Annotated in this window: 63 protein-coding genes (1 of these 63 only partly in view); 18 read left to right on the plus strand and 45 right to left on the minus strand. The window is 57.2% G+C overall.

What is annotated here, in order from left to right; genetic code table 11:
- The 5 genes from KKW20_RS09565 to KKW20_RS09585 form a co-directional block, all read right to left on the minus strand.
- Window positions 1–122, minus strand: a 122-nt coding sequence (locus KKW20_RS09565) for a GTP-binding protein (RefSeq protein ID WP_246534559.1), incomplete at its 3' end; no start/stop codon positions are given.
- 110 nt (window positions 123–232) lie between these two features.
- Entirely contained in the window at window positions 233–772 is a 540-nt protein-coding gene (locus KKW20_RS09570; RefSeq protein WP_214567667.1) for a hypothetical protein, read from the minus strand.
- The gene (locus tag KKW20_RS09575; RefSeq protein ID WP_214567668.1) at window positions 769–2,025 is read right to left on the minus strand and encodes a M48 family metallopeptidase; all 1,257 of its coding nucleotides are present in this window, start codon (window positions 2,023–2,025) and stop codon (window positions 769–771) included. The genes KKW20_RS09570 and KKW20_RS09575 overlap by 4 nt, the downstream gene beginning before the upstream one ends.
- Window positions 2,022–3,197, minus strand: a complete 1,176-nt coding sequence (locus tag KKW20_RS09580; RefSeq protein WP_214567669.1) for a DUF898 family protein — start codon at window positions 3,195–3,197, stop codon at window positions 2,022–2,024. Before KKW20_RS09580 ends, KKW20_RS09575 begins: the two co-directional genes overlap by 4 nt.
- Before the next feature lie 3 nt (window positions 3,198–3,200).
- The gene (locus KKW20_RS09585; RefSeq protein WP_214567670.1) at window positions 3,201–5,531 is read right to left on the minus strand and encodes a DNA topoisomerase IV subunit A; all 2,331 of its coding nucleotides are present in this window, start codon (window positions 5,529–5,531) and stop codon (window positions 3,201–3,203) included.
- 118 nt (window positions 5,532–5,649) lie between these two features.
- Here KKW20_RS09585 and KKW20_RS09590 point away from each other — a divergent pair, with 118 nt between their 5' ends.
- The 6 genes from KKW20_RS09590 (at window position 5,650) to KKW20_RS09615 (ending at window position 10,037) form a co-directional block, all read left to right on the plus strand.
- Entirely contained in the window at window positions 5,650–6,183 is a 534-nt protein-coding gene (locus tag KKW20_RS09590) for an SH3 domain-containing protein (RefSeq protein WP_214567671.1), read from the plus strand.
- 190 nt (window positions 6,184–6,373) lie between these two features.
- The gene (locus KKW20_RS09595) at window positions 6,374–7,216 is read left to right on the plus strand and encodes an SDR family NAD(P)-dependent oxidoreductase (protein ID WP_214567672.1); all 843 of its coding nucleotides are present in this window, start codon (window positions 6,374–6,376) and stop codon (window positions 7,214–7,216) included.
- Window positions 7,217–7,364: 148 nt separating this feature from the next.
- Window positions 7,365–7,568 (plus strand): twin transmembrane helix small protein, encoded by a 204-nt coding sequence (locus KKW20_RS09600; protein WP_214567673.1) that lies wholly within the window; start codon window positions 7,365–7,367, stop codon window positions 7,566–7,568.
- Entirely contained in the window at window positions 7,568–8,140 is a 573-nt protein-coding gene (locus KKW20_RS09605; RefSeq protein WP_214567674.1) for a cob(I)yrinic acid a,c-diamide adenosyltransferase, read from the plus strand. The genes KKW20_RS09600 and KKW20_RS09605 overlap by 1 nt, the downstream gene beginning before the upstream one ends.
- 209 nt (window positions 8,141–8,349) lie before the next feature.
- Window positions 8,350–9,108 carry an electron transfer flavoprotein subunit beta/FixA family protein gene (locus KKW20_RS09610; RefSeq protein ID WP_214567675.1) on the plus strand — a complete coding sequence of 253 codons (759 nt, stop codon included), beginning with the start codon at window positions 8,350–8,352 and terminating at the stop codon, window positions 9,106–9,108.
- Window positions 9,108–10,037, plus strand: coding sequence for an electron transfer flavoprotein subunit alpha/FixB family protein (locus KKW20_RS09615; protein WP_214567676.1), 930 nt, complete (start codon window positions 9,108–9,110; stop codon window positions 10,035–10,037). Before KKW20_RS09610 ends, KKW20_RS09615 begins: the two co-directional genes overlap by 1 nt.
- Window positions 10,038–10,103: 66 nt before the next feature.
- Here the strand turns inward: KKW20_RS09615 and KKW20_RS09620 are convergent, their stop codons facing one another.
- From KKW20_RS09620 to KKW20_RS09660, 9 genes are all read right to left on the minus strand, one after another.
- Window positions 10,104–10,925 carry a DUF6473 family protein gene (locus KKW20_RS09620; RefSeq protein WP_214567677.1) on the minus strand — a complete coding sequence of 274 codons (822 nt, stop codon included), beginning with the start codon at window positions 10,923–10,925 and terminating at the stop codon, window positions 10,104–10,106.
- Between the two features lie 396 nt (window positions 10,926–11,321).
- Window positions 11,322–13,724 (minus strand): methyl-accepting chemotaxis protein, encoded by a 2,403-nt coding sequence (locus KKW20_RS09625; protein WP_214567678.1) that lies wholly within the window; start codon window positions 13,722–13,724, stop codon window positions 11,322–11,324.
- Between the two features lie 86 nt (window positions 13,725–13,810).
- Window positions 13,811–14,692, minus strand: a complete 882-nt coding sequence (locus KKW20_RS09630; RefSeq protein WP_425514265.1) for a lysophospholipid acyltransferase family protein — start codon at window positions 14,690–14,692, stop codon at window positions 13,811–13,813.
- A gap of 36 nt (window positions 14,693–14,728) precedes the next feature.
- Window positions 14,729–15,001, minus strand: a complete 273-nt coding sequence (locus KKW20_RS09635) for an HPr family phosphocarrier protein (protein WP_214567679.1) — start codon at window positions 14,999–15,001, stop codon at window positions 14,729–14,731.
- 7 nt (window positions 15,002–15,008) lie between these two features.
- The gene (locus KKW20_RS09640; RefSeq protein WP_214567680.1) at window positions 15,009–15,401 is read right to left on the minus strand and encodes a PTS sugar transporter subunit IIA; all 393 of its coding nucleotides are present in this window, start codon (window positions 15,399–15,401) and stop codon (window positions 15,009–15,011) included.
- Complete coding sequence (rapZ, locus tag KKW20_RS09645; protein WP_246534539.1) at window positions 15,398–16,333, minus strand: RNase adapter RapZ; 936 nt, start codon at window positions 16,331–16,333, stop codon at window positions 15,398–15,400. Before rapZ ends, KKW20_RS09640 begins: the two co-directional genes overlap by 4 nt.
- Complete coding sequence (locus KKW20_RS09650) at window positions 16,311–16,766, minus strand: HPr kinase/phosphorylase (protein ID WP_343207571.1); 456 nt, start codon at window positions 16,764–16,766, stop codon at window positions 16,311–16,313. Before KKW20_RS09650 ends, rapZ begins: the two co-directional genes overlap by 23 nt.
- Window positions 16,763–18,484: a sensor histidine kinase gene (locus tag KKW20_RS09655; RefSeq protein ID WP_214567947.1), complete on the minus strand. Its 1,722-nt coding sequence runs from the start codon at window positions 18,482–18,484 to the stop codon at window positions 16,763–16,765. Before KKW20_RS09655 ends, KKW20_RS09650 begins: the two co-directional genes overlap by 4 nt.
- Before the next feature lie 117 nt (window positions 18,485–18,601).
- Complete coding sequence (locus tag KKW20_RS09660; protein ID WP_214567681.1) at window positions 18,602–19,306, minus strand: response regulator transcription factor; 705 nt, start codon at window positions 19,304–19,306, stop codon at window positions 18,602–18,604.
- A gap of 405 nt (window positions 19,307–19,711) precedes the next feature.
- Here KKW20_RS09660 and KKW20_RS09665 point away from each other — a divergent pair, with 405 nt between their 5' ends.
- Window positions 19,712–21,310 (plus strand): phosphoenolpyruvate carboxykinase, encoded by a 1,599-nt coding sequence (locus KKW20_RS09665; RefSeq protein WP_214567682.1) that lies wholly within the window; start codon window positions 19,712–19,714, stop codon window positions 21,308–21,310.
- Window positions 21,311–21,462: 152 nt separating this feature from the next.
- Window positions 21,463–21,870, plus strand: a complete 408-nt coding sequence (locus KKW20_RS09670) for a hypothetical protein (RefSeq protein WP_214567683.1) — start codon at window positions 21,463–21,465, stop codon at window positions 21,868–21,870.
- Between the two features lie 172 nt (window positions 21,871–22,042).
- Here the strand turns inward: KKW20_RS09670 and KKW20_RS09675 are convergent, their stop codons facing one another.
- Both KKW20_RS09675 and KKW20_RS09680 read right to left on the minus strand, forming a co-directional pair.
- The gene (locus KKW20_RS09675) at window positions 22,043–22,402 is read right to left on the minus strand and encodes a CBU_0592 family membrane protein (RefSeq protein WP_214567684.1); all 360 of its coding nucleotides are present in this window, start codon (window positions 22,400–22,402) and stop codon (window positions 22,043–22,045) included.
- A gap of 50 nt (window positions 22,403–22,452) precedes the next feature.
- Complete coding sequence (locus KKW20_RS09680) at window positions 22,453–24,339, minus strand: bifunctional helix-turn-helix transcriptional regulator/alpha/beta hydrolase (RefSeq protein WP_214567685.1); 1,887 nt, start codon at window positions 24,337–24,339, stop codon at window positions 22,453–22,455.
- Window positions 24,340–24,462: 123 nt separating this feature from the next.
- Between KKW20_RS09680 and KKW20_RS09685 the strand changes: the two genes are divergently transcribed.
- Entirely contained in the window at window positions 24,463–25,287 is an 825-nt protein-coding gene (locus KKW20_RS09685; protein ID WP_214567686.1) for an alpha/beta hydrolase family protein, read from the plus strand.
- Here KKW20_RS09685 and KKW20_RS09690 read toward each other — a convergent pair.
- Complete coding sequence (locus KKW20_RS09690; protein WP_214567687.1) at window positions 25,284–26,051, minus strand: sulfite exporter TauE/SafE family protein; 768 nt, start codon at window positions 26,049–26,051, stop codon at window positions 25,284–25,286. The genes KKW20_RS09685 and KKW20_RS09690 overlap by 4 nt on opposite strands.
- Window positions 26,052–26,249: 198 nt before the next feature.
- Here KKW20_RS09690 and KKW20_RS09695 point away from each other — a divergent pair, with 198 nt between their 5' ends.
- Window positions 26,250–27,896 carry an acyl-CoA dehydrogenase family protein gene (locus KKW20_RS09695; RefSeq protein WP_214567688.1) on the plus strand — a complete coding sequence of 549 codons (1,647 nt, stop codon included), beginning with the start codon at window positions 26,250–26,252 and terminating at the stop codon, window positions 27,894–27,896.
- A gap of 54 nt (window positions 27,897–27,950) precedes the next feature.
- On the opposite strand, the gene KKW20_RS09700 is transcribed toward KKW20_RS09695, so the two are convergent.
- Entirely contained in the window at window positions 27,951–28,358 is a 408-nt protein-coding gene (locus KKW20_RS09700) for a DUF3995 domain-containing protein (RefSeq protein ID WP_214567689.1), read from the minus strand.
- The gene (locus KKW20_RS09705) at window positions 28,355–28,729 is read right to left on the minus strand and encodes a hypothetical protein (protein WP_214567690.1); all 375 of its coding nucleotides are present in this window, start codon (window positions 28,727–28,729) and stop codon (window positions 28,355–28,357) included. Before KKW20_RS09705 ends, KKW20_RS09700 begins: the two co-directional genes overlap by 4 nt.
- An 85-nt stretch (window positions 28,730–28,814) precedes the next feature.
- On the opposite strand from KKW20_RS09705, the gene KKW20_RS09710 reads away from it, so the two are divergent.
- Both KKW20_RS09710 and KKW20_RS09715 read left to right on the plus strand, forming a co-directional pair.
- Window positions 28,815–29,375: a TetR/AcrR family transcriptional regulator gene (locus KKW20_RS09710; protein WP_214567691.1), complete on the plus strand. Its 561-nt coding sequence runs from the start codon at window positions 28,815–28,817 to the stop codon at window positions 29,373–29,375.
- A gap of 70 nt (window positions 29,376–29,445) precedes the next feature.
- Window positions 29,446–29,838, plus strand: coding sequence for an META domain-containing protein (locus KKW20_RS09715; protein WP_214567692.1), 393 nt, complete (start codon window positions 29,446–29,448; stop codon window positions 29,836–29,838).
- A 3-nt stretch (window positions 29,839–29,841) separates the two neighbouring features.
- On the opposite strand, the gene recO is transcribed toward KKW20_RS09715, so the two are convergent.
- The 14 genes from recO to folK all read right to left on the minus strand — a co-directional run bounded on the left by recO (window position 29,842) and on the right by folK (window position 40,254).
- Entirely contained in the window at window positions 29,842–30,576 is a 735-nt protein-coding gene (recO, locus tag KKW20_RS09720; RefSeq protein ID WP_214567693.1) for a DNA repair protein RecO, read from the minus strand.
- A gap of 89 nt (window positions 30,577–30,665) precedes the next feature.
- Window positions 30,666–30,998 carry a DUF1491 family protein gene (locus KKW20_RS09725; RefSeq protein ID WP_214567694.1) on the minus strand — a complete coding sequence of 111 codons (333 nt, stop codon included), beginning with the start codon at window positions 30,996–30,998 and terminating at the stop codon, window positions 30,666–30,668.
- Window positions 30,995–31,903 (minus strand): GTPase Era, encoded by a 909-nt coding sequence (gene era / locus KKW20_RS09730; protein WP_214567948.1) that lies wholly within the window; start codon window positions 31,901–31,903, stop codon window positions 30,995–30,997. Before era ends, KKW20_RS09725 begins: the two co-directional genes overlap by 4 nt.
- Window positions 31,904–32,040: 137 nt before the next feature.
- Window positions 32,041–32,721 carry a ribonuclease III gene (gene rnc, locus KKW20_RS09735; RefSeq protein ID WP_214567695.1) on the minus strand — a complete coding sequence of 227 codons (681 nt, stop codon included), beginning with the start codon at window positions 32,719–32,721 and terminating at the stop codon, window positions 32,041–32,043.
- Window positions 32,718–33,497: a signal peptidase I gene (gene lepB / locus KKW20_RS09740; protein WP_214567696.1), complete on the minus strand. Its 780-nt coding sequence runs from the start codon at window positions 33,495–33,497 to the stop codon at window positions 32,718–32,720. The genes rnc and lepB overlap by 4 nt, the downstream gene beginning before the upstream one ends.
- 71 nt (window positions 33,498–33,568) lie before the next feature.
- Window positions 33,569–33,973 carry a holo-ACP synthase gene (acpS, locus tag KKW20_RS09745; protein WP_214567697.1) on the minus strand — a complete coding sequence of 135 codons (405 nt, stop codon included), beginning with the start codon at window positions 33,971–33,973 and terminating at the stop codon, window positions 33,569–33,571.
- Complete coding sequence (locus tag KKW20_RS09750) at window positions 33,970–34,437, minus strand: hypothetical protein (RefSeq protein ID WP_214567698.1); 468 nt, start codon at window positions 34,435–34,437, stop codon at window positions 33,970–33,972. Before KKW20_RS09750 ends, acpS begins: the two co-directional genes overlap by 4 nt.
- A gap of 4 nt (window positions 34,438–34,441) precedes the next feature.
- Window positions 34,442–35,074, minus strand: coding sequence for a LysE family translocator (locus KKW20_RS09755; RefSeq protein ID WP_246534541.1), 633 nt, complete (start codon window positions 35,072–35,074; stop codon window positions 34,442–34,444).
- Window positions 35,075–35,114: 40 nt separating this feature from the next.
- Window positions 35,115–35,564: an ABZJ_00895 family protein gene (locus tag KKW20_RS09760; RefSeq protein WP_214567699.1), complete on the minus strand. Its 450-nt coding sequence runs from the start codon at window positions 35,562–35,564 to the stop codon at window positions 35,115–35,117.
- Entirely contained in the window at window positions 35,564–36,316 is a 753-nt protein-coding gene (locus KKW20_RS09765; protein WP_214567700.1) for a pyridoxine 5'-phosphate synthase, read from the minus strand. Before KKW20_RS09765 ends, KKW20_RS09760 begins: the two co-directional genes overlap by 1 nt.
- A gap of 33 nt (window positions 36,317–36,349) precedes the next feature.
- On the minus strand, window positions 36,350–36,997 hold the full coding sequence (locus KKW20_RS09770) for a DUF2062 domain-containing protein (protein ID WP_246534542.1): 648 nt from the start codon (window positions 36,995–36,997) through the stop codon (window positions 36,350–36,352).
- Between the two features lie 42 nt (window positions 36,998–37,039).
- Window positions 37,040–39,148, minus strand: a complete 2,109-nt coding sequence (locus KKW20_RS09775) for a RelA/SpoT family protein (protein ID WP_425514268.1) — start codon at window positions 39,146–39,148, stop codon at window positions 37,040–37,042.
- Window positions 39,149–39,209: 61 nt separating this feature from the next.
- Window positions 39,210–39,566: a DNA-directed RNA polymerase subunit omega gene (gene rpoZ, locus KKW20_RS09780; protein WP_214567701.1), complete on the minus strand. Its 357-nt coding sequence runs from the start codon at window positions 39,564–39,566 to the stop codon at window positions 39,210–39,212.
- 91 nt (window positions 39,567–39,657) lie between these two features.
- On the minus strand, window positions 39,658–40,254 hold the full coding sequence (gene folK, locus KKW20_RS09785) for a 2-amino-4-hydroxy-6-hydroxymethyldihydropteridine diphosphokinase (RefSeq protein ID WP_343207573.1): 597 nt from the start codon (window positions 40,252–40,254) through the stop codon (window positions 39,658–39,660).
- A gap of 89 nt (window positions 40,255–40,343) precedes the next feature.
- Here folK and KKW20_RS09790 point away from each other — a divergent pair, with 89 nt between their 5' ends.
- From KKW20_RS09790 to rnhA, 4 genes are all read left to right on the plus strand, one after another.
- Window positions 40,344–40,907: a LabA-like NYN domain-containing protein gene (locus KKW20_RS09790; RefSeq protein ID WP_214567703.1), complete on the plus strand. Its 564-nt coding sequence runs from the start codon at window positions 40,344–40,346 to the stop codon at window positions 40,905–40,907.
- 178 nt (window positions 40,908–41,085) lie between these two features.
- Window positions 41,086–42,036 carry a 4-hydroxy-3-methylbut-2-enyl diphosphate reductase gene (ispH, locus tag KKW20_RS09795; protein ID WP_214567952.1) on the plus strand — a complete coding sequence of 317 codons (951 nt, stop codon included), beginning with the start codon at window positions 41,086–41,088 and terminating at the stop codon, window positions 42,034–42,036.
- A complete protein-coding gene (locus KKW20_RS09800) occupies window positions 42,033–42,632 on the plus strand; it encodes a class I SAM-dependent DNA methyltransferase (protein WP_214567704.1) in 600 nt (199 codons plus the stop codon). Before ispH ends, KKW20_RS09800 begins: the two co-directional genes overlap by 4 nt.
- The gene (gene rnhA, locus KKW20_RS09805) at window positions 42,625–43,077 is read left to right on the plus strand and encodes a ribonuclease HI (protein ID WP_214567705.1); all 453 of its coding nucleotides are present in this window, start codon (window positions 42,625–42,627) and stop codon (window positions 43,075–43,077) included. The genes KKW20_RS09800 and rnhA overlap by 8 nt, the downstream gene beginning before the upstream one ends.
- On the opposite strand, the gene KKW20_RS09810 is transcribed toward rnhA, so the two are convergent.
- The 5 genes from KKW20_RS09810 to def (KKW20_RS09830) all read right to left on the minus strand — a co-directional run bounded on the left by KKW20_RS09810 (window position 43,078) and on the right by def (KKW20_RS09830) (window position 46,178).
- Entirely contained in the window at window positions 43,078–43,692 is a 615-nt protein-coding gene (locus KKW20_RS09810) for a hypothetical protein (RefSeq protein ID WP_214567706.1), read from the minus strand.
- A 116-nt stretch (window positions 43,693–43,808) separates the two neighbouring features.
- Window positions 43,809–44,045 (minus strand): GlsB/YeaQ/YmgE family stress response membrane protein, encoded by a 237-nt coding sequence (locus tag KKW20_RS09815; protein WP_214567707.1) that lies wholly within the window; start codon window positions 44,043–44,045, stop codon window positions 43,809–43,811.
- A 187-nt stretch (window positions 44,046–44,232) separates the two neighbouring features.
- Window positions 44,233–45,147 (minus strand): methionyl-tRNA formyltransferase, encoded by a 915-nt coding sequence (gene fmt / locus KKW20_RS09820; RefSeq protein WP_214567708.1) that lies wholly within the window; start codon window positions 45,145–45,147, stop codon window positions 44,233–44,235.
- A complete protein-coding gene (gene def / locus KKW20_RS09825; RefSeq protein WP_214567709.1) occupies window positions 45,144–45,650 on the minus strand; it encodes a peptide deformylase in 507 nt (168 codons plus the stop codon). The genes fmt and def (KKW20_RS09825) overlap by 4 nt, the downstream gene beginning before the upstream one ends.
- A 6-nt stretch (window positions 45,651–45,656) precedes the next feature.
- A complete protein-coding gene (gene def, locus KKW20_RS09830) occupies window positions 45,657–46,178 on the minus strand; it encodes a peptide deformylase (RefSeq protein ID WP_214567710.1) in 522 nt (173 codons plus the stop codon).
- Between the two features lie 334 nt (window positions 46,179–46,512).
- On the opposite strand from def (KKW20_RS09830), the gene KKW20_RS09835 reads away from it, so the two are divergent.
- On the plus strand, window positions 46,513–47,685 hold the full coding sequence (locus KKW20_RS09835; RefSeq protein WP_214567711.1) for a MalY/PatB family protein: 1,173 nt from the start codon (window positions 46,513–46,515) through the stop codon (window positions 47,683–47,685).
- A gap of 130 nt (window positions 47,686–47,815) precedes the next feature.
- Window positions 47,816–48,358: a L,D-transpeptidase family protein gene (locus KKW20_RS09840; protein ID WP_214567712.1), complete on the plus strand. Its 543-nt coding sequence runs from the start codon at window positions 47,816–47,818 to the stop codon at window positions 48,356–48,358.
- 51 nt (window positions 48,359–48,409) lie between these two features.
- Here the strand turns inward: KKW20_RS09840 and KKW20_RS09845 are convergent, their stop codons facing one another.
- The 7 genes from KKW20_RS09845 to KKW20_RS09875 all read right to left on the minus strand — a co-directional run.
- On the minus strand, window positions 48,410–48,763 hold the full coding sequence (locus tag KKW20_RS09845) for a hypothetical protein (RefSeq protein WP_214567713.1): 354 nt from the start codon (window positions 48,761–48,763) through the stop codon (window positions 48,410–48,412).
- Window positions 48,764–48,947: 184 nt separating this feature from the next.
- On the minus strand, window positions 48,948–49,739 hold the full coding sequence (gene cobM, locus KKW20_RS09850; RefSeq protein ID WP_214567714.1) for a precorrin-4 C(11)-methyltransferase: 792 nt from the start codon (window positions 49,737–49,739) through the stop codon (window positions 48,948–48,950).
- Entirely contained in the window at window positions 49,736–51,547 is a 1,812-nt protein-coding gene (gene cobJ, locus KKW20_RS09855; RefSeq protein WP_214567715.1) for a precorrin-3B C(17)-methyltransferase, read from the minus strand. Before cobJ ends, cobM begins: the two co-directional genes overlap by 4 nt.
- Window positions 51,538–52,239 (minus strand): precorrin-2 C(20)-methyltransferase, encoded by a 702-nt coding sequence (gene cobI / locus KKW20_RS09860; RefSeq protein ID WP_214567716.1) that lies wholly within the window; start codon window positions 52,237–52,239, stop codon window positions 51,538–51,540. Before cobI ends, cobJ begins: the two co-directional genes overlap by 10 nt.
- Entirely contained in the window at window positions 52,236–53,441 is a 1,206-nt protein-coding gene (gene cbiE, locus KKW20_RS09865; protein WP_214567717.1) for a precorrin-6y C5,15-methyltransferase (decarboxylating) subunit CbiE, read from the minus strand. Before cbiE ends, cobI begins: the two co-directional genes overlap by 4 nt.
- On the minus strand, window positions 53,438–54,103 hold the full coding sequence (locus tag KKW20_RS09870; RefSeq protein ID WP_214567718.1) for a precorrin-8X methylmutase: 666 nt from the start codon (window positions 54,101–54,103) through the stop codon (window positions 53,438–53,440). Before KKW20_RS09870 ends, cbiE begins: the two co-directional genes overlap by 4 nt.
- A protein-coding gene (locus tag KKW20_RS09875) for a sirohydrochlorin chelatase (RefSeq protein WP_214567719.1) crosses the window boundary here: on the minus strand, window positions 54,100–55,221 show its 3' portion. 132 nt of this gene lie beyond the right edge of the window; only the last 1,122 of its 1,254 coding nucleotides appear in the window; the start codon falls outside the window, past its right edge — the gene reads right to left on this strand; it ends in the stop codon at window positions 54,100–54,102. The genes KKW20_RS09870 and KKW20_RS09875 overlap by 4 nt, the downstream gene beginning before the upstream one ends.

Below are 55,221 nucleotides of genomic sequence, written 5' to 3' on the forward strand. Positions count from 1 at the left end.
GCTTGGAAGTCACCAAAGTATTTGGTGATTGCAGCGGTCAGAGTGGTTTTACCGTGGTCAACGTGGCCAATTGTGCCGATGTTGACGTGCGGTTTGGAACGTTCAAACTTTTCCTTAGCCATGCGTATTACGCCTTGTCTTTTGGGGGGCTTATGTCAGCCCGGGATCATCATCGCGCGCTCATTACTTGGTTGGCAGAGAAAAATCAAGCCTTAGCGTGCACCAAGGCGGGCTAAAACCAATCTTTGTTTCCCTCAAGCCAGACCTGAATTTGGGCTGCGGCGCGGATGGCGATGTCTTGCATCTGCTCTTCTGACGTCATGGTCAGACCGGAACTGACAAGGGATTTCCCCGATAAACTCTCAATAACAGTGATTGTTTTCGGTTTCTCATTCAGTTTTCGTCCCGCCGCATCATCCCAGATACTGACCCCAAGCACGGCCACGGATTTTGGCGCCGCCACCACCGGCACGCCGGGGGGGGCCAGGATGTATCCGTCGACTTTCACGGCGATGTGATAAAGGCCGGCGCCCTGATAATTCTGGAACCGGTCTTTAAGCGCGGCGGACAGCACCGCCTCCCAGTCATCGGGGTCAGCTTTGCGTGACAAAGGCCCCGCTTGGGCCTGATCCGCCACCACCACGACATGCCCCAGCCGAAAGGCCCCAATCGGGTCTGGTACGTCCTTTTGCGGTGCGGGCCGCACACATCCTGTCGCGAGCATGGCGACGGTCACGAGGAAACATGTTTTCAGGGCAGTGCGGCGGATCATTTTACCTTACCCTCTTGGTTGCGCGCGGGGCGTTCAGATCGGTTTGGGCGTGGGTTGTCGACGGGGGCGCTCTCGCTCATGTCCCCTTCGTCACCCGACACGTCATGCGAAGATCCACCACAAATGCGCTGCAAACCGCGCCACTGAGCTTTGGACAATACCGGGTCATACTGATGCGCGCGATCCGCCGCTGATGCCGCCGCCGCGATGCGCTTGGCAAATTGCGGATGCGACGACAGATGGGCGGCAAAGCCTTCCACATCGCCGTTTTCATCCTGCATCCGCTTAAAGAAACTGCCCAGCGCCGAAGGGGTCACATTTGCGGCCTCAAGCACGCCGTGGGCAAATTCATCCGCGCGCGTTTCAGCGGCTTGGGAATAGCTTGCGTTGACCAATTGGTTGGCCAGCATCAGCGCCACGGTGCCGCCCGCAAAATCCCCAAAGAGCAGCCCAAGAACACCCAGAGAACCCGCAGATCGCAACGCATCCCGCGTGGGGTCCCGGTGCACCACATGACCGATTTCATGGGCCAAAACGGCCGCGACTTCATCCGGGGTTTGTGCGGTATCAATCAACCCGCGAAACAGCACCACATGCCCACCGGGCAGCGCAAAAGCATTCACAAGTTCATGGTCAAACACATGGATTTCTACGGGGTATGGCAGATCAATCTCTGGCGCGATTCGCGCGTAAATCTCATCAAGGGCGGCACGACCTTGGGGGGTCTGGCAGGTGTTCACGCCGCTGCCCAAACCAGTTTCGTCCAAAGCCACACGAATTTGTTCAAGCGTCGCATCGCCCAGCGCTTTTTCCCCCTCTGCCGGAAGGAATTCCGCAAGTTGAGAGGCCATCAAGGGCACCAGCACAAAGATGATCACCGCAACCGATGCCACCGCCGCCGTGGCCCAGCCGGCCAGTTTGGCCAAGGGCACAGGGCGCGTGCGGCGTGCAAGGGCCGTGGCGCGGGTTTTGATGGCATTTGCGAGCGCCGCATCCGCCACGAACAACCGCGCCAATTGCGCCCCTGATCTGTAAATCACCACCCCCTCGCGGTCGGCTTGGTCTTTCAGGGCGCGCAGGTCATCCCATGGCCAGATCTCTTGGCGACCGTCCGGAAGATGAACCACCAGCCCAACGCCAGAGACCGTAAGCCCGACGCGGGCCAGAACCGCGCGTTTGCCTGCGACATAGTCGGCAAAGCCATCATAAGATTCGCGGGTGGTTTCGCGGGTATTTTCCACATCACTGCTCATATCGCGGCCCCCACATCCAAGGCATCGGCAAAGCCCTCTGCCTCGGCAAATTCATCCCGATCCCGTTGTTGAATGCGGTTCAGCGCGCTGGGGTCAATCACTTGCGTCACCTCGGCGAAGTGGCGGGTCATGGGCAGGGTGAACAGCGCCTGAGTGGCCGCGCCGATCATCACAAAACCAAGGAAGTAGATCGCCACAAATGCCGGGGTGGCCGCGGTGCCAAGCTGTGCGATTTGCTCAGGGTCAAAATCAAAACCACCCGTGCCGCCAAGGGCCAAAATCACCAAAACCACCGCCAGGATCAACACCCCATACAGCACAAGGTTCAGGACCAAACCGCCCAATAGATAGATGCCAATGATTCGTCCGGGGCGGGGTTTGGTGCGAAAACGGATCTCGCCCAATTCCTTGGTTTCGGTCATGCGTTTAAAGCTTTCGGCGCGCCAATAGGCCCAGCCGTAAATCGCCCACGGGACTGTCAGCAAAAACAGCGCCGCCCAGGCGGGATTTTCCGACAGTGCCAGCATCCCCCCCGCCACGGCAGACAGGCCCAGCGCATAATAAATGTGCCGCATCGCACCAAACAAAAGCGTGCGCTTTCCGCCCTGCACAAATTGCAGATCACCATAATAAGTACGGTTCACGCGGTATTTTTCCAGCCAAAGCGTGGTCAGTGGCCAGCTGAGCCCCACGCTCAGGATCGCCACCACATAATGCACAATAGAGCGCCAGACATAGCCCCCTGCCCCCGGTTCCAACCCAAACCTGATCCCCCGCCAGCGGGTGCGCGCAAGGATGTAGCGACGCGCGCGATATTGGGCGAAAAAGATGATCGGCGCGAGGCCCAGAAAGCTGAGCACATAGGCGATGCCATTGCCCTGAAATAGCGCAAAACTGAAATACATCAGGATCAGGTTCACCACCCCGATGTAAAACGCCATGAACACCACCGCGACCAGAAACCCGAGCAGTTTTTCAATCGGATCCCCGACATATTCAAGGGGAATGCCGCCGGGGCGAATGGCGCTCCAGTAATACCGGCGCAGACGCGTGCGCGCCCAAAACCGGTAAAACCCAAGGGTCAACAGCGTGAAAAGACCGGTCTTGAGCGCCAGTTTGAACAGGGCACCCGCGCGCCCAGCGTATCGAATGGGAAGCACGCGGGGGACCATGACTTACTCAAACTTGTTATTACGTGGGAACCCATGTGGCGGGGCTTTGCCAACACCGGCGCGTTTGCCCAACCACGGGGTCATGTCGCCTTCGGTGCGGGTGCGTTCACCCGCGGGCCACGACAGCCCCTCTTCCATCGAAAAGGTTTTAAGATCCGACAGGCCACCATCCAGCTCTAGCAAACCCTGTTTGCCACGGGCGGATTGGTATTTCTGCAAGCGCACCCCTTTGCCGCGCGTCATCTCATTCAGCTCAGCAATTGGAAACACCAACAGGCGGCGATTTTCCGACATGATCGCAACGTGATCGCCCGACACCGGGACGCAGACTTTGGCATGGCCGTCGCCCACGTTCAGCACCTGTTTGCCGGTGCGGGTTTGCGCCAGAACGTCCGCTTCCCCCACCACAAATCCGTTACCCTCGTTTGAGGCAACAATCAGCTTGCCTTCGGGACGGTGGATGAAAAGATCAACGATTTCAGCCTCATTGGGCAGATCCACCATCAGGCGAAGCGGTTCACCCATGCCCCGCCCACCGGGCAGGTTGGCCGCAGACAAGGTGTAAAATTTGCCCTTGGCATCGAACACCAACAGCCGGTCGGTGGTTTCCGCATGGAACACAAACCGTGGCCCGTCGCCGTCTTTGAATTTCAATTCGCGGGTCAGGTCGATATGGCCGGACATCGCCCGGATCCACCCCATTTGCGAGCAGACCACAGTGATCGGTTCTTTTTCGATCATCGCCTCAAGCGGCACCTCTTCGGCCTCGCCGGCCTCGGCGAACATCGTGCGACGTGCGCCCCCTTCGAAGTTTTTGCCAAAGGTCTTTTTCGACAGTTTCAGCTGTTCCGAAATTTTGTCCCACTGAAGGTCTTCTGACGCCAAAAGATCCTCAATCGCGGCCCGTTCCTCCATCAAGGCGTTGCGCTCTTTCACCAGCTCCATCTCTTCAAGACGGCGCAAGCTGCGCAGGCGCATGTTCAGGATCGCATCGGCCTGAACCTCGGACAATTCGCCGTCGCCCGGTTTGGGGCCGACATAATCCGCCTCAGACATCGCGCGCGGGAAATCCTGCGACCAGTTTTCGCGCATCAAGGCCGCTTTGGGGTCGTCATCGTACCGGATAATGTCGATCACCCGGTCCAGATTGAGGAAGGCAATGATAAAGCCCTCAAGCACCTCAAGCCGGTGGTCGATCTTTTCCATCCGGTAGACGGACCTGCGGCCCAGCACTTCGCGACGGTGATCGAGAAAGGCGCGCAGCACCTCTTTCATCGAGCAGACTTTGGGCGTGACCCCGTCAATCAGCACGTTCATGTTCAGGCTGAACCGCGTTTCCAGATCAGAGTTGCGGAACATCATGTTCATCAACATGTCCGGGTCGATATTCTTCGATTTCGGCTCCAGCACAATGCGCACGTCATCCGCCGATTCGTCGCGGATGTCGCCCAGGATCGGCACCTTCTTGGTCTGGATCACTTCCGCAATCTTCTCGATCAATTTGGATTTCGCCACCTGATAGGGAATTTCGGTCACGACAATCTGCCATTGCCCACGACCGAGATCCTCAATCTCCCACTTACAACGCAGCCGGAACGACCCGCGGCCGGTGCGATACGCCTGCGCGATGTTGTCTGCGGGTTCCACAATCACACCGCCGGTCGGGAAATCCGGGCCGGGCACATAGTTCAGCAAGGTGTCGTCGCGCACGTCCGGCACTTTGATCATATGCAGGCAGGCGTCGATCAGCTCGGATATATTATGCGGTGGAATATTTGTCGCCATCCCCACCGCAATCCCGGTGGAGCCATTGGCCAAGAGATTCGGAAACTCCGCTGGCAAAACAACTGGTTCGGTCAAACGACCATCATAGTTATCACGATAATCCACGGCATTTTCATCAAGGCCCTGCAACATGGCCTCTGCCACCATGGTCATGCGCGCTTCTGTATAGCGCGCCGCCGCCGGGTTATCGCCGTCAATATTGCCGAAGTTTCCCTGCCCATCCACAAGCGGGTAACGCACGTTGAATTCCTGCGCCAAACGGGCCATCGCATCATAGATCGCCGCGTCGCCATGCGGGTGAAAATCCCCCATGGTATCGCCGGAAATCTTGGCGGATTTCAGGAACTTACCATTTGACGCCAGCTTCAGCCGGTTCATCGCGTAAAGGATGCGGCGGTGCACAGGTTTCAACCCATCACGGGCATCGGGCAACGCGCGGTGCATAATGGTGGACAGAGCATAGGTCAGATAGCGTTCGCCGATGGCACGGCGCAACGGTTCGGACACGGATAAACTCTTGATATTGCGGTCTTCGGTCTGATCAGTCATAAATGATGTGTATCGGGGTCTAAGGTTTCGGTAAAGCTGCTTAAGGGGAATGCTGTCATACTTTCCCCGCAAAAATTTTAAAAGTGAATTGTAGTGTGCCGCCCTAAGGGGGAGCGTTATGGGTATTATTAAACTAACTTTTTTAACCGTGGGAGCCATGGGCGCCGCGATGTTACATTTTGGGCGGGATGTTGACCTGCCAGCGGATCGGCTTGGCATGGAGCCTGGCATCCAGCAATCAACCATCGAACCGGTCTCAGCCGCGGTGAAGCAACCTATTTTGGTGGCGCCAAAACCTGCGAAAGTGATCAAAACGGTGGCGCGCAGCAAACCTGTGGCGGCGGCTGATCCAAACAGCCAAGCGTCACGCGCGGTGGCGGCGGCCAAGTTGATGGCGGCCAATGCGGCACAGGTGACACCTGTTGCGGCCACACCTGCTGCGACCTCTGGATTTCCAACCATGGTTGTGCGGGCAAGCGCGGTGAACATGCGCGCGGGCCCCTCGACCAAAAACGGTATTGTTGGCCGTCTGACCCGTGGCAATGAAGTGGTGAACATGGGCGATGCCGCCCCCGGTTGGTCGCAAATTCGGGTCGTGAGCACAGGCCAACGTGGCTTTGTCGCGTCAAAGTTTCTGGCAGCACAAAAATAACACCGCAGACTTTCTGTGATGTGCTGATCCAGCCTTTTCTTGAGGCGGGCCCGAGCAGGTGCACCTCAGTCGGCGTGACCCACAAAGGGCGCGCCGATTTGCGTTTGGCCCCCGCACCAGAATTTCCCCCCAGCATTTCCTCACTGCCTTTTTCATTGACGGACCTGCGCTGGATTGCGAGACCGTTGGGATGACCCAAAACACACCCAAAAAATCCGTTCTCATCACCGGCTGTTCCTCTGGAATTGGCTATGACGCCGCGCACAGTCTGGCCAAACGTGGCTGGCGGGTCTTTGCGACCTGTCGACAAGAAAAAGACTGCGAGCGCTTGCGCAGCGAAGGGCTGGAAAGCTTTCGTCTGGATTACGCAGATGACGCCTCGATGCAGGCCGCGATGGGCGAGGTGATCACCCGCACCGGCGGCACGCTGGATGCGCTGTTTAACAACGGCGCTTTTGCCACCCCCGGCGCGGTTGAGGATTTGCCCACCGCCGCCTTGCGCGAAATCTACGAAGTGAACGTGTTTGGCTATCACACGCTGACCCGTCTTTGCTTGCCGATTATGCGGGCGCAAGGGCATGGCCGGGTGGTCAACAATTCGTCTGTGCTGGGCATCGCCACGATGCCGTGGCGCGGGGCCTATAGTTCAACCAAGTTTGCGCTTGAAGGGCTGACAGATACCTTACGGCTGGAAATGGACGGCACCGGGATTGAGATCATTTTGGTTGAGCCCGGCCCGATCCCCACCAAAATCCGCGAAAACTCGATCCCGCATTTTGAGCGCTGGATTGATTGGGAAAACAGCCCGCGCGCTGGGTTATACGTCAAGCTGCGCGAGCGACTTTATGATAATAATGGCAAGCCCGACCCGTTCCAATTGCCGACCTCGGCGGTGACAGACAAGCTGATCCATGCGCTTGAACACCGCCGCCCCCGGCCGCGATACTATGTGACGCGCGCCACCTATATCGCGGGGATTGGCAAACGTCTTCTCAGCACACGCATGCTGGATCGGTTGACGCCAAAGGGTTAAGAAGGGGCGCTGCCCCTCGGCCATGCGGCCTCACCCCGGGATATTTTTGGAAAGGGGAAAAGGGGCTGGTGCGTTTTGCCGCGAAGTTACTGCTCGCTTTTTGGGTTGTGGCTGGCTATCCAATGGGCAAACATCCGAAGGAAGACCAATGTTTAGTGATCCGCTGTTTGTTGTTATGATACTGGCAATTGCCGCCGTTTTGATCATCTTGTTGATGGGCATCGGCACGTTTGGCGTTGGTGGTGAATTTGCACGCAAAAACTCCAACCGGTTCATGCGCTATCGCGTCTATGCGCAAGCGGTGGCGATTGCGCTGATTTTGCTGTTCATCTGGCTGCGAGGCGGAAACTGATGGTTGTTCTGAACAAGATTTACACCCGCACCGGTGATGCGGGCGAAACCGCATTGGGCGATGGCTCGCGCCGCCCCAAGCATGACGCGCGCGTCACGGCCTATGGCACCGTGGATGAGACCAACGCGGTGATTGGTGTGGCGCGGTTGCATGCGGACGGTGATGTGGACGCGGCGCTTGCCCGCATTCAAAACGACCTGTTTGATCTGGGCGCAGATCTGTGTCGCCCAGAAATGGACAAAGATGCGGACGCCGAATATCCGCCACTGCGCATGGCGCAAGAACAGGTGGACCGGCTTGAAGCGGAAATTGACGTGATGAACAAAGCGCTGGATCCTCTGCGCAGTTTCATCCTGCCCGGTGGGTCGCCACTGGCCGCGCATCTGCACATGGGGCGTACGGTGTCACGCCGGGCTGAACGCTTGGCGACCGAGCTTGCGTCGGTGGAAGCGGTGAACCCCGTGGCGGTCAAATACCTCAACCGTCTGTCGGATTGGTGTTTTGTCGCCGCACGCATGGCGAATGACGGCGGGAAAGCGGATGTGCTTTGGGTGCCGGGGGCGAACAGATAGTCGACTCGCGCGGCGTTCTCTCGAAACCCATCGCAACAAAATGCTGCACAGCGGAAACATTCTCGCAAAGAATCCCCGCCAAAAACAAAAAACGCGGCGTCCTTAGGACAAGACGTGACGATTTTGCGCTGTTTTTGACGGGCGCGAGTCGGTAAACGTATCGCGAGAGCATGACCGCCCCACGGGGCATAACTGGGAGAGACACGCCAATGAAGGTGCTTGTACCTGTTAAGCGCGTGATCGACTATAACGTGAAAGTTCGTGTAAAAGCGGACGGAACCGGTGTCGATCTTGCCAACGTAAAAATGTCGATGAACCCCTTTGACGAGATTGCCGTCGAAGAGGCCATTCGCCTGAAGGAAGCTGGTAAAGCTGACGAAATCGTCGTGGTTTCGATCGGTGTGAAACAGTCCCAGGAAACGCTGCGCACCGCGCTTGCGATGGGGGCTGATCGCGCCATTCTGGTCAACGCTGCTGACGATGTTCACACGGACATCGAACCGCTGGCTGTTGCGAAAATCCTTGCCAAAGTTGTTGAAGAAGAACAGCCCGGTCTGGTTTTGGCAGGCAAGCAAGCGATTGACAACGACATGAACGCCACCGGCCAGATGCTGTCGGCGCTGTTGGGTTGGTCACAAGGTACATTTGCATCCGAGCTGGACATTGACGGCGACACCGCCAAAGTGACCCGCGAAGTGGATGGTGGTCTGCAAACCATTAACGTGAAGATGCCAGCCATCATCACTGTGGATCTGCGCCTGAACGAACCACGCTACGCCTCGCTTCCGAACATCATGAAAGCGAAGAAAAAGCCATTGGATGAGAAAACCGCGGCGGATTACGGCGTTGACGTGACCCCTCGTTTGGAAATCGTCTCCACCAGCGAGCCTGCCTCGCGCGCGGCTGGGATCATCGTGGGTTCGGTTGACGAGCTTGTAGAGAAACTTAAAGAAGCGGGGGCTGTATAATGGCTGTTCTTCTTCTCGCAGAGGTTAACAATGGCGAATTGGCGCTGGACGCCACCGCCAAGGCTGTCACCGCGGCGAAATCGCTGGGTGATGTGACGGTTCTGGCTGCTGGCGCCACGGCTGCCGCAGCTGGCGATGCTGCCGCAAAAATCGACGGTGTTGCGCGCGTTTTGGTTGCCGAGGATGCATCATTGGGTCACCGCCTGGCCGAATCGACTGCGGCCCTGATCGTATCGCTGGCTGGCGACTATGAGCACATCGTTGCCCCCGCCACCACCGACGCCAAAAACGTGATGCCCCGCGTGGCCGCCCTTTTGGATGTGATGGTGATTTCGGATGCCTCGGGTGTGGTTGACGCCAACACCTTTGAACGTCCAATTTACGCGGGCAACGCGGTGCAAACCGTGAAGTCCTCGGACGCGAAAAAGGTCATAACCTTCCGCACATCAACCTTTGATGCGGCTGGCGAGGGTGGTTCTGCTGCGGTTGAAACCGTCTCTGCCGCCGAAAACCCCGGCCTGTCGGAATGGGTTGAAGACAAGGTTGCCGCATCCGACCGCCCCGAGCTGACGTCGGCTGGTGTGGTTGTGTCTGGTGGTCGTGGTGTTGGGTCGGAAGACGACTTTAAACTGATCGAAACCTTGGCTGACAAGCTGAACGCCGCTGTTGGGGCCTCGCGCGCCGCGGTCGATTCAGGTTACGCACCAAACGATTGGCAAGTGGGTCAAACCGGTAAGGTTGTGGCACCGGATCTCTACATCGCTGTGGGCATCTCGGGCGCTATTCAGCACCTTGCAGGGATGAAAGATTCAAAGATCATCGTTGCGATCAACAAAGACGAAGAGGCGCCGATCTTCCAGGTTGCGGACTTTGGCCTTGTTGCTGACCTCTTTGAAGCTGTCCCTGCACTGACCGAAAAACTCGGGTAAGTTTCACAGCTCCTGAACTCAAAAGGCCCGCCATATTGGCGGGCCTTTTTCTTTTAAAACAATCCCTTAAGATCGCAGACTATTGACCAAAGCATCCGCCGCAAGGTCATGCGCCACGGCACCCAGCATCGCATTGGCCGCAGCCTTGTCCATTTCGGGATAGACGAGCTCTTGCCGTCCCATCTGGATATCATCAGGCGACACCACCACCTCAACCACATCCTGCACAAAAGGCCGGACCTCGTTAACCATATCCTCATCCACCAACACCGGGTCGGCGCCAAGGATACCATCGGGACCCGGGTCGGCGATCGAGCGTTCTGACAGCCACAGTAAAACCATCGGGCTTTCAACACGGGCGACCAATGATTTCATGCGCCCGACCCAAGCCTCTTTCAATTCCATCTCGACCATTGCGAATTTTTCCTCGGACAGATCCTGAAGCGTTTTCAACATGTGTCGCGTGAAATTGAACTCGGTAAAATCCACCTCGCGATAGATTGTTTTCAACAGGTTTGACGCCCGTAGAAAGCGGTCATTCCGGCGTGGATGCACCGCGTAAAATCGGTTCGACAAGTTCAAAGCTCCGGGTATTTGAAACACCGTAAGGGATGCGTGATTACAGGCATCCAGTAGGGTTTGTTCGTGCGAAAACACGTCAACACCAGCATTCATGCAACCGAAATTGATAACAGGCTTACCCAGTAGCCCTTCCATCAAATCCGGATAAGGATATTGCACAAACTTCCCATATGTTTCGCTGCCTCCGAGGACAGCGATATAGTCACCCTCCAACGTTCTTTGCGGTCCGCGAAACAAGATTTTCGATGCCCCATAGCGGCACGGATAGTACTCTAGCGACGTATCGCCCAGACTCTGATAGGCCATTTTCACCCACTCCATTTTATTCACCCAAGAGTGAGATTCGACCAAATCCCTTGCGATATCGCTAATGGTCGAATGGAAATGATTTTCTTAGGAAAGATTTAAGAGTTGGTATTCGTTCTTATTGCTCAATGCCTTACAGTTCGAGAGGCAATAAAACCCACCAATTGACCTCGTCCGAACCCTGGCAATGATTAAAATGCAGATCGGTTTGGGTGCCTCTCACCATCGCAAAACATAATTGCTGCTCGCGGCCAATCGGGCGCAGCATGTCGTGCAAAAAATCGCCCGACAGAGCGTGAAGACGGCCGCCAAGCGCCGCTCTTCTATCCGTGCATATCCGGAAAATCACCAGCTCGCTTCACCTGCGCATATCGGACGGCAAACGCGACATGCAGTTCAGGCGACCAGATCCTGAGTTTGTCCACCCAGATCTGAGTGCACCGGGATATCGGCCAGTTTGAAGTCTGTGATAACACCCTCGAGCTTTTCAGTCTCCACCCGCAAAGAAACGCTACTTGCGCTCGCCTCTTCAACCATCGCAACGTTTTGTTGTGTGACCTGATCTAATTGATCGGTGGCGACGTTGATTTGGGAAATGCCGGTCGATTGGTCCGCTGCGGAGTTTGCGATCTCTTCGACACGCTGCGCAATTCCCCCGACGGAGCCTGAAATGGATTGGAGTGCCTCACCGGTCTGATCCGCCAGGCGGACCCCGCGATCCACTTGGCTTTCGCTAGATCGAATGAGCTCTGAAATTTCTTTTGAGGCATTTGCAGAGCGAGCCGCCAGATCCCGCACCTCAGAGGCCACCACGGCAAAGCCTCGGCCAGCCTCGCCCGCGCGCGCTGCCTCAACCCCCGCATTCAGCGCCAACAAGTTGGTCTGAAAGGTAATATCGTCAATCAAACGAATGGCTGCCCCAATGGACTTCGACGATTTATGTACCTCGCGGATGGCCGTGACGGTTCGCTGCACCAGCTCATTTCCGGCAAGCACTTCCTCATTCGCAGCTGCGGCCGCCACGTTGGCCTCTGACGCCAATTCTGCTGAACTGCTGACTGATCCCGAGAGGGCCTTTATTGCGGCACCGGTCTGTTCCAGCGTGGCGGCCGCTTGCTCTGTGCGCCTTGCCAGATCCTGTGCGGCACCGGCAATTTCTCGGGCCGAACCGTTGATCACCTCGCCACTGTCGCGCACCCGCGCAAAGCTTTCCGACAGGCTCATCATTGAGCCATTCACACGACGTTGGATCGTGCCAAATACGCCTTGATACTCACCCGTCATACGGAAGGTCAGGTCGCCTTCTGCAAGATATTCCAGCGCTTTTTCAACCTGTTTGAGCCCGTTTTCAGTGATCTCACAAACCTGATTGAGCCCGGCACCGATCCCCGCCAAGGTGCCCGTTGTGTTTTGAAGCGAAAGACGTTGATCAAATTCACCGCGCGCGCAGGCCGCAACCACGGTCGCGATCTGCTCTGCAAATGCGGTTTCCAGCGCCAATTGTTCCTCGCGTTCGCTGTTGTGCTGGCGCTCTCGTTCCATTTCTTTGCGCGCCCGTTCCGCTTCACGTTCCTGATCCTCACGTTTGGCGATTTCTCGGGCTTGGGTGGCCTCCAGCTCGCGCGCGGCAAGTCTGCGCCGTTCAAGACTGTTGTCACGAAACACCTCTAGTGCGGCGATCACATCGCCAAATTCGTTGGGGCGTTTGGTTGGCAATGTCATTTCCAGATCCCCCTCGGCCAAGCGTTGTGCCGAGGTCACAACTTGCCCAAACCCAGAGCGAATGACCCGGGCAAAACTTAGCGAAACCCCCAAAGCAAAAAGCCCCCCCAAGAGAACGCTGCCGACCGCAAGATACAGGCGCGACTGAGCATGGCTTTGCTGCGCGACCGTGATGTTTTGGATGTCAGAAGACATTGTATTTTCGATGTCTTTCAACATGTTGATCCGGGTGGTTTGCGCCTGAAAGAACTCCTCTCCGGTATGGTCACCCAGCGCAGCGTCAAGACCTTTTGTCAGCGCAAGCTCTCTTAGGTCTGCCACAGTTTTCGCGGCAGGCGACTGCAGAACTTCGTTGAACGCAGCCACCTGAGAGGGCGATGCGCTCGACTTAAAGCTGTCAAAATGCACCTCTTGCATCGCAATAAGTCCCCTTAACCGCATCAAGTCGTCCAGAGAAAAGGCCCCCAGTGTATAGCCCTGCGAGCCAATGGCACGCTCAAGCCCGGCTTGTTCTTTTCCTTTCAGAAACCGGAAAAAGGCATCCGTCGCCTGCGAGATGATGCGATCATCACTGACACGCGCCACATGATGTATAAGATCCAGCATGTCCGAATTCAGCGTGGTGTAATTTTCAATCGCAGTTTTCGGGGTGACGAGCAGTGTATCAACCTGCGCGCGCAAGTCCCCTACCTCTGCAAATCGCCGTTTCAGGTTTTGAAGATGTTCCCAAAACGCCAGATCAACAGCAGATAAATCTTCGTTTTCAAGATAGTCGATGATTGCCGCATGTTTCTTATCGGTCTCAAGCCGTTGAGCCTTGAGTTCCGACATGAAACGCTTGCCTTCTGAGGCCAGATAAACCGCCGTCGCACCGCGTTCTTTTTGCTGTTCATGCACCGCCGCCGAGATCAATATCACCGGGGAAATTAGTCTTTGCACATTTCCGAGTTGCTGCAACTCTCGATATTTTTCCCCGATCAGGACCGTTGCAAGAATGGCGACGATGACGAGCGGAACCAGCGGGACGATGAAAATTGCACGAGATATTCTGATATCTCGAATGCGAAACTTCGACATGGTGAAAAGCCTCCGGGGACAAGCATTACCTGTCTTCCATAGGCAAATTCTCTGACCATTTCCCTAACGTCATTCCAAAAATTGGGTCAGTTTTCTCTCAGCTGAAGCGTGCGCGCGCGCAGCCAGGTCATAAAGCCACGCGGATCCGTTTCCAGCAGCTTCATCTCTTCATCCGTGAGCGGTTTTCCCACAACTGGACGCTGGGGTTTGTTGCAACTGTTTACAATCTCATGCAGCAACAGTCCCTGCCGCAAGGTCGCCGACAGCCGGTTGGCAATTTGATACCAGCGCGAGTTTGATCCCGAAAAATAAATCGGCACAACTTTGGCGCCGGATCGACGGATCAACTGCGCCGTAAAGACATTCCATTCCCGTTCAATCACCGGCCCCATCAGAGTATCGCTAGAGGCCACAACGCCCGAGGGAAACAAGGTGATCAACCCACCAGATTTCAGCCAGCCCATCGCCTCGGCCCGCATCGCCACCATCTTTTTCTGCGCGTCCGCTTCATGCGGGAAGGGCACCGGGATCATATAGCTGGAGGCAACCTCGTCGATGCCGTCCAGAATGGCACGGGTCAGGATGCGGTAATCATCGCGCCGCCGACCAATCAGTTCCGCCAGAATCATGCCGTCGACCAGCCCGTGGGGGTGATTGGCCACCACAACCACGGGGCCATCTTTGGGGATATTATCAAGTTCATCCTGCGGCGTGTTGACCGGAATACCCATCACGTCCAGACAGGATTTCCAGAACGCCTGCCCTTTGGGCGCGCCCCGTTTTTCGACCTGACGCACCATGCGAATGATCGACAATTTGCCCGTCAACCATTCCATGATTTTGATGACAATCGACTGAAACCCGCTGTTCAGAGAGCTGGAATAGGTCAGGCTGCGACGGTCATATTGCGTAAACGATATGCCACCGTCTTTTTTCTTTTGTTCAGAGGTCAGGTCTGTCTGCGTCACGTCTGCTCACCTTGTCTGGTGTTTGGCCAACCGGCCTTACATGCCTTCGCCGAACTTATCCAAGACCAATGCATCCAATGCTTCAAGCAGCTTTCCAGCGTCGGGACCAGAGGTTTCGACCTGAATGCTTGTGCCTTGTGACGCCGCCAGCATCAACAGCCCCATAATGCTGTCCCCCTCAGCCTCAAGCCCGTCTTTTTCGACCCGTGCATGGGCGTCATGCGCCTCTACGGTTTCAACAAATTTCGCGGATGCGCGGGCATGCAGGCCTTTGACATTGATGATCTCAAGAACGCGATTGTTGCTCATGGGATGTTTACTCCTGACCTGCGTGAATGCAGTCAATATACTTGCGACCCGCCGTGAGGGCCATTTCTGTGGCCCGTTCCACCGGCAGATGGCGCGATTTCGCCAGTTTGACCAGCATGGGAAGGTTTGCACCGTAAAGGATGCGCCGATCGTTTTTGCAACAGGCCGGCAGTGACAGATTTGCGGGCGATCCGCCAAACATATCGACCACAACCACGACCCCCTGACCACTATCGACCCGATCAGCAGCCGCGCAAATCTCGTTTTTCTTTGCATCCCGGTCCAGTTCGGCCGCCGTCGAAATGGCAAGCATACCCTGCTGGCGGCCAACAACATGTTCCACCGCTGCCAGATATTCGCTGGCCAACCCGCCATGTGCAACGATCACTATTCCGATCAAGCCTGCTTCCCCGATGTCTGTGGCGTGCCCCTGTCCAGGTGACGCTCCAATTCCCGGTGTCTAATTGACACCTGCCATCCCTTATGTGCAAGGGCCTTTGCCAATCTTTCCGTTAAGGCAACCGAGCGATGCTTGCCGCCCGTGCAACCGAACCCAATGGCCAGATGCGATTTGCCCTCATCGCCGTAAGCTGGCAACAAAAACTCGACCAGATCGCTGACCTTCTCAAAGAAAGGTGCAAACCGTGCGTCTTCGGCCACATATTCGGCCACTTGGTCGGTGCGCCCGTCCAAGGCACGCAATGTGGGATCCCAATGGGGATTGCGCAAGAAGCGGGCATCGAACACCATATCAAGCCCGCGAGGGACCGCGCGTTTATAGCTGAAGGAATGCACGGACACCGCAAGTTCTTCTGTGCCCGAGATCGACAACCACCGCAGCACCTCTTCTTTCAGGTCATGTGGCGACAATTCGGTTGTGTCGATCAGAATGTCGGCCCGCCCGCGCACGGGTTCAAGCAATTGCCCCTCGCGGTGGATGCCCTCGTTGGGGGTTTCGGCTGGGGCCAAGGGGTGACGGCGGCGCGTTTCCGAATAGCGACGCACCAACACATCGTCTGAACAATCGAGATAAAGCAACTCCATCTCATAGCGCGGGTCTTCGCGCAGATCTTCAATCACCTCAAGCATCATCTCGGTGGAGAAGTCGCGGTTGCGCACATCCACCCCCAAAGCGATGGGGTGCGTCAGCGCAGGTCCCGTCAGCACCCGGTGCACCAAGGACAGGGGAAGGTTGTCGATCACCTCATATCCGACGTCCTCAAGCACCCGCACCGCCGTTGTGCGCCCTGCCCCGGACGGTCCAGTGACCAGCACCACGCGCGGTGTGGTTGAGGTCGAGGGGTCTGCGTTACGTTCCATGATCGTGCTCATATCTGCCGTATTTGATCATGTTAAATAAGGCACTGGGAAACGAAGCGGCGTCAACCCGCCAAACGGTCTTAACCGGCTGATTGACCACGAATGTGACGGGGCGTGAGGGCGGCAGGCGCTCTTCTTCTACCTCTGCCAGATCCACCACCAGCTTGACGGGAGCCTGCTCTTGCATCGGGACATGGATCAGGCCAAGACCGCGCGCCTCGATCACACCGCGCATCTGATCCGGCGCATGGGCCACGGGGATATCGCCCTGCAATGTCACGCGGGTCAGGTCATCCGAAATCAGGGTCGCACCCAGCCCAATCAGCTCCAGCGCAAGCGAGGATTTCCCGGCGCCAGACGGGCCGACAATCAGGACCCCATGACCGTCAATTGCAACAGAGGTGGCGTGCAAAACCGCATCTTGCGTCGCACGCCCACGGTTCACACTGGCAGACCCACAACAAAGCGCGCACCCAGGGGTTCAGAGGTCACATCCGCATCTGTGGGACGAATGTTCTCGGCCCAGATCACGCCGCCATGCGCCTCGATGATCTGTTTGGAAATAGACAGACCCAGGCCGGAATTATTGCCAAATTGGTTCTCAGGACGCTCGGAATAAAAGCGTTTGAACACTTTTGTAAGCGCCTGATCCGGGATGCCGGGACCGGTGTCTTCGACCACAACCAACACACGATTGTCGCGTTTGCGCACCCAAACGCGGATCGCATCCCCGTCTTCACAAAAGCTCAGCGCGTTGGTGATCAGGTTCACAAACACCTGCGCCAAACGGGCCTCTAGCCCGCTGACGATAATGGGTTTCGGTGGCATGTCGGTGATGAAATCCACACCTTTGTCATTGGCTTCACCACCCAGATACTCGGTGATATTCCCAAGCATTTTCAAAAGGTTGAACTGTTCCTCATCCTCTTTGACCAATTCGCTGTCCAGTCGCGAGGCGTTGGAAATATCGCTGACCAGACGGTCCAGACGGCGCACATCATGGTCAATGACATCCAAAAGTTTGTCGCGATGTTCATCCTTTTTCGCCAAGCGGAGCGTGCCGATAGCGGAGCGCAATGAGGCGAGCGGGTTCTTAATCTCATGCGACACGTCAGCGGCAAATTGTTCGTTGCTGTCGATCCGGTCGTAAAGCGCGGCGACCATGCCACGCAGCGCGGCAGACAAGCGGCCAATTTCATCTGGACGACCTGACAGGTCGGGAATGCGCACCCGGCCCGGATTGACCTTTTTCGCATTTTTATCCCGGCCGAGTTCGGCCGCAGCCGCAAGGTCAGACAGTGGATTGGCAATGGTCGACGCCAGCACGAGGCTCAGCCCAATCGACACGAGGATCGCAATCACAAACATCTGGAGCAGCTGCTCACGTTCATTGCGCACCAGCAAATCAAGCTCGCCCGCCGCAGAGGTCACCGCAACAACGCCCACAGGCACACCATTTTGCAAAATCGGCGTGGCGACGGAAAAGACGGTTCCCCCCTTACTTTCCACACCGGGGGCCACATGGGTAGAGCCCGCCAAAGTGCCCGCCAGCAATTCGCGCACAATCGCTTCACGGTCCAGCGTGGTGTCGCTGTCGACCTCATTGGTCAGCAGCGAAGAGACGCCTTCCCACAAGCTGTTCAGCATGTCGGTGATGATTGTAGAGCGCAGGTCGGGTTGCAAGCCGTTCACGGGCGTGGCGGAGGCGCGGGTCTGGCCAACGGAGCTGGCCAAAAGCGTCTCGGCCCCATCAAAGACAAAGACTTCCAACCCCTCTTGCAGGCTTAGCGCCGAAAGGGTTGCGGCGACATCCAAGGCCGTGCCTGCCGGCGTCACAGACGACGCGGTGGGTTCGGCGGCCAGTGGCGTTTCTGTATCGCTCGCAGCTTGGGCCGCATCTGAGGGTACAGGCACCGGATCGGGCGTGGCGTTTGACAAGGCCAACCCATCGCGCAACTGTGCTTCGAACACATCCGCGATCAATTCCGCCTCGACCACCAATCCCCGTTCGCGTTGCAACACAAGGCTGTCGCGAAACGGATTAAGATACAGGACACCCGCCACCAGAACCATCAGCCCCAGCAGGTTAAATGTGATGATTTTCCGTGCCAAAGGCGAGCGGTTGATCGAAATCAGCCCGCGCCGCGCACGTTTGTCACGCATCTCGGTCTCGACGGTACTTTGGGGGCCAACCCAGTCTTCGCCGAGAACAACGTCAGACCCTGATGAGGTTTTGGTGTCGCGCAATGTCTTCCCCAGTTTTGTTCACCCGGTGCGTGGCTATTCTTCGTTATAGCGATAGCCGATGCCATAAAGCGTCTCGATGGCCGAGAATTCTTTATCCGCGGTCCGCATTTTTTTACGCAGACGTTTGATGTGGCTGTCGATGGTCCGGTCATCCACATAGACCTGATCATCATAGGCGACATCCATCAGCTGATCGCGGCTTTTCACAAATCCCGGTCGTGTGGCAAGGGCCTGCAGCAGCAGAAACTCTGTCACAGTCAGCGACACGGCATTGCCTTTCCATGTCACCGCGTGGCGCAGGGGATCCATGGTCAGATCGCCGCGATCAAGGACTTTGCTTTCCTCGACCTCACCGGCCTCGTCATTGATCCGCACCTCTTGCCGACGCAACAGCGCACGGATGCGTTCGACCAGCAGGCGCTGAGAAAACGGTTTGGTGACGTAATCATCGGCCCCCATGCGCAGGCCCAGAACCTCGTCAATCTCATCATCTTTTGAGGTTAGGAAGATCACCGGCAGGTTTGATGTTTTCTGCCGCAAGCGTTGCAGCAGATCCATGCCGTCCATGCGGGGCATTTTAATATCCAACACGGCCATATCGGGCATACGTTTGGTGAACGCATCCAACGCGGATTGGCCATCGTTATATGTTTCGACCTCAAAGCCTTCGGCCTCAAGCGTTATCGACACCGACGTCAAAATATTGCGGTCGTCGTCAACAAGTGCGATCCTCGACATATAGAGGTCTCCTTGTGCTGCTCATTTGTTTTATCTGTACTGTCTTTTTTTAGCCATAATCCCGGTTTCGGCCTTGAGAATCAATAAGGAACTGCGAATCGCGCATCCCCACGCATCTATTGAAACCCGGAATTGGTAAAATCATGGCGAATATGTCTCACCTTAGTCATGACAAACCCAAAGACATTCACCGAGTTTGCGCAAACAAATCGCTGGTTGCGCTAACTGCGCGGATGCGACCTATTCCCTTCTTAGCCGCCCATGCTATAGCCGCCACACCACCCTCGTTCACATGAGGGTTGGCGCGTATGGCCCGAAATCATTTCTGATCATGGGGCAGACCATACGGTTTCATGTGAACAGATACGCCGGGGGATATGACGGACCGGCGACAGGAGCGAACTTATGACCACTGGACGGGTAAACCCAGCACACAGCTTGGACGATCAAGGCATCTCAGGGCTGGGCAATGTCTATTATAACCTGATGGAGCCGGCGCTCTTGGAAGAGGCGCTGAAGCGTGGCGAAGGTCACTTGGGCAATGGCGGCGCACTGCTGGTCGAGACCGGTAAGTTCACAGGCCGCTCGCCCAAAGACAAACACATCGTACGCACCGACAATGTTGCCGAACACATCTGGTGGGATGCCAACGGGGAAATGAGCCCGGAAGCGTTTGATGCGCTTTATGCTGACATGCTTGCGCACATGAAGGGCAAAGATTACTTCGTAGAAGATCTGATCGGTGGCGCGGACCCCAAATATGCCATCAACGTGCGCATGATCACCGAACTGGCCTGGCACAGCCTGTTCAACCGCACCATGTTGCGCCGTCCTGACCGCGAAGATCTGGATGATTTCATTTCCGATTTCACCGTGATCAACCTTCCCAGCTTCCAAGCGGATCCGGCCAAACATGGCTGCCGTTCGGAAACAGTCATTGCGATGAATTTCGAGCGCAAGATCATCCTGATCGGTGGCACGGAATACGCGGGTGAGAACAAAAAATCGGTCTTTACCCTGCTCAACTATCTGTTGCCGGAAAAAGGTGTGATGCCGATGCACTGCTCGGCCAACCACGCCACGGGCAACCCGGTGGACTCGGCTGTTTTCTTTGGCCTGTCTGGCACCGGGAAAACCACACTGTCCGCTGACCCCAACCGCACGCTGATCGGCGACGACGAGCACGGCTGGTCCGACGATGGCACCTTCAACTTTGAAGGCGGGTGTTATGCCAAGACCATCAACCTGTCGGCCGAAGCGGAACCGGAGATTTATGCCACCACGACGAAATTTGGCAGCGTGGTCGAAAATATGGTCTTTGACAAAGAAACCAGAGATCTGGATTTTGAAGACGACAGCCTGACCGCCAATATGCGTTGCGCCTATCCGCTGCACTACATCTCTAACGCATCGGAAACCTCGATCGGCGGACACCCCAAGAACATCATCATGCTGACCTGTGATGCCTTTGGTGTTCTGCCTCCGATCGCGCGTCTGACACCAGCCCAAGCGATGTACCACTTCCTGTCGGGCTTTACGTCCAAGGTTGCGGGCACCGAGCGTGGTGTGACGGAACCTGAACCCACCTTCTCAACCTGTTTTGGCGCGCCCTTCATGCCGCGTCGTCCAGAAGCTTACGGCAACCTGTTGCGCGAAAAGATCGCGTCGCATGGCGCAACCTGCTGGCTGGTGAACACCGGTTGGACTGGGGGGGCTTATGGCACCGGGTCACGGATGCCGATCCGCGCCACCCGCGGCCTGCTGACCGCAGCGTTGGAAGGGACATTGGTTGATGTCGAATTCCGCAAGGATGAAAACTTTGGCTTTGAAGTGCCTGTAAAGGTAGAAGGGGTCGCCGATCTTTTGCTTGACCCACGCCGCACTTGGGATGATGCCGCCGCCTATGACGTGCAAGCGCAAAAACTGGTGGCGATGTTCAAAGAAAACTTTGGACAATACCTGCCCTTTATCGACGACGACGTGAAAGCCGCCGCAATCGGGTAAGTCTTTTACCTATAACTAAAAAACGCCCTGGCCATTGCCGGGGCGTTTTGCGTTTCAGGGTATGGAAACTGTCAAATGCCAGAGTGATATTGAATAACAACACCCAATTTGCCAGCGTGCGGACATCATATTTAACCCCGAAAGGAATTTTCATGACCAACCGCCGCAACATGATTTTAATGGGGGCCAGCGCGCTGTCGCTTGCTGCTCTCTCTGCCCTGCCCGCAAATGCCATTGGCGGGAATGATCCGATCTCGGGGATCGACATCATTATCAAAAAGGACCCGGGATCTCGCCCAATCAAGCCGCTTTCACTGTCCGGCGGGCAGCTTAAGAAACTGAACGGCCTAAAAGGCAAAGACGGTGCGATGTATCTGGCAGAGGTCATTGCCAAGCACCTCGCAGGTCAGGAGTGTTGCGGCAAGGTCAATATGGAAGACGTAATGGCATCCCCCTTGGTCAAAGAATGGTGTGGCCCGTGCAAAATGGTGGATGAAATTTCATTTAAATTCAAAGCCCAAGACGCGATCTTTGCCGTCACGCTGAAGATCAAGAAATAGCCGATAAAAGGGCCGCAAACCTTTCGCGCACTGCCCCATGTCGAAAAAACCGCGCCGAAAAAAAACCCGCACCTAAGAGGTCCTTAGGGCGGGTTCAGTTTCAGGAAGATGTGGGCCGACAACTGGATCAGCGCACAGTATTAAACCAGTATAAAATGATGTGAACTGGCCCTTAGGCCAGTTCACGGTGCAAAACAGGGGATCCCCCAGTGTTGCGTTTTGCGGCCCGGTCAAGCCGCAGATGGCGTCGCCTTTCACGCAATCGAAGCGCTATCCCAACGCATCCGATCATCAAGAACGACACCTGAATAAGCGCTGCTGACAAATTGAAATCGGCAGATAGGCTTATCAACACAAGTGTCGCTCCCAACACTTTGCTGAACGAATACATCAGCCCATCACCGTCAATCAGCCGAAGCTGCAACGCCGTATACCCCGCCATATAGGACACAAATCCCAGCACCCCGAGAGTGCGACAGAGAAAGGTCAAATCGACCCCGTAACCAAATTGCTCAAATGTGTACATGGTCATATCGCTTCGTCATTGAACTGAACTCAGTTTGCCCAATGGGTCAAAGCGGGTCATACCCCAGATGGGGTAAGGCGCGCGTTTTCTTTCACATGAGAAGCAATTTCTGGTAAGATTTTCGCCCAGTCCCTGAAGAAAATCAGCTGGCCACCCGTGGGGTCGACGCGAAAGTCGATAAACGGGTAATCCACCTGGAATTCAGCAAGTGTGGCGGGGGGGATTTGCGGGTCATCCTGACCATTGAAAAAGACCATCTTTGGCCCGCCCTCCATCGCGCGCACAACCCAAGCCCAATCCTCGGCCTCTTGCATAATCACCTGGCGGCTAAAGGCATCATGGGCGGAATGGTCATCCGACAGGGCAATTTCTGACCCCATCACCAAGGCCTCATACACCATTGGATCAGCAAAGGTCGCCACATCGCCAGCGCTGTCGGCAAACACCGCGTTCAGGTACGCCCGCTTGCCCAAACGGCGCGCCAGATGAAAGCCAGCTTTGACCATAAACGGCAGGAACCGCGGGGTGTTGCGCGCGCAGGCAAGGATGAAACGATAGTGTTTGTGCATCCGTTCATATTGCTCGGGGCGCGTGGTCGGAAGCGCGCCGCCGGTCGCAAAAATCCCAGTCAAAACTCCGGGAAATGAATGTTCCAAATGACAGGCATAAAAGACATCGGATCCGACGCTCATCGCCGCGCATTGTGTGATCTCTTCCGCCTCAAGAACGGCACGAATGTCAGCCACTGAAACGGTGGCAAAGCTCTTGTCCGCCGGAACGGGATCGGTGCCACCATAGCCCGCACGGATCGGGACAATCACCCGCAACCCATTCTGCATTGCCCAGGCTTCGGCCGCCGCCGGCCAGCGGGCAAGCCCGTAATCCAAATGAAAATACAACAGCGGGGCGCCTTTCGGGTCGCCAAAACACAGGTAATCCAGCCGCCGACCATCGGCGCTGTAGATCGTGTGATAGGGCAGCGGTTGCAGCTCCCCCCGCCCTTCGCTGAGCACATAGGGACCCGGCGTGTTTTGCCGATCCGACAGGTGCGACATATCCATCATAGACAGGACAAGGCGCACCAATTCGACCTGGGTGTGGGCTTCGGTTTTGGCGAGGATTGCCTTGATTTGCGCGCGCACCGTGTCGACCGACCGGCCGCGCCGTTCCGCAATTTCGCGTGGGCTGGCCGCATCGACCAGTTGATGCGTCACATCCACTTCGGCACCGGTCAGACCAAACGTCGACGACAGCAAAGCGTCAAACCCTTCTGGCCAGGCAAGAAACGACGCCATGACAATCGCAAATTGTGCACCTGTCGCATCGCCATAAGACCGAAGGTGCAACACCACCCCTTGTTCGCGTTCAGCCTGACGCAGGCGCAACACTGTCTCATGCAATCCGGGGACATCGATGCTGCGGGCGACCGCATCCGCCAGCGCACACAGGTCGTCATGCTCCAACCCAAGATCGGCCAAAGACCCGGCCTGCGCCACATCTTTTAACGCGCGCGCACGGGGGCTGGCCGCGACGATCCGCATGTGGCGGTCGACCATAAAGGCGGCGGCATTTTCATAGGCGGCGGGCAATCGGGGCGGCGCATTCACGGGGCTGGTTTCAACCTTGTCCAGCACTTCGTTTGCGCGGTCAAAATGCGCGGTCAGCGCCGCATCCTCGACCAAATCCTCAAAGTCGTCGCCACGATGACGACGCGGGGCCATGGCGTCCTCCCACCCATGCAACAGCGCATCAAATCGGGCGGGGTCCAAGGCCACATCGTAAAGCAGCGAAATCACGCGATCGCGCGTTTCGGCGGTGTCGGCAGGGGCATCCAATTCCCCCGGTGTTGCGTGTTTTCTTGGGGTACTCCCCTTGGCGCGTTTGATCATCTCTTCGTCCCCGTCAGATGCAAACAGTGTGACAGAAACAGACAACAGCGCCATTCCGGTAAACCTTATGGTGGAAATCCATACCTAGCAATTAGGTTAGGAGGGGGCCGTTGACGTTGCGGTGCGTGACGTCTGGTCAGGCTTTGCCCACAGCCATTACAGCGGTCAAATGCTTTCATGAGCGCCCCTATTCGTATCCCCGGCCCCGCGCCCCTAACCGGCAGCTGGCACCGCGCCATTGCCCCGGTTGGCGTGGCCGTTTTAAACGGTGCAACCGGCGTTCCTCATAGATTTTATCGCCACTTTGCCAACTGGTTGGCCACCGAGCATCAGGTCAGCTGCCTGACCTATGACTACCGAGGGTTTGGTGCCTCGGCCGACGGGCATGTGCGGGATGTGACAGCGACAATGGCGGATTGGGGCATTCACGATCAACAGGCCGCGCGCGACTGGGTCGTCGACCGGTCTGAGGGCGCGCCCTTATGGGTGATTGGGCATTCTTTGGGTGGCCTCATGCTGGCCCATCAATCCCGAACGGACGAAATTTCCCGCATCATCGCCGTGTGTTCAGGACCGGTACATACAACAGACCACCCCTGGCCTTATCAGGCCAAAGTCCGGGCGCTTTGGTACGGGTTGGGACCGGCGGCGGTTGCCGCATTTGGGTATCTACCGGCCCAGATCTCGGGTTTGGGAAGCGACATTCCCGGACCGGTGTTTCGCCAATGGAGGCGGTGGTGCACCGCACATGGGTTTGAGGCTCAGGATCAAACCCTGCCTGCTCCGACCGCTGATCTGCGGTGCGCATTGCGCACGGTTGGGGTCAGTGACGATGCCGCCGTTCCACCCCATGTCGCGCGCCGCCTGGCCCACAGACACCCGAATTGCGCGCATGAACATGTGGTGCTGTCGCCGCAGCGCTTCGGCCTAAAATCCGTTGGTCATACCAGTATCTTTTCGCGCCGCAGCGCAGCAATGTGGCCAGATGTGATCGGACCTTAGCCCATCATCCCTTTGCGAATTAAGTTGAGGCCAGCAACCGTCAGAACCACCAATGTCGCGCGCTTAAACGTTTTTTGCGGCATAGCATCATGGAACTTTCCACCAATAAACATCCCAAGCAAGGCCGGCACCAGCATTGCCACCGACAAAGGTGCGGTCTGCGTGTTAAACACGCCGGACTTAAGGTGGGCGACAATCAACACCATCGCCCCGAACCCATAGATCACCCCCTGCACGCGCATCTGTTCCGCTTTTGGTGTGTTGATCGCGGTCAGATAGGCCACGGTCGGCGGACCCCAGACGCCTGACAGGCCGCCAATAAACCCAGCAACCGCGCCGGTGATCCCCTCATCCCGCAGACGATTTTCTGGTGATAACTTCGGCGACCACCCCCGTAATTGCATCAAGCAAAACAGGACAATCGGCACACCAATCGCGATAAACAGCATGTTTTGCGGCAAGACGCGTACCAACTGTGCGGACAGGGCAATGAAGATCGTCAGAGCAGTTAGAAAAATACGAAACTTGCAGATCGCCTCCCATGCCGCTTGCGGGCCTTGCCGCAGCGCTTGTTGAAGGTTTGTCAGCACCGTTGGCAGGATCAAAGCCGCCAATGCGGTTTCAGCGGGCAGCACCGTTGCCAGCCCCGAAATCATCACAAGTGGCATTGCAAACCCAACCGCCCCCTTGATAAATCCGGCGGTCAAAGTCACCCCAAATGCGATTGCCAAGACCCACGGTGTTAGCTCTGCCAAGATCCCCATGGCGCCCTCCTTAAACAAAATTGCTTAAGTCATAGCGGGAATGCCCACCCCTTGCACGCGACATATCGCGGCGTCATATTCGTTCGTTATTTACGCTGCATGCGCATTTTAATTGCGCTGCACCTGCAAAGTGGCTATCCGAGGGGGGAGAGCATTTATGCGGGCCGAATCCGCGCCCACCAGCCAGGAGACAGTGACATGAGCGCCCTGATCGACAATATTCTTGAGCTGACCAGCGAGGCACTTGCCCCGGTCGAAGCCACATTTGACGCCGCAACATCCTTGGTTCGGGATTTGGTTCTTGAAGGCGAGCGTGTTTCTGGCGCCAAGCTGGAACAGCATCAAGCCGCCGCACACGCCTTGTCGTGGCTGGCGACCTACACCGAAAGCCTGCGTCAGATGAACGCTTGGGCGACGCGTCTGAAAGAGGCGGGTCAGCTGGGCGAAATGAACACACTCATCCTGCAAATCGCTTTTGGGGAATATCTTGCCCAGATCAAGGGCGGCATGATGATGAGCCAGAATGAAATGGCGCGCCTGTCGGATATGGGGCTGGATGGGGCCGCATTGGATACCGCGGCGATCAATACGCTGGTCGCAAATGGCAACTCTCAGGCGGCCCGCAACCGGTTGGTTGAACTGATGCGCGACAACGCGGGCCACGCCACTTTTGGCACCACGGGTCTTGATGAAGAGCTGGAAATGATCCGCGATCAATTCCGCCGTTATGCCGACGAACGTGTGGCGCCAAATGCGCACGAATGGCATTTGAAAGACGAATACATCCCGCTTGAGATCCTTGATGAGCTTGCCGAAATGGGCGTCTTTGGTTTGACCATCCCCGAAGAATTTGGCGGGCTTGGCCTGTCCAAAGCCTCGATGGTGGTCGTGTCCGAGGAATTGTCGCGCGGCTATATCGGCGTCGGTTCATTGGGCACGCGGTCTGAGATTGCGGCTGAACTGATTTTGGCGGGCGGAACCGACGCCCAAAAAGAACAGTGGCTGCCCAAAATCTCCTCTGCCGAAATCCTGCCGACGGCCGTCTTTACCGAACCCAACACCGGGTCTGATCTGGGCAGCTTGCGCACCCGCGCCGTGAAAAACGCCGATGGCGATTATGAGGTGACAGGCAACAAAACCTGGATCACCCACGCCGCGCGCACCCATGTGATGACCTTGCTGGCGCGCACCGATCCTGACACCACCGATCACCGTGGCCTGTCGATGTTCCTCGCGGAAAAGCAACCGGGGGATGACGAAAATCCGTTCCCAACCGAGGGCATGACCGGCGGCGAAATCGAAGTGCTGGGGTATCGCGGAATGAAAGAGTTTGAACTGGCGTTTGATGGGTTCAAGGTCAAAGGCGAAAACCTGCTGGGCGGCGAGGAAAATCAGGGCTTTAAACAGCTGATGAAGACCTTTGAGGCGGCCCGCATTCAGACCGCCGCGCGTGCCATTGGGGTTGCACAAAACGCGCTGGAACTGGGCATGCAATACGCCGAGGATCGCAAGCAATTTGGCAAAGCCCTGATCAACTTTCCGCGCGTGACCAACAAGATCGCGATGATGGCGGTCGAGATCATGATCGCCCGTCAGCTGACCTATTTTGCCGCTTGGGAAAAGGATCACGATCAGCGATGTGATCTTGAGGCCGGCATGGCAAAGCTGCTTGGCGCGCGTGTGGCTTGGGCCTGTGCGGACAATGCGCTGCAAATCCACGGCGGCAACGGGTTTGCGCTGGAATATCAGATCAGCCGCGTGCTGTGTGATGCGCGGATCCTGAACATCTTTGAAGGGGCCGCAGAAATTCAGGCTCAGGTGATTGCCCGCCGTTTGCTGGGTTAATAACCAGCCCGACAGATTTGAAGACCGCGCAAGTTCCCTTGGCGCGGTCTTTTCTTATAACATGGCCGTTCCCAGCGCGATGAACAGGCAAAGCGGGCTGTAGAAGCGCAGATTCAGGTGATCGAACCTCGGCTCTATCTGTCGCCGCCACACCGGAAGGTAGCCTGCCAATCCCCTTAGCGTGAAGACCAAGATCATTCCCCAACACCCCACGTTCAATACCGCATCGGGGATCGGGGTTTTGATCCAATTGGCTTGCGCCGACACCAGCGCCACGGCCACCAAAAGCGCAAGGAACACCAGAAAACTCGCCCATCGCGGCGGCATGCGTGTGATGCCTTTTGCCCCCACCACGGCTTTGGCCAATAGCGCCTCGTCCCGGATTGGCCAGTTCAGGCCCAACGCCCAGATCAAATGCACAGCAGCGGCCCCCAAGAGGGCCAAAACAATCAAGACTGTCATGCGGTTTTCCCCCTGCGACCTATGACCATCACCGCGGGGATAAGCATAAATGCGATCCACTGAGGCATGTCGATCACGTTCCCCAACAAGCGCATCCCGTAAAACAGGAACAGGGATGCAAAGCCCAATTGGATGGCGATGATCACCCGCTCTAACGCGCGGTTCGGATATTTGATCAACCCCGCGAGTGCGACGGAAAACACCAACAGGATGATGGTGATCGCATGCCAGATCACAGCAGATATGGCGCGCAAATAAGGGGAAAGATCGCTTGCTTGAATGGGCGCGTGGATTTCCGGGCCACCGCCGAGCACATGCGCAAGGAATGTCGCGAACATCAGCACGGTGGCCGCGATCATGAATTTGTTCATTCTGGATCTCCAATCTGATTCCATACGCTTGCGTACGGTAGTGAAATTGCCTAAGGTGTCAATACGCTTCCGTATGGAGATTTCAGTGTCCGAAAAACGCCCCCGCCTTACGCCCGAAGATTGGATTTACGCAGGCTTTCGCGCCTTGGTTTCTGACGGACCTGATGGCCTGAAAGCCGAACCTCTGGCGCGCATGCTCGGCACCACCAAGGGATCTTTTTACTGGCATTTTCATGATGTTAGAGATTTTCACGCTAAGATGCTTGCCCTTTGGGAAGCCCAATCCGTCGACGCGGTGACGGCCACGTTGGACCAAGAGAATGACCCTGTGCGTAGGTTGTATCGGTTGGGGGAAATCTCGACAGACAGCAGCGCTAACTACGGCGGAGATGGCGCAGAACCTGCAATTCGCGCATGGGCCCACGGACACCCCGATGTTGCCAAATGTGTGGCCCGCGTTGATGCGAAACGGCTGGAGTATCTCCGTCAAATCCTTGCTGATCTGGACCTGACCAATCCCGAGTTTACCCGCATCATTTATGGGGCCTATATCGGCCTAGGCACCCTTTCGGCCACGGATCAAACCGACAATTCCGGCGCGATGAGCACCCTTTTGGCGGCCTTGCTGGCCTTGCGGGATGCGTGAGAACCCGCCGATCATAAACATATCTGAAATGCTTACTGGCCCTCGGATTTCCATCCCATAAAGTGACGCCATGAAACAGATTATCCTTACCTGCAGCCTGATTGCCCTGCTTGCCGCCTGCAAAGATGAAACCTTGTCCGGCTATGCGCCCGAAGAGACCACTTGGGTGTTGGAAAGCCTAAACGGGTCAGCATTTGACGCGAACGCAACACTGACGTTTCCGCAAAAAGGAAAAATCGCGGGCAAAGGTCCCTGTAATGGCTTCCGAGGCACCCAAAGCGTACCGTACCCGTGGTTTTCTGTGGATGGGATCGCCTCGACCAAAATGACCTGTCCACAAATTTCTCAGGAAACCCAGTTTTTTGAAGCCCTGCAAAAAATGACACTGTCCGAGGTGTCCGGTGGCACGTTGATCCTGTCCAACGAAGAGGGATCCCAAATGCTGTTTCGCGCTGTGCCTTAGGGATCAGATCCCTGTACCCACATCACGCTTTAGGCGGTCAATCAGTCGCGCACGCGCTTCTGGCAAGGGGCGGTTTCCAAGCGCATGGGCAACCCCTTGGGTCAGGAAATGCCCGGTGGTGATCAGCCCCTCAAGCACGTCTTCCAGCCGCCCGGCCCCGACGCCCAAAAGCTCGGTTGGAAGCGGCAACAAACGGTCGGCCCATTCCCCCGCGCCGTCCACAGACACGGCCCGGCCCGTTTTGGGCGAGACATACGCCAAGCCTTCTTTGCGACCCGTTACTGCGCAGCATTCCAGATCCAAGCCAAATCCCAGCTCGTCAAGCAGCGCCAATTCCCATTTGAGATAGGCGACAGGCCACACGGGATTGGTGCCAAGCAGATCCAGCATAGACTGCGTACGCGCATAAAGCGCCGGGTGGGGTTCACGTTCTGGCAGGGCAAAGCCAAGCAGCGCGGTTATCGCATTGAGCCCCGCCAAAGCGCTGCGATCGGACAGGACAAGGGCGCGACTTTTGATCGGTTCAACTGTGAAGCTGCCGATGTGTTCCTCAAGCCGCGCGCGCCAGCTGACGTCCAACTGGCCACCGGGTTGCAGAATCGGGGTGAGCTTACGACTGACCCCACCGCGCACGACGCCTGCATGGCGACCGTGTTCGGCGGTAAATACCTCGATGATCACCGAGGTTTCGCCGTGCTTGCGCACCGAGAGTAACGCGCCTTCATCTCGCCAATCCATTGGGCCTCCTGCGGGTAGAATAGCGATGGCGGGTCTATCGGCTAGGGTGGAAATTGGATATTTATAGAAAGAGGAAGAAGGGAGGCCGATTAATCGGACAGGCCGGGTTCATCCAGCAAATGGCGCCCATCGCGGTCCTCGACCTCAATCACCCAGAGATCAGGATCAAAGCTTTTTTGCCGCATCAAGGCCGCATCCACATCAGGCTCGGCCCCCTCAGCGAGGACAACCCACTTGCGATCCCCGGTCATCAGATCAAAGCTGCGCTGATAGGCGGTGGCGCGACCATCAAGCGTGTTGAGTTTCACCAACACAGCCCCCGCGGTCGCATCCCCTTTTTTGGTAATGAACACAGGAATGCCTGCAAGCCGAAGCCGCGTCAGATAGGCCGAAACCCAAACATCTGCGGTCAGCCGCGTCACGCGTTTCCGTCTTTGAAATCAAGACCCATTTCTGAGTAACGCTCTTTTTCCTCAAGCCAGTTCGGGCGCACTTTGACCTGTAAAAACAGATGCACCTTACGGCCCATGAATTCTTCGAGCTCGGTGCGCGCGGCCTTGCCGATCGACTTGATGGTTTCGCCCTTGTTGCCAAGCACGATGCCTTTGTGGCCGTCGCGCATCACATAGATCACCTGATCCACGCGCGCAGAGCCATCTTTGCGCTCTTCCCAGTTTTCGGTCTCAACCGTCATTTGGTACGGCAGCTCTTGGTGCAGGCGCAGGGTCAGCTTTTCGCGGGTCATTTCGGCGGCGATCATGCGCATCGGCAGGTCGGCGATTTGATCTTCGGGATACATCCACGGACCTTCTGGCACGACCTCTGCCAGCCAGCTGCGCAACGCCGGTACGCCGTGGCCTTTTTCGGCGGAAATCATGAAGGTTTCGGTGAAGTCATAACGTTCGTTCAGGTCTTTGGCCAAAGCCAGCAGCGCTTCTGATTTCACCTTGTCGATCTTGTTAATCCCAAGTGCGACGGTGCGCCCTTCGGCCATCTTTTCCAGACCTTCAAGGATGCGCTCAACCCCTTCGGTCACGCCGCGGTGCGCCTCGACCAACAAGACGACGATATCCGCGTCCGCAGCCCCGCCCCAAGCGGCGGCGACCATCGCACGGTCCAACCGGCGACGCGGCCGAAACAGGCCTGGCGTGTCCACAAACACCAGCTGCGATGTGTCTTCGATGGCCACACCGCGAATACGCGTGCGTGTGGTTTGCACCTTATGCGTCACGATCGAGACTTTGGCCCCCACCATTTGGTTGGTCAGGGTCGATTTGCCCGCATTGGGCTCTCCGATGAGGGCGACGAAACCGGCGCGTGTCATGATGTCTGTCCTTTGTTGATAGCGTGATGTAACCGATTCCGTGCCATAGAGCCAGAGGCCATGCGACCTCGGCGAAATCGCCCCAACGCCACCGAATGCTAAGCTTTCCTGTGTTCTCGAAATCCCGGACCGGTCAGGGATCAATTACCCAAACGGTCCAACAACGCCTTGGCCGCGGCCTGTTCTGCCATGCGTTTTGATGTGGCACGGGCCGTGGCCGTTTGGCCGTTTTCCAACCGCGCTTCAATCGTGAACTCAGGTGCATGGTCAGGGCCATCCCGGCCCGTTTCCACATATTTTGGCGGGGCAAGTTTGCGGGCCTGCGCCCATTCTTGCAGCGATGTTTTGGGGTCGCGCGCATCAAGTTCAACATTCTCAACACGATCGCCCCACAGGCGCAAAATCATCGCGCGGGCGGGCTCAAATCCTGCGTCCCTGTAGACCGCAGCGATCACCGCTTCCATTGCATCGCCCAACAGGGCTTGCTTGCGGCGCCCACCGGTTTTCATCTCGGACCGGCCAAGTTTCAGAACGTCCCCAACGCCAACCTCACGCGCGACGTCGGCGCAGCTTTCTTTTCGCACCAAGGCATTATAACGCGGCGCCAAAACACCCTCGGCGGCCTTGGGATCATCATCGAGCAACCGTTCAGCCATGACCAAGCCCAACACCCGGTCGCCCAAAAACTCCAGCCGCTGATTGTCCGGCCGGGTGGCCGAAGAAATCGACCCGTGGGTGAGCGCGCGGATCAGCAGTTCCGGGTCTTTGAACCGGTGGCCGATACGCGCCTCAAACGCTTTGAGATCGCCAGACAGTTTCACTCGATCCCCTTAAAGAAACGATCAGAACGCCAGGTCCAGAAGTAAAATAGACGTTTGCCAGCGGCTGAGAACACAATCCGATCCGCGCGTCCCAAGAGGTATTCAAACGGCACCATGCCAACGCCGCCCGCATTTTGGCTGACCCGGCTGTCGGTGGAATTGTCGCGGTTGTCACCCATGAAGAAAAAGTTCCCTTCAGGCACGGTAAACACATTGGTATTGTCCAGACGTCCAGTTCCAACATTCAGCACCGAATGCTTCACGCCGTTTGGCAGGGTCTCGATGGCACGCGATTTGAGGCATGTTCCGCCATTTCCAACCGGACGATTGGCACAAAGAGGCTGTGTGGCAAAGCGGCCTTGAGGGGCTTTGATCTCTTCGAAAATCCCGTCCGGCGTTTGGGGGGCTGCGACATCATTGATGTAAAGAATGCCTTCTTTCACCTGAATTTTGTCACCCGGCAAGCCGATCAACCGCTTCACATAATCGGTGCCCAACGTTGGGTGGCGGAACACCACAACGTCGCCACGCTCGGGTTCCGACGCAAAAACGCGCCCCGAAATCGGGCAGACAGAAAAGGGGCAGGAATATTTCGAATAGCCATAGGCCATCTTGTTCACAAACAGGAAATCGCCGATCAAAAGCGTGTCTTTCATCGACCCGGTTGGGATCCAGAACGGTTGGAAAAACAACGTGCGAAACACACCCGCAATGAGCAATGCCCAAACAATCGTCTTAATGGTATCGACGATGCCTTCTTCTTTTTTCTCAGCCATAGGATCCTGCCTGTAATTTGCTTGTTGGCGATATGCGGTGCTGTGGGAGAAGAGTCAAGTTTTGCGGCGCATTAGTCCGTTTTTGGGCGGGCTTCGATCACCACAAATGCCTGCGCCCAAGGGTGGTCATCGGTGAGCGTGACGTGAATGACCGCTTTATGCCCCGTGGGGGTCATCGCCTGCAACCGGTCCCGCGCCCAGCCTGTGACCTCCATCACCGGCTGTCCGGTTTTCAGGTTTGACACCGTCATATCACGCCATGAAATCCCCATCGAAAGCCCGGTGCCAAGCGCCTTGGAACACGCCTCTTTGGCGGCCCAGCGTTTTGCCAATGTGCCGGCCTCGTCCTTGCGCCGCGCCGCTTTGGCAAGCTCGCGTTCTGTGAACACCCGGTTGCGAAACCGATCCCCAAAACGTTCCAACGTACGCTCAATCCGCTCGATGTTGGCCAGATCCGTGCCGATGCCTAAGATCACTTGGCGTCCTCCAATGTGGCCACGACATCCCCGGAGGATTGGTTCACGGTGATGTGCAAAAGGCTCCAGTCACCCTCAGAGCTGTCAGGATTATAGCGCGCGGCAGGAAGGGAAAGGGTCAGCCCCTTTCCCGGATCATAGGTCGCAGTGATGTTCTCAAGCTTAACGCCCATAAAGCCAAAACTCGGCGACAGGCTGATCCTCCGACATTGCCGATCCCCCACCACCCCATAAGGTGGTGACAAAAGCAGCAGGTGATAGGCCGCGGCGGCGGGTTCGATCAGGTCCAAAAGCGCAAGGCGGACCGCGCCATTTGCAAAGCTTTTGCTGGCCTCATCCCAGGGTTCAACCAGATTGGCCGCAGAGGAACGCCAGTCGCATTCGCCCACGCTTTGCGCCCACGCATGAGGGGTAAGTGCCAGTGCCGCAACGGCCAAAATCCCGGTAAACAGTCCCGTTTTCATCTCATCACACCTCGATTTTCGACATCAGGATTTTCAGGCTGGCCGCCCCAAACAACACGCCAAACGTCAGATCAAACCACCGGCGCGCACGCTGATAGGTCCGCACGACTTTGGGGGTGGAAAACAAAAAAGCATAACCGATAAAGACAAATATACCGCCCGTGTAAAGAAACACAAACAGGCCGATTATTTGTGTGGCTGGCGCAAACGGCGGCAATAGGATTGCAAAAACAGCCCCCCACGACAGGATCGCCTTTGGGTTGGTCAAGTGGATCAACGCCCCTTTTTGAAAGGCCACAAAGCGCGTCCCTTTCGCGACCGAACCTTCCCCCATCGGTGTTTTGGAAATGGCCGATTTGAACGATTTGATCGCAAGATAAAGAAGATAGGCCGCGCCGATGTATTTGACTGTTGTGAAAATCCAGACATGGGTCAGCATCAATGCGCCCATACCAAAACCGGCCGCAATACCCCAAAACGCACCACCCGCGAGGATCCCCATGGCGAAAGCAAGCGCTTGGCCCCGCCCTTCGGCCATTGCCGTGCCCGCAATGCCCAAAGTCGCCGGGCCGGGCGACCCACCCGCCACCACCCAGCCAAGCCAGATCAGCGCCAATTCAACCCCTGTCATGCCCATGGTCTTCTCCGAAAACTTGGTTTGCTTGAAATAGCGGTGTTCACTTCCGCGACGCTTTGCGATCCAGCGCGATTTTCTGATTTTTGAAGCCGTAGGTTAAGAAAAATCTATTGGTCAGGAAGGTGATCCCGATCAGCACCATAAATATCAAGGCCGCCATAACCGGAACGCTGTAAAACACGGCCCGCACGCTTGGAACGATCATCGCCAAGACCATGATCAGGGCGTTCACCAAAATGACCACTTTCGTCAGCGACCGCGCCGCCGCCCAGGCTTCGGATTTCTCAAATGGGGGGCGGCCTGCGGTTGCACGTTTCTGCCCCTCGTTCATCGCCCCGGCCATCGCAGGCAAAATGGTCGACAGCCCCGCCGGAAGCGAAATTCCGGCCAGCAATGACAGCACAAAAGACAGCACGACCAAGCCCAGAATCGTTCCCATATAGACCAGCGTGTAGCGTTTCAAATTGACCAATGGCGCATCTTGGATCATCAGCCGCGCGCCTCGTCCATCAGGCGGCGCATTTCGGCCATCGCCTCTGGAAGCCCGCGAAAAATGGCCTCACCAATCAGAAAATGCCCGATGTTCAGCTCTTTCACCTCGGACATGGCCGCAATTGGCGCAACCGTTTCATAGGTCAACCCGTGGCCCATATGCACCTCAAGTCCAAGGGACTGGGCGAGCTTTGCCCCCTCGCGCAGGCGGGCAAGTTCTGCATCGCGCGCCTCAAACCGACCCTCTGAATGGTAATCGCAATAGGCGCCAGTGTGCAGTTCCACCACGGGGGCGCCAATCCGGGCCGCCGCGCGGATTTGGGCCTCATCTGCGCCGATAAAGAGCGAGACGCGGCACCCGGCGTCGCGCAACGGGGCGATATATTCCCCCAAACGATCGTCCTGAGCGGCCACTTCCAGCCCGCCTTCGGTGGTCAGTTCTTCGCGCTTTTCTGGCACCAAACACACCGCATGGGGTTGGTGTTTCAGGGCAATCGCCTGCATCTCATCCGTTGCGGCCATTTCAAAGTTTAACGGGATGCTCAGCGCATCCATCAGGCCAGAAATATCATCGTCTTTGATGTGGCGACGATCTTCGCGTAGATGTGCGGTGATGCCGTCAGCCCCCGCCTCTTCGGCCATTAACGCCGCCCGCACAGGATCAGGATAGGCCGATCCGCGTGCATTTCGCACGGTTGCAACGTGGTCAATATTGACGCCAAGCCGTAAAATGTCAGCAGTTTCGGGCATCTCGCGCTCCCCCCTTTGGATTCGCGCCCAGTGTTACCCGATTTTATCGCCGCCGCCAGCCTCAGATATCCGCTTGGCCAAGCGTTTCTCATAACGGGCTTTCAGCTTTTTGACGCGCCGGCGTTGATAGGCATAGATAAGGGGGTTCGATAGGAAATAGCCGATAAATCCGGCCACGACTCCGGGGAAAAAGCCCCCGACGGTATAGGGCAGAAATACGCGGTGGTAAAAGCGATCCACACGCGACCAATCCGCCACGTCATCGGTAAAGATAGCCAGAAAATTGGCACCCAGATCCTTGGTTGCCCCACCAAAGGCCTGAAAGACCGCGGGAAGATGGATGCTGGAATGTTGATCCAACAGGAAGTTCCCCAAGGTGATCGACCCCTCAGCAATTATCGGAAAGGTCAACGGGTTGCCCACAAACGTCGCAAGAAGGGCCGCGAGGATATTACCGCGCAAGCCCATTGCCAGCACCGCCGCCGTCAGAAAGTGGAGACCAAAGAAAGGGGTAAAGCTGGTGAAAATACCTGCGGCAATCCCACGCGAGATCCGATGCGCGGGGTCCGGCAGGCGCCGCAAACGGTGGATCACATAGCGTGCCGCACGATACCACCCGCCACGCGGATAGAAAAACTCCGCCATAATCCGCAGATAAGACCGGGGGTTTCTCTTGAACAAGGCAGGCCCCTTTCAGGCTGGTGGGTCGGGCGGAACATCAAATTACGGTTTACGGTCGAGATCCCTATAGCGGCGAATCGACGCCACATCGCTATCGGCCTCAAGCACCAACATAACGGCATGAAGATGTTCAAGATCTCGTAAATCGACATCCACCAAAACACTGTAAAAGTCAGACTTGCGATCCAGAAATCTCAGGTCCGAGATATTGGCCTTTTGCTCGCCAATCAATGTGCAAATTCGTCCCAGGACACCGGCGTCGTTGGAAATGGTCACTTTCAGGCTGACCGTGTGAATGGCCGGATGGTTGCCCGCATGCCAATGAAGATCAACCCAACGCGAACTGTCATCTTCCAGCGCGATGAGCGCATCACAGTCAATCGCGTGAACCACCACACCTTTGCCACGATGGGCAATGCCAACGATGCGTTCACCGGGCACCGGCTGGCAACAGCTCGCCCGATTAAACGCTTGTTCGGGGGCAAGTCCAACCACGGCGGCGGCCCCGTCAATCACATCTTCAGATATGCTGGCTTCGGGGTAGAGGACATTGATCACATCACGCCCCTGAAGTTCGGCAGAGCCAAGACGGGCCAGCAACTCCAGCTCATCCTCAAGACGCAGCTGTTTGGCCGCGGTCATCAGCGCCTTGTCCGTTGCTTTCCGGCCGACGTTTTCAAACGCAACCCGTGCCAATTCACGGCCCAACCGCACAAAGCGATCCCGATCTTCGGATCGCAAGGATTTTCGGATCGCCGCTTTCGCCCGGCCCGTCACCACGATGTCGATCCAGGTGGCCTGCGGGGCCTGCCCTTCGGCGGTCATGATCACAACCGACTGGCCGTTTTTCAATCGGGTCCAAAGTGGCACGCGAATGCCATCAACCTTGGCCCCGACACAGCGATCTCCGATCCGGGTGTGAATGGCATAGGCAAAATCAAGCGGCGTTGCCCCGCGCGGCAGCTTAACGACCTCGCCTTTGGGGGTGAAACAGAACACCTGATCCGAATACATCTCAAGCTTCACATGCTCGAGGAATTCGCTGTGATCATCCGCCGCTTCAAACCGCTCGGTCAGCGCCGCGATCCATTTGCCCGGATCGACAGCAAAGGGGTTTTCGACGCGCACACCGTCGCGATACGACCAATGCGCGGCCACGCCTGCTTCGGCCACTTCGTGCATCTGGCGGGTGCGGATCTGCACCTCGACCCGCTTTCCATCCCGCCCCGAGACCGTGGTGTGGATTGAGCGGTAGCCGTTGGATTTCGGCTGGCTGATGTAATCTTTGAACCGTCCCGGCACAGCGCGCCAGCGTTGGTGGATCACACCAAGCACCCGATAACAATCGGCCTCATTCTTGGTGATCACGCGAAAGCCATAGGTGTCTGACAGGCGGGAAAAGCTTTGATCCTTTTCCTGCATTTTGCGCCAGATCGAATAGGGTTTTTTGGCGCGCCCAAAGGCTTCGGCGGTGATGTTGGCTTCGGCCAATTCATGACGAATGTCGCCGGTGATCTTTTCGATCACATCGCCGCTTTCTTTTTGCAGCCGCAGGAACCGACGCATGATGGAACCACGCGCGTCGGGGTTGAGAACGTGAAACGCCATATCCTCAAGCTCTTCACGCATCCATTGCATGCCCATCCGGCCGGCAAGCGGCGCATAGATGTCCATGGTTTCGCGGGATTTCTGCACCTGCTTATCTGGCCGCATCGCGCGGATCGTGCGCATATTATGCAGACGGTCGGCCAGTTTAACCAAGATCACCCGCATGTCTTTTGACATCGCCATAAACAGCTTGCGGAAGTTTTCGGCCTGTTTGGTTTCCGAGCTCGACAGTTGCAGGTTGGTCAGCTTGGTGACCCCATCCACAAGCTCGGCGACTTCGCGGCCAAACAAGTCAGATACTTCGGTATAGGTCGATCCGGTGTCCTCAATCGTGTCATGCAATAACGCCGTGATGATGGTGGCATCATCCAGCTGCATATTGGCCAAAACCTCGGCCACTTCGAAAGGGTGGGTAAAATAAGGATCGCCAGAGTGGCGATACTGTCCGAAATGCATACGGGCGCCGTATTCAAACGCCGCCCGGATCAATTTTGAATTCGACTTCGGGTTATAGGTCGCGATCCGCTCAATGAGCTCATCAATATCGAGATGCGTCAGCTCTTCTTGCCAGTTCGTCACTCGCAACCTCTCCCGAGTTTGTCGCTTAGCCCTGGCCTTGCGCTTCCATCAATGCGCGCAACAGCTTTTCTTCTGACATGTCATCGTCAGCAGGTTTATCCGCTGCTTCCGCACCCATCAGCAAAGCCATCTGATCTTCTTCGGGCTCATCAACCTCAATCTGAGTTTGGTGGCTCTCGATCATGCGCTCGCGCAGCTCGTCAGCGGTTTGGGTCTCCTCTGCGATTTCGCGCAGGGACACAACAGGGTTTTTGTCGTTGTCACGGTCCACGGTGATCGCGTCACCAGCGGAAATTTCGCGGGCACGATGCGATGCCAGCATGACCAGTTCAAACCGGTTCGGGACTTTGTCAACGCAATCTTCAACAGTAACGCGTGCCATGTTCAGCTCCATTCCTTGCAAGGGGATGCGAAAGGCCTATTTAAGACCCCGCCCAGGGCTTTACAAGCCGAAAGTCGCGGCATTGCGGCATTCAAAGGGGCCGCACGCCGGTTTTTTCACTGTCTGGCAAGGCATCCAGCATTTCTTTCACGGTTTGACCGATCAACGGGTGTGTCCAACCCGGCGCGATATCCATCAAGGGAATCAGTACAAAAGCACGGTCTTGCAGGCGCGGATGCGGCAAGAGCAGTTCATCTGGCGCAACGGTCTTTTGCACCTCAAGCGGCAGGTCAATCCATCGCTGCACCTCGTGTCGATCCGGGACCACGTCCTGCCCATAAGCAATCAAATCAATGTCCAGCGTGCGCGGCGCCCAACGCGAGGGGCGTTCGCGACCAAACTGGGCTTCCACCTCGTGAAACAGGGCCATCAACGCCTTGGCTGACATGGACGTTTCGACCGATATGGCAGCGTTCACAAAGTCCGGCCCCGCCCCCGCGGGAAAGCACGGAGTCTGGTAAAATTGACTGGTTGCAGTGATTCGCAATCGCTCGCCTTCTAGTTGCAAAGTGGCAGCCTTCACCAACTCAAGAGAGTGCCCCAAGTCCCTGTTTGCATTACTCCCAAGCGCAATCAGCGTTTTTATGCTATACTTGTCCAAAAGTGCTCCTTGCGACATCTGATTCATACCCTAAATTGCACGTCATGCTTCGGTAACCGATACACTCATTAGCACTCACGGATTTGTTGTCGAAGTTTATTTGGAAAGGACCATAAATGTTTTATCGAGACGAACGGCTGGCGCTGTTCATCGATGGATCAAACCTGTACGCAGCTGCGAAGTCACTGGGGTTTGACATCGACTATAAACTTCTTCGTCAGGAGTTTATGCGCCGGGGCAAATTGCTTCGCGCATTTTACTACACCGCGCTATTGGAAAATGACGAGTACTCGCCCATTCGCCCGCTGGTGGACTGGCTCCACTATAATGGCTTTTCCATGGTGACCAAACCCGCCAAGGAATACACCGATTCAATGGGTCGGCGTAAAGTCAAAGGCAATATGGACATCGAGCTGGCGGTCGACGCGCTCGAATTGACGCCACATATCGACCACGCGGTTCTGTTCTCAGGGGATGGGGATTTCAGACCGCTTGTGGCCGCGATGCAGCGCAAAGGTGTTCGGGTTTCGGTGGTTTCGACCATCCGCAGCCAACCGCCCATGATCTCAGACGAACTTCGTCGTCAGGCCGATAATTTCATCGAACTGGAAGAACTGAAAGACGTCATCGGGCGCCCTCCGCGGGAATTTGACCGCGAAGAGCACACCGCAGACGAGTAGATCTACGCTAAGAAACTGAAAAAACCGGGGCCTCGCGCTCCGGTTTTTTCTTGCACAATCCTTGCCAAGATCTGGGCCACCGCGTCTTGCCCCTTTCCTGCGCGCGTGTTTTGCGGCAAAACGGCACCGAACGCCTAACGCCGCACCAACATCGGAACGCGCCATGACCAATTCCAACATGACCAAGCCCCCCCTCACCCTCTTTCTCGCAGCACCCAACGGCTTTTGCGCCGGTGTAGACCGCGCGATCAAGATCGTTGAAATGGCAATCGAGAAATGGGGCGCGCCGATTTATGTGCGCCATGAGATTGTGCACAACAAGTTTGTGGTCGACGGGTTGCGCGACAAAGGGGCGGTGTTTGTCGAAGAACTGGAAGATTGCCCGGATGATCGCCCGGTGATCTTTTCCGCCCACGGGGTCGCCAAAGCCGTCCCGGCCGAGGCATCGCGCCGCGAAATGGTCTATGTCGACGCCACCTGCCCACTGGTTTCAAAGGTACACATCGAAGCCGAACGCCATTTTGCCGACGGCTTGCAAATGGTGATGATTGGCCACGCGGGCCATCCCGAAACCATCGGCACCATGGGGCAATTGCCCGACGGTGAAGTGCTGCTGGTTGAAACCGCCGAGGATGTGGCCAGCCTTTCCCCACGCAATCCCGACCGCCTTGCGTATATCACCCAAACCACCCTGTCTGTGGATGACACCGCCGGGATTGTCGCGGCCTTAAACGCACGGTTCCCCAAGATTGTCGGACCCCACAAAGAAGATATTTGTTATGCCACCACCAATCGCCAAGAGGCCGTGAAAGCCGTGGCGCCAAAGGTGCAGGCGTTGCTGGTGATTGGGGCGCCAAACAGCTCAAACTCGCGCCGTTTGGTGGAAGTGGCCCGCGCCAACGGCTGTGACTATTCCATGTTGGTGCAGCGTGCGACGGAAATTGACTGGCGTGCCATCGAAGGGGTGTCCGCGGTGGGCCTGACCGCTGGCGCCTCGGCGCCGCAAGTCTTGGTCGATGAAGTGATCAACGCCTTTCGCGACCGATACGAGGTGACACTGGACCTGGTTGAAACCGCACAGGAAAACATCGAATTCAAGGTCCCCCGCGTGTTGCGCGAACCGGCATGAGCGCAGACCCCAAAACCCTTGCGGTCTATGATGCCCAAGTTGCGGAGTACGAAAAACGTGTCGCGCAAAAGCCCACGCCGGGACTGACCGAGTTTGTCACCAGGCTGCCCCCCGGCGGTCACATTCTCGATCTCGGCTGCGGTCCAGGCTCAAGCGCAGTTGAGCTGATGGAACAGGGTTTTTCCGTCGATGCCACGGATGGTTCTGCCGAGATGGTTGCCCGCGCTGCGGCCCGCGGTGTGACCGCCCGACAGGCGCTGTTCCATGAGATCACGGGCGACGGGCTGTACGACGGGATCTGGGCCAACTTCAGCCTGCTGCATCTGCCCCGCGCTGAGATGCCCGAGATCCTCTCTCGCCTGCGCCTTGCCCTAAAACCCGATGGGGTCTTTCACATTGGGTTGAAGCTGGGTAAAGGAGAGGCCCGCGACCGCTTGGGCCGCTTTTATACGTATTATCAAGAAGATGAACTGACCGATCTGTTGACCCGCGCCGGTTTCGCCCCCTTCGACCGCATCATCGGTGCAGGGACCGGGCTTGATGGTCAGATCTCGGATTGGATTGTGCTGCACGCTGAAGGAGCCACAGATGGCTGAGTTTTTTGCTTATACCGATGGGGCTTGTTCGGGCAATCCCGGCCCCGGTGGATGGGGGGCTTTGTTGCAGGCCAAAGAGGGCGGCAAGGTCATCAAAACGCGCGAATTGAAGGGTGGGCAGGCCGTGACCACCAACAATCAAATGGAGCTGATGGCCGCGATTATGTCGCTGGAAACCCTTGGAAAACCCTGTGCCATCACCGTGATCACCGACAGCACCTATGTGAAAAATGGCGTGACCAGCTGGATTTTTGGTTGGAAGAAAAACGGCTGGAAAACCGCCGCCAAAAAGCCGGTGAAAAACGTCGAGCTTTGGCAAAGGCTGGACGCAGCGCAAGCCCGTCATCAAGTGACGTGGGAATGGGTCAAAGGGCACGCAGGCCACCCGGAAAACGAACGCGCGGACGAGCTGGCGCGCGCGGGTATGGCGCCATTTAAAGAGTGATCAAAACTCCAGCCAATACCCCAATGAGACTTTGCTGTTTTGGGTGGGGGTGACCGTTTGCGTCCATTCCAAATGCACATGATGCCCCTTGCGCAATTGCCATGCGACGGCGGGCATGATCTTGGCAAAGGTCTCGCTGTCATCAGTGAACACATCAATGGACAGCATGGTCATCAACCGATCGGTGGGTTTTAATCCAACCTGTGCAAACAGGCCGTATCCGGCGGCCCCGTCGGTTATCGAAATGTCAGCGTTCAGCTTGGCATCAAACCACCCGCCCCCAAGCTTCGTTTCAAATCCACGGCCCATGTGAAACGCGGGAACCAGATGCAAATCCTCACCTTCCAGACCTGACACCGTCAGGCTAAGTGCTTTTGCGTATGGGCTGTTGTTTGATGGAAAATGCCAGCGGGCAAAGACCTCGCCTTGCGAAAACACGAGGTTTTGCGTGTCGTATTCGGCTTTTCCCCCAATGGTCCACGCCGCCGTCAGACCGTATTCCGCGTAAAGGGACACCAGCGGGTATGTATCGAACCTGTCGGTCTCCTGGCTGGTGTGAAATGATAGAAAAACATCGCCGTCCCCACGCGGCCAAGCGCCAGAAAACGCGGGCATTGCCCATAAGAGGGTCAAGATCACCGTCAAAGCAGCGCGAAGAGGGGCCAGAGAGCACATGCAGAAAGCATTGCTTCATCAAGGTTAACGAAGTCTTAAATTGAGCCGCCTTACGACTATTTCTCGACGTAAGTCTTGTAGAGCCACAACACCGCAAGCGCGCCCAAAATAGCGCCCACAAATCCGGCAGCCATACCCAAAAGCGCCAAAAGCCCGCGCAGTAATAGCCCGCCGGCAAGCGCACCGAGCACGCCAATTGCAATGGTTGCTGGAATACTGGCCTCGACACCCATCAGGCGCGTGGCAATGAAACCGGCGGCGATGCCGATGATGATCAGGAATAAAACGCTCATGGGTAGGATATGGGGACGCGCGTGTGAATTTCCAACGGCTGAGTGCAAAAACTAGAAAACTAGAAAACTAGAAAACTAGAAAACTAGAAAACTAGAAAACTAGAAAACTAGAAAACTAGAAAACTAGAAAACTAGAAAACTAGAAAACTAGAAAAGAGTGCCACAGGTTTGGCACCTGTCAAGCTGCTCAACTCACGTATTCAGGAAACTCAAAACCGCGCAACAAGTCCGACGCCGCCATGGCCCGTTTGCCGGGGCGCTGTGCGGACATGACTTCGATCGCCCCCGAGCCACAAGCAATAATCAACCCGGTTTCAGGCAATGCGTGCAACACTTGGCCGGGGCGCCCCTGCCCGTCCGTCACGCGGCTGGCCAACAGTTTCACCTGCTCTTCGCCGATTTGACATTTCGCTCCGGGAAACGGCGACAGGCCGCGGATGTGACGGTCGACATCCACAGCAGGGCGGGACCAATCAATCCTGGCCTCGTCTTTCAGGATTTTCTCAGCATAAATCACACCGTCGTCGGTCTGCGCGTCTGGCGTCAAATCGGGCAGCTTCGCAAGAGCCTCCACAATCATCCGCGCACCCATTGGGGCAAGTCGGTCGTGCAAGGCAAGTGTGGTTTCTTCGGCACCAATTGCGGTGGATTCGCGCAAAAGCACAGGCCCGGTGTCCAAACCCGCCTCCATCTGCATGATACAAATGCCGGTTTCCGCATCCCCCGCCATGATCGCCCGGTGGATGGGCGCCGCCCCCCGCCAGCGCGGCAAAAGCGACGCGTGAATGTTCAAACAACCGTGTGTCGGCGCATCCAAAATGGCTTGCGGCAGGATCAAACCATAGGCGACAACCACCGCAACCTCAGCCCCAAACGCCGCAAACTCTGCTTGCTCTTCGGCGCCCTTCAGAGACACAGGGTGGCGCACTGTCAGGCCCAGCTCCAGCGCACGCGCATGCACGGGGCCGGGGCGATCTTTCTTGCCACGACCGGCGGGGCGCGGCGGTTGGCAATAGACCGCGACAACGTCATGGCCTGCCTCAACCAAGGCCTCAAGCACAGGGACAGAAAACGCGGGCGACCCCATGAACACAAGTTTCATCGCTTTGATTTCCTTGCCTTTTTCAAAAGCATATCGCGCTTTACCTTGGACAGATTGTCGAAATACATCTTACCATTCAGGTGGTCGATCTGATGCTGAACCGAGGTGGCCCAGAGGTGCACAAAGTCACGCTCTTCCATCTCACCCGCCTCATTCATAAACCGCACCGTCACCGCGCGTGGGCGATCAAACTCGGCGGACACACCGGGCAGGTTTGGGCTGGCCTCTTCGTGGGTGCGCAGTTGCGAAGACGCGTGCAGGATTTCCGGGTTCGCCATCCGAACCGCCTGGCCCCGCGCGTCCGAGCAATCCACCACGGCGAGACGCAGCATGATCCCCAGTTGCGGGCCCGCCAAACCAACACCCGGCATACTGTCCATCGCAAAGATCATTTCATCCCAGATCGCGCGGATGTCGTCGGTGATTTCCGCGACAGGGTCCGCGGCCGTGCGCAGCGCTTTGTTTGGCCACATCACATAGGGGCGGTGCGCGTTCAAAACCATCTCGCCTTACCCCCGTGCCAATTCGCGTTTCAGCTTTTGCATCTTTCGGGTGATCATCTGGCGGCGCAACGGCTTAAGGTAATCAATGAACAACTTGCCTTCGAGGTGGTCAATTTCATGCTGAACGCAAGTTGCCCACAGCCCGTCAAACTCGGCCTCTTGCAGGTTGCCATTCACATCAAGCCACCGCACGGCCACCTCTTTCGGGCGGGTCACATCGCCGTATTGTTCGGGGATCGACAGGCAGCCTTCGCTGTAGGTGTTCAGATCATCCGAGGCGCCGATGATTTCAGGATTGAACATCACCATCGGGTTTGGCGTGTCTTCCTCTTCGCGCACACAATCCATCACGATCAGCCGCTTGTTGATGCCAATCTGGGGCGCGGCCAGACCAATGCCCGGCGCGTCATACATGGTTTCCAACATGTCATCGGCCAGCTGTCGCAGCTCGTCCGACAGGTCGGGCACGGCGTCTGCCTGCTTTTTCAGGCGCGGGTCGGGGTGGATCAGAATATTTCGAATGCTCATAAAGGGGATTTAGGACACTGCGGCCGATCCTGCAATGGTCCAGTGATTTGGCCGCGACATTGAATATCAGCATTGGCGCCAGACGCACGGCGCCGTCACAACCCGCAAAAGCACCGCACAAATTTCCCAGCATCGCAGTGCGGGGCCAAAGCCCATGTGAAATTTTCAGGGATACTCGGAAATAAATAAACATATATCCCAATTTTTCACACGGCTTAGCAAGATCGTTCCTTTTTTTGCAACCCCATGAGATGATCACCCAAAAGCAGGCGCACCCACTCGCCCCTTGCACCCCACATTCAAGCGGCTAACCTGCCGCCAACAAGGAGACAACATGACTTTTGACAAGATGATCGAGCGCCGCGGCACCCATTCTTCGAAATGGGACAAGATGGAGCAGCTTTTTGGGGTGCCACAAGAGGACGGCCTGTCGATGTGGACCGCCGACAGCGATTTTGCCACCGCGCCCTGTGTGCAGGACGCCGTGCGCCGCGCCGCTGATCTTGGGGTGTTTGGCTATTCTTGGGAACATCCAGAGTATCTGAATGCCGTCAGCTGGTGGATGAAAACGCGCCACAACTGGGATGTGGACCCGGAGTGGGTGCTGACCAGCCAAGGACTGGGCAACGCCATTGCCCTCTGTCTTGATATCTGGAGCAACCCGGGCGACGGCATCCTGATCTTTACGCCCGTGTATCATGAATTTGCCCTGAAGGTGAAAAAGACCGGTCGGAAAGTCGTGGAATGCCCGCTCGCGCGCGACGGTGACAATTATGTGCTTGATCTGGACGACGCCCAATCGCGTCTGACCGGCGATGAGAAGATGATCCTGTTTTGCTCACCGCAAAACCCCTCGGGTCGCGTTTGGACCCCGGAAGAGCTGCGCGCGGTTGCGGAATTTGCCGAGCGCAACGACCTTATGCTTGTGTCTGACGAGATCCATCACGACCTTGTCTATGCAGAGCACACCCATGTGCCCACCGCCGTTGCCGCCCCTGAAGCTGAAAAGCGTCTGGTCACCCTGACCGCCGCGTCAAAGACGTTCAATATCGCGGGCATGCGCACCGGAAATATGATCATCGCGGATCCAGATCTGCGCGCCGCGATGCGCAAACGCCTCTCGACGCTGGACTATGGCCCGGCCTCATTGGGTGTGGATATGATCACCGCGGCCTACTCGCCTGACGGTGCGGAATGGGTCGATGCGCAATTGCTGCATCTCGTCAAAAACCGCGCCATATTTGATGCGGGCATCAACGCCATTCCCGGTTTGAAATCCATGCCGCTGCAATCCACTTATCTTGCGTGGGTTGATTTCACCGGCACCGGAATGGACCACGATGACGTGATCGCCCGGATCCGTGACACTGCGAAAATCGCCGTCAGCCCCGGCCCAGCCTTTGGCACGGGCGGCGAGGGATTTCAGCGCTTTAATCTGGCCACCCAAGGCGCGCGTGTTGAAGATGCAGTGGCGCGTATGCAACGTGCATTCGCCGACCTTCAATAACGTGTAAGCGTTCCCCGTTCGCATTGTATCCTTTGCGCACGGCCTTTCGATTTAAGCAGGTTCCCGCTTGGCCCATCCGGTCCGGCGGGGATCAGTTGCATCATCAATCCAGCCTTGCGTAATTGATCACATGCAGCTCCTGTCCCGCCTCTTTTCTCGCCTGACTTTGCTGGCCATTATCGCATTGGTTGGCGTGCTGGTTTGGGATCGGTTTAATCCCCCCGCACCTCCCCCGATAATGGAGCCGGTGACCGAGCAAATTGACCGTATCGTGATAGAGAAATCCGCGCGCACCCTTACGGTATTTCGGGACGGCGAAGAGGTGAAAACCTATCAAATCGCCCTTGGTTTTGCCCCTGATGGTGACAAGCAGCACGAAGGGGATGGCAAAACGCCCGAAGGGGTTTTCAAGATCACCCATCGCAATCCCAAAAGCGCTTATCATTTGTCTTTGGGGATTGATTATCCTCAGCTTGAGGACATTGCCCGGGCAGAGGCCGCAGGTGTCAGCCCCGGAGGAGATATCTTTATTCACGGGCAGCCCAACGGCGCGGGGCGGCTGGTGACCCTCCCTTATGACTGGACAGCAGGCTGCATCGCCGTTTCAGACATGGACATCGAAGAGCTGTGGGCCATCACCCCAGATGGAACAGAAGTTGAAATCCGCCCATAGCGGACCCACCCACGGCCACGCCTGGGCCGTGGAAAACCACAAGAAACGAGATTACGCCCCTTTGGCGATCAGCCCAACGGGCGCGGTTTCTTCGCGGGCGAAATCCAGTGGGGCCTGATCATGGGCTTCGGCTTTACGCTTAAACTCATACTTCATGCGCCCGTCTTCCTCTTCCGAGGCGATGATCAGGCATTGGTACAGGTGCCGGCTGCCATCATAAAGATCCACCAACCCACGCAGATGCGGCGCGCGTTCATTGTCCAGCGAAAATCCGGTGTCCCAGAACTTTAGGACCGGAAACACTTCGTCATCCACGCGCACACGCAGGCGGGACTTCTTTTTCAGGTCACGTTTGCGGGCGGCATCCAGCCCCTCACGCACCTCTTTTGGCAAAAATTCCAGCATTACCCATCTCCCATAACGGACAGAGATCATGACATGATCATGCGTTCGGTCAAGTTAACCATTGTATAACATGCGAAGATTTTTGGATTTTTCCGGGTCTTCCACCTGAGAATGCGCTGGAAATGCAACAAAGGCGTGACAGGTCGCAGAGGTTTCCCGCGACCTGTTGGGGGAATGGCTTCCCTTACGTGTTCACATCCTCAACCAGATCCACCCCCACAACCGGGCGCAAAACATGGGGGATTTTCGGGTCGTAAAGCGCGCTGTCTTTAAAGTCGCGCACGTTGTTCAACGCAGGCCCCACAAGGATCAGCGCGGTGCGGGTGATCTTTTCCGCGCGCACTTTTTTGCGAATGTCGGCGATGGTGCCGCGGATCAGCATCTCATCCGGCCAGCCAACACGATAGGCGACAACCACCGGGCAATCAGCGCCATAATAAGGGGTCAGCACCCGCTCGATCTCGCGCATATTACGCACCGCCAAATGGATCGCCAGCGTCGCACCCGTTTTGGCGAAATTCTCCAGCGTTTCCCCTTCGGGCATTGAAGTCGATTGCATCGACATCCGCGTCAGCACAATGGATTGCGCCACTTCGGGGATGGTCAACTCCTGCCCCAGCGCGGCGGCGGCGGCGGCATAGGCGGGCACGCCGGGAATGACCTGATAATCAATCCCATCCGCTTTCAACCGGCGGATCTGTTCGGCAATTGCACCGTACAAAGACGGATCCCCCGAATGCACCCGCGCGACATTTTCACCGCGCCTGTGGGCGGCAAGGATTTCACCGTGGGTGTCGTCCAAAGTCATGGGCGCCGTGTCCATCACGCGTGCCCCTTCGGGCGCGCAGGCCACAACCTCTGGCGGGACCAAGGATCCGGCATAAAGACAGACCGGGCATTCGCCGATGATGCGCTGTGCTTTCAGGGTCAAAAGTTCCGGATCGCCGGGACCGGCACCAATGAAATAAACGGTCATGACAGATCTCCGTCAATGCGGCGGGCATAGCCGCGCGGGGTGAACATACGGGGGCCTTCGCCCAATTGCGCAAGGCGAGAGTTTGAGCTGCCGACCAGCACAACGGTCAACATATCAACCTCATCCACCTGCAATTCGTCCAGACGACGATAGCGGATGTTTTCGGTCGGGCGGCCCAGATTGGATGCCAGCATGACGGGCGTATCCGCCGGGCGATGCTTCAGCAAAATGTCACGGGCCTCAGCCAGCAAAGTACGGCGCGTTTTGGACACCGGATTGTAGAAGGCGATCACAAAATCCCCCTCAGCCGCGGCGCGCAGACGCTTGATGATATCCTCGCGGTGGGTCAACAGATCTGACAGAGAAATGGCACAGAAATCATGTCCCAAAGGCGCACCAGCGCGCGCCGCCGCCCCTTGCAGCGCGGACACACCGGGGGTCGAAACCACCTCAACCCGGCGGGCGGCATCCGAGACACCTTTTTCATCCGGGCCGCGATCCAGCAGTTCATAGACCAGCGCGCCCATCGCATAAATGCCCGCATCCCCCGAACACACGAGGGCGACATTTTTGCCTTTTCCCGCCTGCTCCAGCGCATAGCGGCAGCGATCTTCTTCGCCCCCCAATGGGAAATCAGAGCGGGTTTTGCCCGCCGCCAATGGCCCAATCAGGTCGATGTAAAGACCGTATCCCACCAGCTCTTCCGCCTCTTGCAAAAGATGGCTGGCCTCGGGCGTGCGCCAAGTGTGCTGTCCCGGTCCAATCGAGACAATGGAAAGCTTGCCGCGCGTCCTGCCCCCCATCTCGGTGATCACCTCGGGGCTACGTGCCAGCGCACAGGTGGTATTGGCGGTTTTGACCTTTGGGATAACCAGTTCGGCGTTTGGTCCGGCGGCTGCAAGCGCGGCCCCCTCGCTCACCCCGTGGCAACCCACCTCGTCAAACACAACGTCGGACGGGTTGGCGAGACGGGCTGTTTCAGCTTCCAACTCCGCAGCCGTAAACACCCGGAACGGCACGCCCAAGCGGCGCGCCAATTGGGTCATCGCAGGCTCGTCGCCTTTCAGATCCAAGGACGTCACACAGGCAATCGCGCCCGGTGCGATGTTGGCCGCGGAAAGCTGTTCGGACACATTCGTCCACAGCTCTTCTGGGTCGGCATTCCGCGCACAGCCCACGCCCAGCGCAAAGCGTTGCGGGTGATAGGCCAGACAGGTTGGGCCGGTTTCAACGGGGGCCTCCGTGACCGCCATTTCAACAGCCCCGCCCGCGTCTTCGATATCAAAGATGTTTTCGCCAGAAATGGACACGCCAGCGCCCGACAACAGCTCTGCCATTGCCTCTTTGGCATCCGACGGGTTGGCCAAACGATAACCAACAGGCGGCTCGTCCAAGGCAACACCCATCGACACATCACCGGCGGTGGTCACAGCGGCAGTCGCGCCAATTTCAGCGGCAATCGTCGAGGCCAAACGGTTCGCGCCACGGTGTCCACCCAACAAAGGCAACACGGCAGACCCATCGTCAGCCACAGCCACAACCGGCGGTTCCGCCAGTTTATTGGCCAAAATAGGCGCCACAGCACGGATCAGAATGCCCGCCGCACACACACCCACAATTGGCGTTCCCGCCGCAAACAACATCCGCACATGATCCAGCGCGTTGGGGAAAAACGCATCGGCCTGTGCCACGCGCCCTTCGCGGCCATGGACCTGCGCGCCCAACAGAGTAGCAACCTCATGGGCGAGCGGTTCGCCGGAGGCATTCAGACAGATAACAACAGGCGTGTTCGCAGGGCTTACAGCCATGGATCGGCTCCTTTCGCAAGCAGGATCATCGAAAAATAAGGCGCCTTTTCAGGGGCATCCGAAAGCGGCAGCACCACCTCTTCGGGCAGCGAGGCGCGTTCAACATAGATGGCTTTGTCGGTCAGGCCGAGCGCGGCGATGACGGCGCGGATTTTCGGCAAGTGGCGACCCACTTTCATAATCGCCACTGACTCCGCCCCTTCGATGCGCGCGCGCAGCTCGTCCTCGTCCAAGGGGCCGGGCAACACGGTCAGACGCTCATTTCGCGCCACCAAAGGTTTTTTCGCGCGCGCCGCCACAGTGGTGATTGAGGTCACACCCGGCACAATCTCACACTCAAACCGCGCCGACAGACGGGCAAACAAATACATGAAAGAGCCATAGAAAAACGGATCCCCCTCGCAAAGCACAACCACATCATCGCCCGCGGCCAGACGCTCTGCGATCTGGGCGGCACCGGCATCATAGGCCGCTTGTGCAGGCCCGCGTTCAACCGTCATCGGCACGGGGATTGTGATCTCATCCGCGCCTTTCGCAATCAGATCCGCCGCAATTGAGCGCGCAAAACTGTCGCCCCGCTCAAGCGCCGGATAGGCAATGACGCGGGCTTGCGAAATCAACCGCGCAGCTTTCAGCGTCATCAGCTCGGGATCTCCCGGGCCGAGGCCAATCCCGTAAAGGGTTCCATTCATCGCTTAATCAAGCTCCATTGTGTGACCGGACGGTGCGGTTTCCAACCGGAATGTGGGCCAAGGGGCTCGGCCCGTTCCACCGACAGTTTGATCAACTGCCCACCGTGCTTTTTGTGTAGGCCCGCAAGACACATCTCGCTTTCCAGCGTGACCGCATTGGCGACCAAGCGACCCAAGGGGCGTAATGCGGCCCAAGCCGCGTCAAAGGTTTCTTCGCTCAAGCCACCACCGATAAAGACAGCATCCGGTGCCTCAAGCGCATCAAGCGCGGCGGGCACCGTGCCATCCACCAGTTCCAAACGCGGCACGCCCAGCGCCAAAGCGTTGGCGGCCGCAAGGGCCCGGCGATCAGCGCGGGGTTCAATGCCAATCGCACGGGCGTAACGCGCACCCCGCATCCATTCCACCGCCACCGATCCGCAACCGGTCCCAATGTCCCACAGCAACGCCCCGCGCATCGGCATCAGTTTCGCCAATGTGATCGCGCGAACTTCCTGTTTGGTCATTGTGCCGTCATGCTGAAAAAGCTCGTCCGAAAGCCCCGGCACGCGGGGCAAAAGGGCCGCATTTGGCGCGGCAACGCATTCCACGGCAAGCGTGTTAAAGGCTGGAACCTCGTGATCCCAAGCCTCCGCCGCCCCATCAAAACGCGCCTCATCTTCGCCGCCCATATGGGCCAAAACGGTCATGCGCGATTTGCCAAAGCCGCGCTCTGTCAGAAACGCCGCGATTTGGCCGGGGGTTTCCGCACCGGTGGTCAGGATCAACAGGCGCACATCCGGCTGGATGAACGCAATCATCTGTTCAACCGGGCGACCATGCACGGTCAGCGTTTCCAGATCCGCCATCGACCAGCCCATGCGGGCCGCCGCCAGTTGAAAAGCGCCAATTTGTGGGTGATAGGTGACCTCTTGCGGGTCCAGATGACGACCGATTTTGGCCCCAACCGAGAACCAAAGGGGGTCGCCAGACGCAAGCACCACAACCAGTTTACCGCGCCGCGCTTCAAGCTCGGAAATCAACGCATCAAAAGGCGAGGGCCAAGCCAGTCGTTCAGCCCCGGTGTCCAACATCTCGTGGTGACGTTTGCCGCCAACAATCACATCTGCGGCCTCAACCACAGCGCGGGTGGCCGGGGTCAACCCGTCCAGCCCATCTTCGCCAATACCAACGATGTGCAACCACGGAGTCACTTGGGTCATGTCCGCTCCTCCGGCAATCCGGCTGACAACGCATTCACGGCGGCAGATGCAATCGCTGATCCGCCACGGCGCCCGCGCAGGGCGACGAATTCACAGCCGCGCGGATTGGCAGCAAGCTCTGCTTTGCTTTCAGCAGCCCCCACAAAACCCACCGGAAACCCAAGGATCACGGCAGGTTTTGGGCCACCCGCGTCGATCAGTTCAAGCAGGTGGAAAAGCGCGGTGGGGGCGTTGCCCACGGCCACAATTGCGCCCTCAAGCCGCTCATCCCAAAGCTCAACCGCCGCGGCGGACCGGGTGTTGCCGATCTCTTTGGCAAGCTCCGGCGTGCGCGGATCATTAAGGGTGATAACCACCTCATTGTCTGCGGGCAAATAGCGGCGGATGATCCCCGCGCCCACCATTTCGCAATCGCAAAACACCGGCGCGCCGGATTTCAACGCCTCGTGTCCGGCCGCATAAGCATCGGATGAGAACGCCAATCGATCCGCCACTTCGACCATACCGCAAGCGTGGATCACGCGGGTCGCCAGCGCCGCCATACCGTCTGGAAACCGGTCCAGCCGCGCCTCGCGGCGAAGTGTCTCAAACGACTGCGCATAAATAGCCGAGGGGTCGCGTTCATAGCGCAACGCTGGTCGCGAGGGGGGATGCTCCGTCATGATTTGCGCGCGCTTTCCGGACCATGGGGATGTTTTGCATGCGGGTATTCGGCGTGCACATGGTCGTGGTGGTGATCGTGATCATGCGCATGACTGTGATCATGGCTGTGGCTGTGATCATGCGAATGGTCATGATCGTGAGGGTGGTGATGCCCCATGTCCAACCGACAGGCACCAGTGCAGAAATGATCGCACAGATCACAAGTTTCCACCGTGGCGCCGGGCGCATTGGCCCCTTGGCCTTCCACATGGTGGTGGTGGCTTTCCTGAATGGCGCCCAATTCCGCCTCAAACCCCAGCACTTCCACGCGATATTTGCACATCACACAGGTGGGCGGCGGCACATCGCCAAAGGCCGGATGCCCCTCTTTGGCCAAGGCGGCGGCGCGGTCTTCGGCCAAAATCGGCGCAGCGCCGTCGATGGCCAGAACCTGCGTACGATACGCACAGATCCCGCAGTTCGGCGGCGGCGTCTTGCCCAGCTGTTCCGTCACACGTTCCGCAAAGGTTTCCAGCACCTTGGGGTGATCGTTCAAATAGCCCGCTTTTACGAACTGAATGTCAGGATGCGCGGCGGCGACTTGATCGGTAAAACCGTAAATCCGGTCGATCAGAATGCCGGTGAAAAGGAAATAGGGGAAAACAATGATGCGTTTGTATCCAAGCTTGGCCGCATGGGTCAGGCAGGGTTCCACCAGCGGAAAGGTCACGCCGGAATAGCCCACTTCGAGCCAACCAAACCCCAACCCCTCTTGCAGCAAACGCGCGATTTTAGCGACGTTGCCATTGGCATCAGGGTCAGACGCGCCGCGCCCGATGACCACCAGACAAGTGTCCGCCAGCGCAACATCGCCGTGCTCGGCATTGGCGGCCTGAACGGCGCCCCGCACGCGTTCGCCCGCCGCGGCCACCATCTTGGGGTCCACACCCAATTCGCGACCGTAACTGACATCAATCCCATGTTTGGTGGCATAGGTATTGAGCACCGTGGGAATATCATTTTTCGAATGCATCGCGGCAAACAGCATCCCCGGAACCGCGACAATGCGATCGCAGCCCGCTTCGCGCAGATTGTCCAGTCCCACACGGATCACCGGGTTGGCGAACTCAAGATAGCC

Origin of the sequence: Aliiroseovarius lamellibrachiae (assembly GCF_018599245.1) — a bacterium.
Lineage (GTDB): Bacteria > Pseudomonadota > Alphaproteobacteria > Rhodobacterales > Rhodobacteraceae > Aliiroseovarius > Aliiroseovarius lamellibrachiae.

Excerpts from the sequence above, each read along its gene's own strand:
- KKW20_RS09635 (WP_214567679.1), bottom strand. The coding sequence starts at position 15,001 with ATGAGCAACAATCGCGTTCTTGAGATCATCAATGTCAAAGGCCTGCAT.
- cobI (WP_214567716.1), bottom strand. The coding sequence starts at position 52,239 with ATGAATGGAACCCTTTACGGGATTGGCCTCGGCCCGGGAGATCCCGAG.
- KKW20_RS09595 (WP_214567672.1), top strand. The coding sequence starts at position 6,374 with ATGACCCAAAACACACCCAAAAAATCCGTTCTCATCACCGGCTGTTCC.
- KKW20_RS09695 (WP_214567688.1), top strand. The coding sequence starts at position 26,250 with ATGAGCGCCCTGATCGACAATATTCTTGAGCTGACCAGCGAGGCACTT.
- KKW20_RS09625 (WP_214567678.1), bottom strand. The coding sequence starts at position 13,724 with ATGTCGAAGTTTCGCATTCGAGATATCAGAATATCTCGTGCAATTTTC.
- folK (WP_343207573.1), bottom strand. The coding sequence starts at position 40,254 with ATGAATCAGATGTCGCAAGGAGCACTTTTGGACAAGTATAGCATAAAA.
- KKW20_RS09800 (WP_214567704.1), top strand. The coding sequence starts at position 42,033 with ATGAGCGCAGACCCCAAAACCCTTGCGGTCTATGATGCCCAAGTTGCG.
- KKW20_RS09690 (WP_214567687.1), bottom strand. The coding sequence starts at position 26,051 with ATGGGGATCTTGGCAGAGCTAACACCGTGGGTCTTGGCAATCGCATTT.
- KKW20_RS09715 (WP_214567692.1), top strand. The coding sequence starts at position 29,446 with ATGAAACAGATTATCCTTACCTGCAGCCTGATTGCCCTGCTTGCCGCC.
- KKW20_RS09815 (WP_214567707.1), bottom strand. The coding sequence starts at position 44,045 with ATGAGCGTTTTATTCCTGATCATCATCGGCATCGCCGCCGGTTTCATT.
- KKW20_RS09660 (WP_214567681.1), bottom strand. The coding sequence starts at position 19,306 with ATGTCGAGGATCGCACTTGTTGACGACGACCGCAATATTTTGACGTCG.
- KKW20_RS09870 (WP_214567718.1), bottom strand. The coding sequence starts at position 54,103 with ATGACGGAGCATCCCCCCTCGCGACCAGCGTTGCGCTATGAACGCGAC.
- KKW20_RS09680 (WP_214567685.1), bottom strand. The coding sequence starts at position 24,339 with ATGGCGCTGTTGTCTGTTTCTGTCACACTGTTTGCATCTGACGGGGAC.
- KKW20_RS09750 (WP_214567698.1), bottom strand. The coding sequence starts at position 34,437 with ATGAAAACGGGACTGTTTACCGGGATTTTGGCCGTTGCGGCACTGGCA.
- def (WP_214567710.1), bottom strand. The coding sequence starts at position 46,178 with ATGAGCATTCGAAATATTCTGATCCACCCCGACCCGCGCCTGAAAAAG.
- KKW20_RS09835 (WP_214567711.1), top strand. The coding sequence starts at position 46,513 with ATGACTTTTGACAAGATGATCGAGCGCCGCGGCACCCATTCTTCGAAA.
- rapZ (WP_246534539.1), bottom strand. The coding sequence starts at position 16,333 with ATGAGCACGATCATGGAACGTAACGCAGACCCCTCGACCTCAACCACA.
- cobJ (WP_214567715.1), bottom strand. The coding sequence starts at position 51,547 with ATGGCTGTAAGCCCTGCGAACACGCCTGTTGTTATCTGTCTGAATGCC.
- recO (WP_214567693.1), bottom strand. The coding sequence starts at position 30,576 with ATGGATTGGCGAGATGAAGGCGCGTTACTCTCGGTGCGCAAGCACGGC.
- fmt (WP_214567708.1), bottom strand. The coding sequence starts at position 45,147 with ATGAAACTTGTGTTCATGGGGTCGCCCGCGTTTTCTGTCCCTGTGCTT.
- KKW20_RS09590 (WP_214567671.1), top strand. The coding sequence starts at position 5,650 with ATGGGTATTATTAAACTAACTTTTTTAACCGTGGGAGCCATGGGCGCC.
- KKW20_RS09570 (WP_214567667.1), bottom strand. The coding sequence starts at position 772 with ATGATCCGCCGCACTGCCCTGAAAACATGTTTCCTCGTGACCGTCGCC.
- KKW20_RS09610 (WP_214567675.1), top strand. The coding sequence starts at position 8,350 with ATGAAGGTGCTTGTACCTGTTAAGCGCGTGATCGACTATAACGTGAAA.
- KKW20_RS09810 (WP_214567706.1), bottom strand. The coding sequence starts at position 43,692 with ATGCCCGCGTTTTCTGGCGCTTGGCCGCGTGGGGACGGCGATGTTTTT.
- KKW20_RS09580 (WP_214567669.1), bottom strand. The coding sequence starts at position 3,197 with ATGGTCCCCCGCGTGCTTCCCATTCGATACGCTGGGCGCGCGGGTGCC.
- KKW20_RS09755 (WP_246534541.1), bottom strand. The coding sequence starts at position 35,074 with ATGGGCATGACAGGGGTTGAATTGGCGCTGATCTGGCTTGGCTGGGTG.
- cbiE (WP_214567717.1), bottom strand. The coding sequence starts at position 53,441 with ATGACCCAAGTGACTCCGTGGTTGCACATCGTTGGTATTGGCGAAGAT.
- KKW20_RS09585 (WP_214567670.1), bottom strand. The coding sequence starts at position 5,531 with ATGACTGATCAGACCGAAGACCGCAATATCAAGAGTTTATCCGTGTCC.
- KKW20_RS09765 (WP_214567700.1), bottom strand. The coding sequence starts at position 36,316 with ATGCCCGAAACTGCTGACATTTTACGGCTTGGCGTCAATATTGACCAC.
- KKW20_RS09615 (WP_214567676.1), top strand. The coding sequence starts at position 9,108 with ATGGCTGTTCTTCTTCTCGCAGAGGTTAACAATGGCGAATTGGCGCTG.
- rnhA (WP_214567705.1), top strand. The coding sequence starts at position 42,625 with ATGGCTGAGTTTTTTGCTTATACCGATGGGGCTTGTTCGGGCAATCCC.
- KKW20_RS09600 (WP_214567673.1), top strand. The coding sequence starts at position 7,365 with ATGTTTAGTGATCCGCTGTTTGTTGTTATGATACTGGCAATTGCCGCC.
- KKW20_RS09665 (WP_214567682.1), top strand. The coding sequence starts at position 19,712 with ATGACCACTGGACGGGTAAACCCAGCACACAGCTTGGACGATCAAGGC.
- KKW20_RS09620 (WP_214567677.1), bottom strand. The coding sequence starts at position 10,925 with ATGGCCTATCAGAGTCTGGGCGATACGTCGCTAGAGTACTATCCGTGC.
- KKW20_RS09760 (WP_214567699.1), bottom strand. The coding sequence starts at position 35,564 with ATGATCCAAGATGCGCCATTGGTCAATTTGAAACGCTACACGCTGGTC.
- KKW20_RS09700 (WP_214567689.1), bottom strand. The coding sequence starts at position 28,358 with ATGACAGTCTTGATTGTTTTGGCCCTCTTGGGGGCCGCTGCTGTGCAT.
- ispH (WP_214567952.1), top strand. The coding sequence starts at position 41,086 with ATGACCAAGCCCCCCCTCACCCTCTTTCTCGCAGCACCCAACGGCTTT.
- KKW20_RS09670 (WP_214567683.1), top strand. The coding sequence starts at position 21,463 with ATGACCAACCGCCGCAACATGATTTTAATGGGGGCCAGCGCGCTGTCG.
- cobM (WP_214567714.1), bottom strand. The coding sequence starts at position 49,739 with ATGACCGTTTATTTCATTGGTGCCGGTCCCGGCGATCCGGAACTTTTG.
- KKW20_RS09675 (WP_214567684.1), bottom strand. The coding sequence starts at position 22,402 with ATGACCATGTACACATTTGAGCAATTTGGTTACGGGGTCGATTTGACC.
- KKW20_RS09845 (WP_214567713.1), bottom strand. The coding sequence starts at position 48,763 with ATGCTGGAATTTTTGCCAAAAGAGGTGCGTGAGGGGCTGGATGCCGCC.
- KKW20_RS09575 (WP_214567668.1), bottom strand. The coding sequence starts at position 2,025 with ATGAGCAGTGATGTGGAAAATACCCGCGAAACCACCCGCGAATCTTAT.
- def (WP_214567709.1), bottom strand. The coding sequence starts at position 45,650 with ATGGTTTTGAACGCGCACCGCCCCTATGTGATGTGGCCAAACAAAGCG.
- KKW20_RS09605 (WP_214567674.1), top strand. The coding sequence starts at position 7,568 with ATGGTTGTTCTGAACAAGATTTACACCCGCACCGGTGATGCGGGCGAA.
- lepB (WP_214567696.1), bottom strand. The coding sequence starts at position 33,497 with ATGGCTGAGAAAAAAGAAGAAGGCATCGTCGATACCATTAAGACGATT.
- KKW20_RS09655 (WP_214567947.1), bottom strand. The coding sequence starts at position 18,484 with ATGCGTGACAAACGTGCGCGGCGCGGGCTGATTTCGATCAACCGCTCG.
- KKW20_RS09790 (WP_214567703.1), top strand. The coding sequence starts at position 40,344 with ATGTTTTATCGAGACGAACGGCTGGCGCTGTTCATCGATGGATCAAAC.
- KKW20_RS09705 (WP_214567690.1), bottom strand. The coding sequence starts at position 28,729 with ATGAACAAATTCATGATCGCGGCCACCGTGCTGATGTTCGCGACATTC.
- KKW20_RS09840 (WP_214567712.1), top strand. The coding sequence starts at position 47,816 with ATGCAGCTCCTGTCCCGCCTCTTTTCTCGCCTGACTTTGCTGGCCATT.
- rpoZ (WP_214567701.1), bottom strand. The coding sequence starts at position 39,566 with ATGGCACGCGTTACTGTTGAAGATTGCGTTGACAAAGTCCCGAACCGG.
- KKW20_RS09685 (WP_214567686.1), top strand. The coding sequence starts at position 24,463 with ATGAGCGCCCCTATTCGTATCCCCGGCCCCGCGCCCCTAACCGGCAGC.